Source organism: Streptomyces sp. 3211.6, assembly GCF_003634815.1.
In the GTDB taxonomy this organism is placed as follows: domain Bacteria; phylum Actinomycetota; class Actinomycetes; order Streptomycetales; family Streptomycetaceae; genus Streptomyces; species Streptomyces katrae_A.
Map to the genome: position 1 here is coordinate 7,321,573 of NZ_RBXC01000001.1, position 57,509 is coordinate 7,379,081.

Sequence of the window (57,509 nt, forward strand, 5' to 3'; positions counted from 1 at the left end):
CAACCTTGCGGTGCTCAAGAACGGCCGCGCCAAGGCGGTCCGCTTCGCCACGCTCGCCGCCCTCTGCGAGGCCCTCGAATGCCAGCCGGGCGACCTCCTCCGCTGGGAGTCCGAGAACCCCCCGGCCGGCTGAGACTCCCCTCGCCGCCCCGTCCGGCCCGCTGACGCGTACTCGATCCCCGTACGAGGAGTTCTCCTTTCCCCCGTGACAGCGTCGTTGCTCCAGGCTCCACCGGGACGAAGGGACAGACCGAATGACCAAGGCAGGGCGCAGGTTCGGCATCGGTGCCGTGGCGGCGGCGATGGTGGCCGCGACGATCACCTTCACGGGACCGCAGGGTGCCAGCGCGCAGGACCAGGCCCGCCGGGGCTGGGACCACTTCGGGTTCGGGGTGCCGTGGGAGGAGTCCTACGGGTACTCGCAGGGCATCAGGGCCGGGGACACCGTCTACATCTCGGGGCAGGTGTCGCATGACGCGGCCGGGAACTTCGTGGGCGCCGGCGACTTCGAGAAGCAGGTCCGCACGGCGTTCGACAACCTGGACAAGGTCCTCGCGCACTACCGGGTCCCGCGCAGCCAGATCATCAGCATGAAGATCTTCACCAAGGACCTGCGCAAGAACTTCGACACGGCCGCGCGGCTGCACAAGGAGTACGTCGGCAACCACCGCACGACCGACACCATCGTCGGAGTCAGCGACATGTCCGTCCCCGAGCAGCTCGTGGAGATCGAGGCCATCGTCCAGGTCTCCCCGCGCTCCTGACCGGCCCTCGCTCCGAGGCCGCCCTTCGCCGGGGCGCCGCCCCGTGTCCGGCCGTCCGCCCCTGTGGCCCGGCTGTGGACGCGCTGTACAGTGCCGACGACTTTACGCATCGGTAATCGGACAGCAGTGCGGGCAAGGGGGCGGAAGAGGGATGAGAGCGCGCATACCGGAACGGCCAGGCGAGCCCCGCCGCCTGGCCGTCCTGGACGGCATACGGGTCCTGGCCGCCCTGGCCGTCGTCTTCTACCACTACGTGGCCTTGGCAAGTGCCTGGGGCCAACCGACCACGGACGTCTTCCCGCTGGCCCGCCGCTTCGCCGTCTACGGCTGGCTGGGTGTCGAGATCTTCTTCCTCGTCAGCGGGTTCGTCATCTGCATGAGCGCCTGGGGCCGCGGCCTGGGCGACTTCGCGGCCTCCCGCGTCGCCCGCCTCTTCCCCGCCTACTGGGCGGGCGTGGTGTTCACCTCGCTGGTGCTGCTGCTCTGGCCCGAGGTGCGGCCGGGCGTCAAGTACACCGACGTCGTGGTGAACCTGTCGATGCTGCAGGGCGGCCTCGGGGTCCCGAACGTCGACGACGCGTACTGGACCCTCTTCGTGGAGCTCAAGTTCTACGCGCTGTTCGCGCTCGTCGTCCTGCGCGGGCTGACCTACCGCAACTGCGTGCTCTTCTGCGGGACGTGGACCCTGGCCGGGGTGGTGGCCCCGACCGCCGACGAAGGGGTGCTCTCCTTCTTCGCCATGCCGTCCGCCTCCCCGTACTTCATCGCCGGCATCGCCTTCCACCTGATGCGCCGCTTCGGGCCGAACGCCGTCCTGTGGGTCATCGTCGGCATCCAGTTCCTGCTCGCGCAGCACTACGTGTACGGCCGCATGACCTCGAGCCTCGGCGCGGCCGTCACCGAGCGGACGCCCCTGTGGCCGGCCCACCTGGTCATCCTGCTGGGCTTCGCCGTCATGGCCGCCCTCGCGCTTGGCACCCTGGACGGCATCCGGTGGCGCTGGCTCCCGCACGCCGGCGCGCTCAGCTACCCGCTCTACCTGATCCACATGATGGCCGGGCTGACGCTCATCCACCACTTCCGGGACCGCGTCGCTCCCGTGCCCCTGGCCCTCGGCACCACCGCCTCCATGCTGCTGTCGGCCTGGGCCCTCCACCGCCTCGTCGAACGCCCGCTGGGCCGGCGGCTGGGCGCCGCGCTGCGCCGCGGGATCCAGGACATCCGGGTGGCGGCGGCCCCGCCCCGGCCGGAGCCGGGCGGCCTGCCCGGGCAGCCGGCCGTGCCGGGGACGGACCGTGTCCCCGCCGGACGGCAGGGCGTCTCCTAGCGCCGGCCCCGCCGCCCCGGCGGCAGGCGGGCGGCGCACGCACGGGTGCCCGGAGCCTCGAAGGCTCCGGGCACCCGTGTTCGGATCACGGCCGGTCGGCCGCGGGTCAGAAGGTGAGCTTGAAGTCGGTGATCGTGCCGGTGTCGGCAGCGGCCTTGTCCTGGACCTTCAGCTTCCAGGTGCCGTTGGCCGCCACGGCCGAGGCGTTCACCGTGTACGTCTTGTCCAGGTTGGCCGTGGAGTCCGACGAGGAGTTCTGCAGGCGGAACGTGGTCCCGTTCGGGGCCACGAGGTCGATCTGCAGGTCACCGACGTAGGTGTGGGTGATCTTCACGCCGACCTTGAGGGTGCTCGGCGCGTTCCCGGTGATCCCGGTGACGGCGACCGACGAGGTGACCGCCGGGCCGGGGGAGTCCGGGATGGCCACCTGCGTGGTGCTCTCGAAGACGTTCCCCGGGTTCGGGTTGCCGCCGCCCGAACGGGCGCCGACGTTGACGGCGGCCCAGGCGTCGGTGACGGCGTTGACCTCGGCGCTGCCCGCGCCGTACAGCTCGGTCGCCGCGGCGATCGTGCCCGCGCGGGCACCCGCGTAGTCCGTGGTGGAGTTGAACTTGGTGGTGAGGGCCTTGTACCAGATCAGCTGGGCCTTGTCCCGGCCGATGCCGGTGACGGGCAGGCCGTCGGAGGTCGGCGAGTTGTAGTTCACGCCGTTGATCGTCTTGGCGCCGGAGCCCTCGGAGGCCAGGTAGAACCAGTGGTTGGCCGGGCCCGAGGAGTAGTGGACGTCGAGGTTGCCGACGCCGGAGTACCAGGCGTCGGCGGAGCCGCCGTCCTTGCTCGGCTTGTCCATGTAGCGCAGCGGGGTGCCGTCGCCGTTGATGTCGATCTTCTCGCCGATGAGGTAGTCGCCCGGGTCGCTGGGGTTGTTGGCGTAGAACTCGACGGAGGTGCCCATGATGTCGGAGGTGGCCTCGTTCAGGCCGCCCGACTCGTTGCTGTACTCCAGGCCCGCGGTGGCGGCGGTGACGCCGTGCGACATCTCGTGGCCGGCGACGTCCAGCGAGGTCAGCGGGTCGTTGTTGCCGGCTCCGTCGCCGTAGGTCATGCAGAAGCAGCTGTCGTCCCAGAACGCGTTGACGTAGGCGTTCCCGTAGTGGACGCGGGAGTAGGCGGCGACGCCGTCGCCGCGGATCCCGGAGCGGCCGAAGACGTTCTTGTAGAAGTCCCACGTGACCCCGGCGCCGTAGGCGGCGTCGGCGCCCGCGGTGGCGGCGTTGGAGTTGGCCCCATTGCCCCAGGTGTCGGTGGCCTGGCTGAAGAGCGAGCCCGTGCCCGAGGTGCCGTGGTTCAGGTTGTAGGTCTTGTGACCGCCGCGGCCCGTGTCGTTCATGGTGAAGTTCGTGCCGGACTTCGACGTGCCGAGGGTGACCTGGCCGCTGTAGTGCGTGTTGCCGACACCGGTCTCGATGCCCTGCCACTGGTGCAGCTTCGCGCCGGTCTTGGCGTCGGTGATGACGTGGAGCTGGTTGGGGGTGCCGTCGTCCTGGAGCCCGCCGATGACGGTCTCGTAGGCCAGGGTCGGCACGCCGTTGGCCATCCACACGACCTTGCGGGGCGCGATGTCGGCCTTGTCGGCCTTGGAGCCGACGGCCTTCGCGGCGTCCAGGGCCTTGGCGGAGGCGGTCGCCGGAGCGTCGGCCGGGGCGGAGGTGGAGACGCCCTGCAGCTGGGCGTTGGACGCCTTGCTCACGCTCTGCGTGCGGTCGGCGGAGGTGCGGTTGACGACCAGGTCGCCGCCGAGGACGGGGAGTCCCTCGTAGGTGCGCTCGTAGCGGGTGTGGGTGGTACCGTCCTGGTCCTTGACCACGTCGCGGACGAGGAGCTTCTCCTGGGCGCCCAGGCCGAGCTCCTTGGCCGTGGCGGCCGTGGTGCTCTGCGCCTTGGCGATGAGCTCGGCGCGCTGGGACGGGGTGAGCTGCGCGGGCAGCGCGCCCGGGTTGCGGGGCTGGCCCTTGGCGGCGGCCGGGTTCGCGGAACCGCCGGGCTGCGCGCTGGCGCTGCCCGCCTGGACGCCGACGGTGAGCAGGGCTGCGGCGGCGAGCAGGGCGCCGGTGGCGGTGGCGTTCCGCCGGTGCGTGGAATTCACGCGGGGACTCCTTCGGAGTGGTGGGGGGTGGAACCGGCGGCCGGGATGGGCCGGCCGGGTGCAGCGTGTCGATCAACTCCAGCTGGGGATGGGGAGAGGTTGCCAGCGATCTCCATGATCGCCATGGACACGTCAGGTATTGGCCGAAAGGCGTCCGGATTTCGCCGGTGCGCGTCCGCTGAGCGGACACCGTGGCGTGGTGCGAATGGGGCGACACCCGCTCAACTCGGCTGATCCAGGGCGGGACTTGGTCCAGTCTTGGTACTCGGCGACGTGTCCCGCATTCAGGTAAAGCGTTCGATATCAAGCGTCAAACAGCCTTGTTCTGCTCAGGACTTGGCGGGTGTGATCGCGGGAGCCGCCTCGAGCGGCGCCACCCCCCAAGGGAGTCCGCCATGCATCCAGTCCGTCGTACGTGGCCGCGCGTCGCGCTCACCACGGCCGCCGCCGCCGGCCTCGCGCTCACCGCCGCGGCGGCCGCCCCGGTGGCCGGGACCGTCACCGCCTCCGGGCACGGATCCACCCTCCCGCGCACCGTGGCGCGTCCGGCCGTCGCCGGGCACCAGCTGGTCCGCGCCGTGGGGAGCCCGCTCTCCGTGGAGGAGTGCCGGGCCAAGTGGAAGATCGCCTGCTACACCCCGCTGCAGTACCGCGAGGCCTACGACCTGGGCCCGCTGTACAAGGCGGGCATCACCGGCAAGGGCCGCACGATCGTCATCGTGGACTCCTTCGGCTCGCCCACCGTCCAGCACGACCTGGACGTCTACAGCAGGCAGTTCGGGATACCCAGTACCAAGGTGCAGGTGGTCAAGTGGGGCAACGTCCCCGCCTGGGACCCGAAGAACGCCGACATGCTGGGCTGGGCCGGCGAGACCACCCTCGACGTGGAGATGGCGCACGCGGTGGCACCCGACGCGAAGATCGTCCTGGTGGAGACCGCGGTCGCCGAGACCGAGGGCACCACCGGACTGCCGGAGATGATGGACGCCGAGAAGGCCCTGATCGACCACGGCATCGGCGACGTGATCACCCAGAGCTTCGGCGCCACGGAGAACACCTTCCCCGGCTTCGACCAGGGCGACTTCTCCAGCATCAAGAAGCTCCGCTACGCCTTCGAGGCCGCCGCCCGCAACCACGTCACCGTCCTGGCTTCCTCCGGCGACGGCGGCGCCACCGACAACACCGCCGACGGCACGGGCTACTACCACGAGCGCGTCAACTCCTGGCCCTCCTCCGACCCCCTCGTCACCTCCGTCGGCGGAACCCAGCTCCACCTGGACGACACGGGCAGGCGCACCGCCCCCGAGAGCGTCTACAACGACCACGGCGCGGGCGGCGGCGGCCAGTCCCACGTCTTCACCCGCCCCTCCTTCCAGAACGGCGTCAAGAACACCGTCGGCCCGCGCCGCGGCACCCCGGACATCTCCATGGCCGCCGCGGTCGACGGCGGCGCGTGGCTCTACTCCAGCTACGACCCGGCGGCCACGGGCTGGGACGTCTCCGGCGGCACCAGTGAGTCCAGCCCCCTGTTCGCCGGCATCGTCGCCCTGGCCGACCAGGCCGCGGGCAAGCGCCTGGGCGACATCCACGAGGCGCTGTACCGCCTGTACGGCCGCTCCGCGTACGACCGGTCCACCGGCATCGTCGACGTCAACGACGGCACGGACAACAGCTACCAGGGCGTCACCGGCTACCGGGCGGTGGACGGCTACGACATGGCCACCGGCGTCGGCACCCTGGACGCGGCCCGCTTCGTCCCCGCCCTGGCCCGCGAAGGCCGCCGCGGCTGACGCTCCGGGCCGGTCCCCCGCCGGCGGTGACGGCCTGTTCGCGTCCTTGTGGCGGGCGGCCCGGAACAGGAGGATCCCCCCGACCCGACAGGCAGGCGCAGCAGAAGGGATCCGCGATGGGATTATGGGGGGTTCTCGGCAGGGCCGGGCTGGTACTGGCCCTGGCCGGGGCCGGACCGGCCGTGGTCGGGGCGGCGGCGCAGGCGCGTCCGGCGACCCCGCAGCTGGTGGTGCAGCGGACCGGCGGGCTGCTCGACGGGGACGTCGTCGGCTTCTCGGTCAAGGGCGGCCCGCCCAAGGCGTACGTGTGGGTGGAGCTGTGCGCCCCGGACACGGTGGCGGGGGCCTGTGACGAGGACACCGGACGGCAGTTCCGCGTGCTGCCGGACGGCACCCTGGCGAAGTCGCCCAAGAAGCTCTACGCGCAACTCGTCACCGGCGCGGGCACCTTCGACTGCCGCACCGCCACCGCGGCGCACCCGTGCCGGCTGGCCCTGACGGACAACACCGGTGCCGTCCTGACCACCGTCGCGCTGGGCTTCCGGCCCCACGGCGCGCTCGAAGCGGCTCCCACCGTGGGGGTGGACCCGTCCGAGGGGCTGGTGGACGGCCAGTCCGTACACGTCACCGGGCGCGGCTACGAGCCGCAGTACCACTCGCTGGTCATGGAATGCGCGGCCGGCTCCACCGAGGCCACCGGCTGCCGCACCCGGGGCCGCCCGCCCGCCACCACCGACCAGGGGCGGCTGGACGAGGAGGTCGTGCTGTCGGCGTCCTTCACCACCGTCGACGGGCGCACCGTCGACTGCCGGGTCGCCCCGGGCTGCGAGGTGGTCGTGTTCGGGACCCGGGTCCGCGGCCCCCACTCGGTGTCCCACCCCGTCCGCTTCGCCCCGGCCAGCGCCCCGGCCGGCGGCTGACGGCACCCCGCCGCGACGCCTCGGCCCCGCTCCCGTCAGGCGATCGGCACCGGCGGCCGGGAGGTCCGGCGGCGGGCACCCTCCGTCCGCCCGTCCGCCCGTCCGCCCGTCCGCCCGTCCGCCCGTCCGCCCGTCCGCCCGTCCGCCGCCCGCCCGTCCGTCCGGGCGGCGGGCGGACGGACGCCTGCCGCCCGCCGCCCGCCCCTGCGTCACTCCCCGGGTGACAGGTGGGCGTTGGGCGCCCGGCCCGCCTCCGCGTACTCGGGAAGCTCCACCACGGTGACGCCCCGCTCCCGGAGCCGCTCGGTGCCGTTCGCGCCCGGCACGAAGGTGTCGGGCTCCCGCCAGCCCGTGACCACGCGCCGCACCCCGGCCCCGGCGATCAGTTCCGCGCACGGGTGCGGGTACGAGGCGCGATGCCCGCAGGGTTCGAGGCTGCTGTAGACGGTGGCTCCGGCCAGGCCGGAACCGCCGCGCACCTTGGCGAGCGCGGCCTGCTCCGCGTGGACGCGGGCGTCGCCCCCTTCGCGGGAGTGGCCCCGGGCGAGCTCGCGGCCGTCGGCGGCGACGACGATCGCCCCGACCGAGAAGGCCGTCGTGGAGGGCGGGCAGGCCGCGGCCAGTGCGCAGGCCTCCCCGAGCCAGACCGCGTCGGCGGCAGTGGCCCGCGCGCCGGTGCCCGGGCGGCGGTGGGTGGCGTAGCGCAGCAGGGTCACATCGCCGATCCGCCGCGACTCGGCGAGCGCCAGCCGGTGTTGCGGACCGCCCGGGTAGCCGCCCGCGCCGAACATCCGGGGTGCGTCCGCCCCGCCCACGATGACCGGGGCGATGACCAGCTGGAGTTCGTCCGCCAGCCCCTGCCGCAGGAACTGGGTGTGGACCGAGCCGCCGCCTTCGACCATCAGCCGGCGTACGCCGAGGCCGTGCAGGTGGTCCAGGACCTGAGGCCACACGTCGTCCTGCGCCACCTGGTGGACCGTGGCCAGGCCGCCGAGGGCCGCCACCGCCCTGTCCCGGGCGGCGCGGCCCACCGCGTAGACGACCTTGGTGCCCCCGTGGTGCCAGAACCGCCGGCCCGGGTCGAGGTCGCCGCTGCGCGTGACGGTGGCCTTGACGGGGTGCGGGGGGAGGCCGGCGCCGGCGCGGGCCGCGCGCCGGCCGGCGGAGGCCACCTGGACGCGGGGGTCGTCGGCCCGCAGCGTGCCGGCTCCGAGGAGGACCGCGTCACAGGAGGCGCGCACGGAGTCGACGCGGTCGAAGTCCTCCTCGTTGGACAGCAGCAGCCGCGGCTGCCCGGGAGGGGTGTCGAGGCAGCCGTCCAGCGAGACGGCGGCCGAGAGCAGGACGTAGGGACGGGGCATGCGAAGGCTCCTCGAGGCGGGGGACAGGGCGACTGCACCACGGCTGTAGCGCGACTGCACCGGCCGGAGAACAGGGTTGGCCTGACGCCGGGCGATTGGTACAGTCCAATGCGTGCCGTCGATCTTGGAGCCCACCGGTCTCGACGGCCGAGTCGATCTGCGTACCCGCCCTCTGCGGGACCCTCCACCGGATGAGATCCGGTGCACCGTCGGACCAACCTACAGCTGGAACCTGACAGTCGTTCACGGAGGAGTCACCTTGTCCCGGTCCACCACGCAAGAGCGCAAACCGTTATCCCCGCCGCTGTCCGTGCCGGGGCACCGATGACCGACATCCTGGTCCCCACCTGGCCGTTGCGGCCCTACGCGGCGGCCCCGCCGCCGCCGGACTGGCGGCCCGCCCGCCGCCTCACCCTCCTGATGCCGTTCCACCGCGAGACCGCCGCGACGTTCGCCCGCTCGGCCCGGGCCGTGGCCGCACTGCAATACCCGGCGGAACTGCTCCAGGTGCTGTGGCTCGTCGCCGACGGCCCCGAGCACGCGCAGGAGGCGGAGCGGGCCGAGGACGCCCGGGCCGCCGCCGGCCGCCCCGAACTGGACTGGCGGATCCTGCGCCTGCCGGGCATGAGCCCCAAGGGCACCGCCCTCAACCACGCCTTCCCGCACGCGGACGGCGAGGTCGTCGCCGTCGTCGACGCCGACGTCGTGCCCGATCCCGGCCAGCCGGCGGAAGCGGTGTGGGCCCTGGAGCAGGGCTACGCCCTGGTCCAGGCCGAGGAGGTCGCGGAGCCCGGCCCGCGGCTGACCTCACGCGTGAAGACCGCCGAGGACGCGGTGTGGCACGCGTCGGTGCGCGGACTGGCCCGGGCCGCCGACGTCCACGTCGTCGCGGGCAGTTCGGTCTACGCCTGGAGCGCCACCTGGGACACCCTCCGCCCGATCCGCTCGGACGACGTCGAGGAGTCCTACCACTGGTCCCTGCGGCTGATGAGCCAGGGCGCCTCCACCGGCTTCCTGCGGCGGCCGTCGCGGGTCAGCTCGACCGACCGGACCGCGGCGGCCCTGCGCCAGCGTGCCCGGTGGGCCCGGGGACAGCTGCGGGCCGTGGTGGTGAACTGGCCCGAACTCTCCCCGCGCGGACGCCTGCTGGGCGCGGTCACGGTGGGCAGCCTGGCGGCCAGGGCCGCGATGCCGGCCCTCCTCGCCGCCGCGGCCGTCTCGCCCCGGGCGCGCAAGGCGGCGGCCGCCGTGGTGGTGGCGGACGCGGCCTGCGTCCTGGGCGCCCGGCGCAGCCCCGAGTACCGCGACCGGGTCGACGGCCTGGCCTGGGCCCTGGTCGTGCCCTGGCACCTGGTCGGCGCCCTCGCCGTCTACCGCGCCGTATGGGAATGGGCACGCGGCGACCGGGGCTGGCACAGCGTCCGGGAGACGGCCGACTCCGTGCCCGCCGCCCCGCAACCCGGGGAAGGGGCGTCCCGTTGAGCCCCGCCACCGGGCGCGCGCCCGTGATCAGCGCGGCCGTCATGGCCCATCCCCGGCGCCTGGAGGAGGCGGCCCGGCTGGCCGGCGCCCTGCGGCCCTGGCAGGCCGTGACCGCCGTCGACCCCGAGCCGGACGGGCCGCCCACCACCTTGCGCACGGCCCGGGAGGCCTGGTCCCGGATCCGCCCCGGAGCCACCCACCACCTCGTGCTCCAGGACGACGTCGAGCTGTGCCGGGACTTCCTGCGGCGCGTGGAGACGGCCGTCCGGGAGCACCCGGACACACCGCTCGCCTTCTACGCCAACTGGAACTCGTGGAACGGCGCCGCGACCCGCGCCGCCGCCCTCCAGGGCGCCTCCTGGGTGCCCGCCGTGCCGGGGGAGTGGGTCCCCACCCTGGCGCTGCTGCTGCCCCGCAGCGATGTGACGGCACTGCTGTCGGCGGTGCCCCGGCAGGGCGCCCCGGCGGAACCCGACGACGTGGTGCTGGCCCGCGAGCTGGCCGCGCGCCGCCGCAGGGTGCTGATCTCGGTCCCGCACCTGGTGGAACACACCGGAACGGCCAGCATCGTCGGCAACGACCGCTACGGGCCCCGGCATTCGGCCTGCTTCGCCGACGACGTCGAGGCCCCGGCGGCCGCACGGCCGGGCCCCGCCGGCACCCTGCCGCAGCCCCCGCCGGTGCTCGTCCACCGCCCGCACGGCCACGCCCACGTGATCCTCACCGCCCCCGGCGGCGCGGACGGCGAGCCGCTGTTCCTGTCGCGGGAGGCGTACCTGCGCGGCACACCCGCCGCGGAGCGCGCCGGGCGACGGTGGGAGCGCGCCCGGGCCGGCCTGGCGGGCCTGCGCGTACCGGACGAACTGCTGTGGCTGTGCGAGGAGATCTGGCACGGCGGCCACCTGCTCGGCCTGCACACCCCGCCCACCGAACGGCCGCCGTCCCCCGCCCTGATCCGTGTCGCCCTGCGCAGCTGGATCCTCGGCGGCTCGGCCGGGGACCCCGGCCACCGGCTGTGGATCGAACAGCGGGTGGCCCGCCTCACCGGCCTCGCCGAAGAGGCCTTCGCCGCCGGACGCGACGACCGGCGCGCCCACGGGCCGCTACCCGCCTTCCCGAGCGAGCGGCTGGCCGGGCTGCCCGCCGCCCGGCACATCTGGCGCGACCCCCAACTCGCCCTGTCCACCTGATCCCACCGCGCGACCCGCGCCCAGCGCGGCATCCTGCTGCGGCCCCGGACCGCGCCGCCCGGCGGCATCCCCCTGCCCGGACGCGGTCCCGCCCGTCGCCGCACACCCCCACGGAACCACACAGCACGAACGCACGAAGGGTGTTGAATACCGATGGCCACGGCCTTTCCCGTAGACGAGAGCCCTGAATCCGAAGTCCCCCTCTGCGAGATCCGCGCGGAGGTCCCCGTTCCCATCGAGGCGGGCGGACGCACGCTGACCGCCCGCATGGTCACCTTCTCCGGACTGATCGACGGCCGCGAACACCTGGCCCTCGTCTTCGGCGAGGAGATCGCCCCCGTGCCCCTGGTGCGCCTGCACTCGGAGTGCCTCACCGGTGACGTCTTCGGTTCCGCCCGCTGCGACTGCGGGCCCCAACTCCGCGAGGCCACCGACCGGTTGGCCGAAGGCGGCGTCCTGCTGTACCTCCGCCAGGAGGGACGCGGCATAGGCCTCTACAACAAGCTGGACGCGTACGTGCTCCAGGACCAGGGGCTCGACACCTTCGAGGCGAACCGCCGGCTGAGCTTCGCGGACGACGAGCGGGACTACCGGGTCGCGGCGCAGATGCTCCGGGCGCTGGGCGTCGACGGCATCCGCCTGCTCACCAACAACCCCGACAAGGCGGCACAGTTGGCCGCCTCGGGCATCGAGGTGCACGACTCGGTGAGCACCGGGGTGTTCCTCGGCGCCGGCAACCGGCGGTACATCGAGGCCAAGGTCGTGCACGCCGGCCACCGCATCGCCCTGACCGGGGTGGCACCGGCGTGAACCGGCCGACACCGCCGGCGCCGGCCGCCCCCGCGCGGTGGCGCCGCGCCCTGGGGGTTCCGGACCTGTCGGGCCAGGGCAGGATCGTGGCCGCCACGGCGCTGGACACCTTCGGCGCGGGCATGTTCACCCCGCTGTCCTTCCTGTTCTTCCTGATGACCACCGACCTGACGGTGGCCCAGGTGGGGCTGGGGACCAGCGTGGCGACGCTGCTGTCCATACCGCTGACCCCGATCGCGGGCATGGCCGTCGACCGGTGGGGCCCCCGCGTGTCCCTGATCTCCAACAACCTGCTCGCCGCCACGGGGTACCTCTGCTACCTCCTGGTCGACTCGCTCCCCGCCCTGGTGGCGAGCATGCTCGTGGTGCTGGGCGCGGACCGCATGTACTGGGCCGCCTGGCCGGCCTTCGTCGCCGACCTGGCCGAGGGCGCCGAACTCGACCGGTGGTACGCGTTCACGGCGGCGGGCAAGAACGCCAGCGTGGCCGTCGGCGGGGTCGCCGGCGGACTGCTGCTGGCCGGCGGCTGGTCCGGCGCCGCGGCGCTGATCGTCGTCCTCAACGCCTCCACCAGCGTGGTCACCGCCCTGCTGTTCTGGAAGCCCGTACGCCCCGTACACCCCGTGCACCCCGCGGCGCCGGCCGGGCCCGAGCGGCCGGACGACACGAGCGCGCCGGAACCGGCGGCGGACCGGGCGCGGGCGGCGGGGCCGGGGCCGGCAGCGGGCCGGTCCGGCTGGCGGGCCGTCTTCGCCGACCGGATCCTGCTCTGCGTCCTCGCCTCCCAGACCGCGCTCGCCTTCGGCTGGCTGATCCCGACCCTGATCCTGCCGGTCTACCTCGTCAACGTGCGGGACCTGCCGGCCTGGCTGCCGTCGACCGCCCTCACCGCCAACGCGCTCCTCATCGTCGCCGCGCAGTCCACCCTGACGGCCCGGCTCGCCACCATCGCACGCAGCCGGGTGATCTCCTGGGCGGCGGTGCTGATCCTGGCCGCCGTGGGACTGCTCGCCCTGCTCCCGCTCACCGCCGGAGCGGTCTCGATCGCCCTCGTGCTGGGCGCCGTGCTCGCGTTCACCACCGGGCAGATGACCGCCACCCCGGCCGTCGTGGCGCTCTCCGCGACCCTCGCCCCGGCAGGGGCCCGCGGCCGCTTCCTGTCGCTGTTCAACCTCACCTGGACGGTGTCCGCGACGACCGGGCCCGCACTCGTCGGGGCGCTCGTCGAACGGCAGGCGGCGCTCCTGTGGGTGGTGCTCGCCTGTCTCGTGGCCCTGGGCGGCCTCGGCTACCGGTTCACCGGCGGCCTGGCACCCCACCGGCTCGGCAGCCCGCGCGCACGGTCCGCCGACGCCTGACGGCCGCCGCCCTCCCGGACCACCCGCACCCGCCCCCACACATCCACGCATCCATTTCCGCCATTTCGCACGACATCCCGAGGGAGACACTCACGTGATCCGTCACCACGGCCCGATCAGCGGCGTCGCCGCCCACGGCACCCGGTACGTGGCCACCGCCGGCTACGACAACCAGCTGATCCTCTGGGACGCCGCCCGCAAGCAGGCACTCGCCCGGGCCACCCACGACCACCTCACCAACCAGACGGCGTTCAGCCCCGACGGCCGCCACCTGGTCAGCTCCTCCAGCGACTACTCGGCCCGCCTGTGGACGGTCCCCGAGCTCCGGCTGGCCGCCGTGCTCGCCGACCACAAGGACGACGTCGAGATGTCCGTCTTCCACCCCGTCAAGCAGCTCATCGCCACCGCCTCACGCGACCACCACGTGCGCGTGTTCGACTTCACCGGCGCGCTCCAGGCCACCTTCACCGGCCACACGGCGGACGTGATCTCCGTGGAGTGGGTCACCGGCACCGACGAGCTGGTCTCCTCCAGTGACGACGGCACCATCAAGCGGTGGTCCCTGGAGACCGGCGGCATGCTCGCCGAGATCGACCTCGACGGCGTGGAGACCGACACGGTCGCCATCACCCGCTCCGGCGCCATCTACGCCGGCAACGACGAGGGCGAGATCATCGTCATCGCCGACGGCACGACCGTCACCCACCCGGCCCACGAGGCGGGCATCAAGCGGCTCGTCTACAACGCCGACCGGGAACTGCTGGTCAGCCTCAGCTACGACCGTACCCTGCGCGTGTGGGACACCTCCGGCCCGCTCGCCCCCGTGGCCACCTCCTCCCTGCCGCCGCAGGTCTGGCCGCGCTCCTGCGCCTTCCTCGACAGCGACACCCTGGCCTTCGCCACCTTCGGCTCCTCCTACGCCACCTACCGCATCGCGGCCGAGGAGTGGAACCTCGAAGGCATCGAAGGCACCCCGTGCGTGAACGCGGTGCTCGTGGACGACACGGGCCGCACCCTGACCATCGGCGACGCCGGAGTCCTGTGGGCCGACGGCACCCCGCACAGCGAGACCGGCAGCCTGTGCAACTTCCTCACCCCCGTCGGCGGCCGCGTCGTCACCGGCGGCCAGATGGGCACGGTCTTCGACGCCCTGACCGGCGAGGTGCTCCACCAGCACCGCTCGCCGCTCAACTGCGGCGCCGCCTTCACACGCGACGGCGTCCCGCACGTGATCGTCGGCGCCTACACCGGCGAGGGCATCGTCTTCTCCGTGGCCGCCGACGGCACCTTCCGGCACGAGACGACCCTGCGGCTCCACGGCAACGCCGTCAAGGGCATCGCCGTGTCGGGCGACCGGATCTTCTCCGTCTGCGCCGACGGCAGCGCCACCTGGTTCTCGGTGGCCACCCTCACCGAACTCCACCACCTCGACGGCGCCCACGACCGCATCGCCAACGGCTGCGCGGCCCTCCCCGACGGAGACTTCGCCAGCGTCAGCCGCGACTACAAGCTGCGGCTGTGGCGCGGCTTCGAACCCACCGTCGTCACCACCCCGCACGACCACTCGATCAAGTCCGTCGCCGCGACCCCCGACGGGCGGTTCGTCGCCACCGGCTCCTACCACGGCCTGGTCGCCGTCTACGACGTGACCCGCGGCACCTGGGCCACCACCCGGGTGACCACCGCCGGCATCTCCTCCCTCACCCACGACCCCGGGACGGGCCGCTTCCTCGCCGGCTCGTACGACGGCCACGTCTACCCCGTCTCCCCCTGACGCCCCGCCCCACCGCCACGGAGCACGCCCCGTCCCCGCCACCCGCCGGCCTCGCCACCCGCAGGCCGGCGGGACCCGGCACACCACTGGCTCCGAGGCCGCACCGCACCCCGACCGCCCGAACCCACGAGAGGAACGACATGCCACGACGTCTGCGACACGCCGCGGCCCTCCTCGCCGGCCTCCTCCTGCTCCTGACCCCGGCGACGGCGGCGAACGCCGCGGCCACCCCGGCCGGACCGGCCCGCGAACTCACCGTCTGGCTGATGTGGGGCTCCGTCCCCCAGCCCGAACTGGAGCGGCTCACCGCCGAGTTCGAGCAGACCCACCCCGGCGTCACCGTGAACGTGCGGATGCAGGGATGGCCGGGGATCGACGAACGGCTGGAAGCGGCCCTGAACTCCGACGAGGCACCGGACGTCGTGGAGACCGGGACCACCACGACCCCGTACTTCGCCGCCAGGGGACTGCTGAAGGACCTCTCCGACCAGTCCGGCCCGCTCGGCGCCCAGGAATGGATCCCCTCCCTGCGCGAGTCGGGGAACTGGCAGGGCCGCCAGTACGGCGTGCCGCTGTACGCCGCCTCACGCGTGGTGATCTACCGCAAGGACCTCTTCGAGGAAGCGGGACTCACCCCGCCGCGCGACCAGAGGGAATGGCTGCGCACCACCCGGGCCCTCTCCCGGGCCCACCGCGCGGAGCCCGGGTTCCAGCCCGTCTACCTCCCGGGCCAGAACTGGTACGTGCTCTCCGGATTCCTCCACGACCGCGGCGGGCGCATCGCGCAGTACGACGGCGCCCGCTGGCGCGGCGGCCTGAGCACGCGCCCCGCCGCCGAGGCCCTGGAGTACTACCGCGCGCTCCAGTCCTTCTCCCAGGCCCCCAAGGACCAGGACGAAGCACACCCCTTCCAGTACGAGGTGCTGGCCAAGGGCCAGGTCGCCCAGATGATCGGCCTGCCCTGGGAGGTCGCAGACGCCGAACGCATCAACCCCGAGCTGCGCGGCAAGCTCGGCATGTTCCCCGTCCCCGGCACCTCCGCGGACCGCCCCGGCAGCGTCTTCCTCGGCGGATCGCACCTGGCCGTCGCCGGGCGCGCCCGGCAACCTGCCCTTGCGGCCGACTGGGTCGCCCTGCTGACCGGCCCCGCCTTCCAGCAGCGCCTGGCCACCGCGAACGGGGTCCTCCCCAACCGGCTCGCCCTCGCCCAGGCCATCGACGACCCCGGCGTCCGGGTCCAGGCACAGGCCGCGGCCAACGGGCACACCACCCCGGTCGACCCCCGCTGGCCCACCGTCGAGGCCGCACCCAACCCGCTCAAGACCCTGCTCACCGACGTCCTGACGGGCCGCTCGCCCCGCGCCGCCGGCCACCGGGCCGACACCGCGCTGGAAGAACGCCTCAACGCCGCCGCTCCGCCGGCAGGGAACACCACCCCGCAGAGCACCCACCCGTAGCACGGCCCGGCAGACCCGTACGGCGGCGCGTGCGGGCCCGGCCCTCCGGGCCCGCACCGCCCGCCACCCACCCACCGCCCACACGGCCCGCACCACCCCCTTCGCACCCCCTCCTTCCCAAGGACCCCCATGCCCGACCAGCGCCACCGCGAACTCACCCGCCTCGCCAACTCCGTGCTCCAGCCGGGCTTCGTGGGCACCACCGCGCCCGACTGGGTGCTCCGCAGGATCGCCGACGGCCTGACCTCCGTCGTCCTGTTCGGGCGCAACATCCAGACACCGGAACAACTCCGCGCGCTCACCGCCCAGTTGCGCGCCGAGAACCCGGACCTCGTCATCGCCGTCGACGAAGAGGCCGGCGACGTCACCCGCCTGGAGCGGCACACCGGCTCCTCCCGGCCCGGCAACCTCGCCCTGGGCACCGTCGACGACCCCGACCTCACCTTCCAGGTCGCCCACGAGCTCGGACGCGAACTGCGCGCGGCCGGCGTCTCCCTGAACTACGCCCCGAGCGCCGACGTGAACTCCAACCCGCTCAACCCGGTCATCGGCGTCCGCTCCTTCGGCGCCCGCACCGAGACCGTGGCCCGCCACACCGCCGCCTGGATCCAGGGCCTGCAGTCCGCGGGCGTCGCCGCCTGCGCCAAACACTTCCCCGGCCACGGCGACACCACCGTCGACTCCCACCACGGCCTGCCCCGCATCGACGCCGACGCCGAGACGATCGCCCGCGTCGCCCTGCCCCCGTTCCGGGCGGCCGTCGAAGCGGGCGTGCGCAGCGTGATGACCGCCCACATCCTCATCCCGGCGTACGACGACACGCTCCCGGCCACCCTCAGCCCCAGGATCGTCGGCGGGCTCCTGCGCGAGGAACTCGCCTTCACCGGCCTGGTGATCACCGACGCCATCGAGATGGGCGCCGTGTCCGAGCTCTACGGGATCACCGGCGCGACCGTCAGGGCCGTCGCCGCCGGCGCGGACGCCGTGTGCGTCGGAGGCGAGAGCGCCGACGAGTCCACCACCGTCGCACTCGCGGAAGCCCTCGCCCGCGCCGTGCAGGACGGCACCCTCCCGCAGGAGCGGCTGGCCGAAGCCTCGGCCCGCGTCGCCGAGTTCGCCCGCTGGTCCAGCCGGCTCCCGCAGAGCGGACCGGAGCACGGCGCGGACGGCCGTGACACGGGCCTGGCCGCGGCCCGGCGCGCCGTCCGGGTCCACCACCGGCCGGACGCCCGCACCACCCTGCCGCTGGCGGGCGCCCCCCACGTCGTGGAGCTGGCCCCCACGACCCACCTCGCCATCGACGGCGGCACCCCCTGGGGCGTGGCCGACCCGCTGCGCGCACTGCGCCCGGACACCACCTCCGTACGCCTCGGGGAATCCGACCTGGCACACCACGACGCCCTCGACCGGGCGGCGCTGGCCCCCGCCGTGGGACGCGCCCTGGTCGTCGTCGTGCGCGACGCGGCCAGGCACGCCTGGATGGAGCGGGCCCTGGACGGCCTGGTGCGCAGCCGCCCCGACGCGGTGGTGGTCGAGATGGGCGTCCCGTCCGACGCCGCCCCGGCGGCCGTGCAGCTGAACACGCACGGAGCCACCCGCGTCTGCGGCATCGCCGCGGCCGAGGTGCTGCTCGGCGCCGTCTGAGCCGGACCAGCGAGAAGCGACCGACCACGACACGGGAGACCCGGGGCAGCGGCCCGTCCGCCCGCCCCGGACCGTGCGAAGCCTGGATCATGGCATGCCGACCCCCGACACCCTCGAACCCACCGTCCCCCGCGAACGTCCCGGCCACCTGTACCGCGCGGCCTCGGACCGCCCCTACTTCAGCGCGGACGGCGAGACCTACCTCTCGCCGGTCCGGCTCCGGGACCTGCGCAAGACCCGCCCCCTGCGCGTCCTGTCCGCACAGGACTTCGCCGCCTGGCAGACCTACGGCTACGTGATCGTCAGGAACGCCATATCCGCCGACGCCGCCCGGCGCCTGCTGGAGTTCGCCTGGGAGTTCCAGGGCCTGGACCCCGCCCGGCCGCAGGACTGGTACGCGCAGCGCGAGTTCCGTTCGGAACTGGACCGGCACCTCTACATCTACGGATTCGTGGAGGCCTACCACCACCAGCTCATCTGGGACAGCCGGCAGACACGGCGCGTCTACGACGCCTTCGTCGACGTCTGGGACTGCGAGGAGCTGTGGGTGACCCTCGACCGCCTCAACCTCAACCCGCCCAACGTGCGGAACCGCGACCGCGCCCTCATCGAACCGGCCGACCGGGGCTTCGACATCGACCTCCACTGGGACGTGGACACCACGCTCGGCGTGCCGCCCCAGCGGGTCCAGGGGATCATCGCGCTGGACGACACGCACCCGGATACCGGGGGGTTCCAGTGCGCGCCGGAGCTGTTCCGCCGGTTCGACCAGTGGCAGGCGGCCCAGCCCGCCGACCGGGACCCGGTCAGGCCCGCGATCGACCGCGCCGAGTTCCCCGTGATCCGGCCCGAACTCGCCGCCGGCGACCTGCTGATCTTCAACGGGCACCTGGCCCACGGCGTCGCACCCAACACCTCCGCCGACCGCGTCAGAGCCGTCCAGTACCTGTCCATGATGCCCGCGCTCGAGGAACACACCCGGCTGCGCGCCTCCCGCGTCGACTCCTGGCGCCGGCTCACCACCCCCGACTGGAACAAGACCCTGGTCGGCGACGCCACCCGGCACGAATCCCTCCGCTACGGCCGGGCCGCCCTGGACGACCTCGGCAGCAGGCTGCTGGGCCTGAGGTCCTGGGACGACGATCGGACACCGGCGCGGTGAACAGGAGAAACGACGTGGACAAGATCTGCCTGACCCTCCCCACGAACCGGGCCTGCGCCGACACCATCGAAGCCGTAGGCCGCGAGGCCGCCCACGCCGCACGCCGCTTCGGGGCCGAAGTCCACCTGCTGGTCCTCGACTCCGCCGACCGGCTTTCGTTCGCACGCCATGCCCGGGCCGTCCGCGCGGCCGGAATCGCACCGGGTGTCGTCGCCCACCACCTGGACGAAGCCGGGCAACGGGCCTTCCTGCGCGCGGTGATCGACCGGGCCGGTCTCGGCGCGGCCGACCGGGTGCTCGGCCTCATGCTGCCGTCCGCGGTCTCCTACGGTGCCTGCACCAACCGCGCCTTCCTCATCGCCGCGGCACTCGGCTGCCGTTCGGTGCACCGCCGGGACTCCGACAGCCGCTACCAGGAGCTGGACGGCGAGCCCGTCTTCCCCATCACTCACGAACTGGCCTTCCTGGGGCGGAAGGCGGCCGACGTGACCGCCTCCGTCTCCGAGATCAGGGAGATCACCAAGGTCACCGAGGGCCCGCACGCCGTGGAGCACGCCGACAGGACGGTGGCCATGGTCGGGGGCTCCTTCGTGGGGGTGCCCTCCGTCGACCTCACCGACCTCCAGCTCCGTGCCCCCGACGTCCACCGCGAGGTCGTCGGCCTGTGGGCACCCGCCGCCTGGTCCGGACAGGAACGGGACCGGCTGGTGGACGAGTCGTTCAAGGGAGCGGGCACCGAGCCGTTCACCCACGACCACACGGTCCTCGGTCCCGTCGACCCCATGCGGGTCGACATGTGCAACATCGCCTTCCACCACGAGGTCCACGAACGCGTCCCGCTGCCCCCGGCCACCGACACCATCGGCAGCGACTACTTCATCTTCCACCTGCTGTACCACGCCGGCCTGCCCGGCGTCCTGCACAACCGCCACATCGTCAACTTCCACACCGACGAACGCAAGACCGGCCCGGGCTTCACCGCCTACCAGACCCGCTACGCCAAGTTCCTGCTGTCCATGCTCCACTTCCGCTTCCTCCACGCACGCATGGCGCAGCTGGGCGACTCGCTCCTGGACGACCGCCACCGGCTCCGCGCGGACGTCGTGTCCGGACTCGTCCGGGAGAGCACCGCCCTGGACGACACGGAGAACGTCCACCGCCTGGACACCCTCACCCGCTCCTACCGCACCCTGGGCGGCGCCTACGCGCAGACGGCCGAACGCCTGCGCCGCCAGGGCCCGCGGCTCCTCGCCGAGGCGCGCGCGGACATGGAGGACTTCGCGCACCTCATCGACGCATGGCCGGCCCTGGTGCAGGCCGCGCGGACCACACCGCTCCACGGGAAGGCGCAGCCATGACCGCCGGCACGGACACCGGGACCGGATCCGCCACCCGGATACGAGGCATCTCGCCCGCCGACTGGGACGCCGTCGCGGCACTGGAGGCCGCCGTGTACGGCCCCCGGGGGCTCTCGGAGGGGAGGACCGCCCTGGAAGCGAGGGGCGAGGCCTCGCCGTCCACCTGCTTCGCCCTCCACCACGAACTGCGCCTGGCCGGCTACCTCCTCGCCTTCCCCTACCCCCCGGGCCGCTGCCCGGACCTCCTGCGGCCCGAACGCACCGCCCACCGCTCGGACAACCTGCACCTGCACGACATCGCCGTCGCCGAGGACCTCCGCGGCAAGGGATACGGCCGGACCCTCCTGCACCACCTCTCGGACGCCGCGCGGGCAGCGGGATACCGGCGGATCTCCCTGGTCGCCGTCTCCGGCATGGACACCTTCTGGGCCGCACTCGGCTACCGCCCCCAGCCCGGGGTCACACCACCACCCCACTACGGCGGCGACGCCGTCTACATGTCCAAGACGATCCGGGAGGGCCGACCCCACGGTGCGCAGAATCCGAGAGCCCCGCATGACACCCACCACTGACCCGATCCCCTTCCACCGCGCCCAGCCCGGCATCGCGGCGGTGTTCGCCCTCCTCGGATTCCAGTACGCCACCTGGGCGTCCAGGCTTCCGGCCCTCACCGCACGTCTGGACCTGTCCGAGGCACGCCTCGGCCTGCTGCTCATGGCCTGCGGGGCGAGCGCGGCCGCCTCCTTCCCGCTCGTGACCGCCCTGATGGCACGACTGGGCTCCCGCCGCCTCGTGCTGCTGTCGGCCACCGTCCTGGCGCTGCTCCTGCCCGTCCTGGCGCTGGCCCCGAACTACCCGGCCGCCGTGGTGGTCCTGTGCTGTGACGGAGTCGCGGTGGGCTGTCTGAACGTCGCCATGAACGCGCAGGGAGCCGCCCTGGAAGTGACCCACGGCCGCACGGCCATGGCACGGCTGCACGCCGCCTTCAGCGGCGGAGGCCTCGGCGCGGCGCTCCTCGCCTCCGCCGTCACCGCCCTCACCCCGGACCTGGCGGCCCACTTCGCACTGGCCTGCCTGCTCCTGCTGCTGTCACTGGCCTGGGCCCGGCCCCGGCTGCTGCCGGACGAGGCCGGCCGCGCCGGGGAGAAGACCGGCACGTCCCGGGCGGTGGTGTCGGCCGCCGCCCTGTGGATGGGGGCGGCGATGGCCTTCGCGACCGTGACCGAAGGAGCCATGAACGACTGGTCGGCGCTCTACCTGGACACGGTGGCCGGAGCCTCCGAGCAGGTCGCGCCACTGGGCATCGCCGTCGTCTCCGTGACCATGGTGGGCGCCCGCCTCTTCGCGGACGGCCTGCGCAGCCGCTGGGGCGACGGCCGCGTCGTGCGGGCCGGGAGCGCCCTCGCCGGCACCGGTCTGGCGCTCGCGCTGCCGGCGGGCGGAATCGCGGCGACCCTGACCGGCTTCGCCTGCGTCGGCCTCGGGGCGGCCGCCGTGACCCCGTGCGTCTACGTGGCCGCGGCACGCAAGGGCCCGAACGCCCTCGCCCTGGTCGCCGCCATGGGGACCACCGGCCTGCTGGCCGGCCCCGCCCTGATCGGCTTCATCGCGAGCGCCGGCAACCTCGTCTGGGGCATGGCAGCGGTCGCCGCCTCGGCCCTCCTGGTCACCCTGTGCGCCACCCGCATCGCCTGGCAGCCCCCCACCCCCGGCTGATCCCCACTTCCCATCCCGTCCCGGCACCAGTCCGCCGATGCGCGGTGAAGCACAATGCGCTGGACGCGATCGGGGAGGCGGCACCAGGATGGCCGCATGACCGTTTCCTCTGCTCTCGCCTCGTTCGCCGTGGTGGCGGGCATGCTGACCATCATGCCGGGACTGGACACCGCCCTGGTGCTGCGTTCCGCCATCACCCAGGGCCGGCGCCGGGCCTTCGCGACGGCCCTCGGGATCCTCTGCGGGGTGCTCGTCTGGGGCATGGCCGCGGCGGTCGGCGCCTCGGCCGTGCTCACGGCGTCCCACCTCCTCTACGACGCGCTCCGCGTGGCCGGCGCCGTATACCTGGGCTGGCTGGGCATCGGCATGCTCCGCCGCACCCTCGCGGAGCGCCGCCGGCCCGCGTCGCAGGCCACGGCGGACGCGGGAGGCGCGGCGACCGCGGAGGAGACCTGGGCCCGCTCCTGGGCACGCGGACTGGGCACCAGCCTGCTCAACCCGAAGAACGGCGTCTTCTACATGGCGATGCTGCCCCAGTTCATCCCCGCCGGGGCCCCGCACCTCCTGATGGGCGTCGTCCTGGCGGCCCTCCACGACCTGGAAGGCCTCGTCTGGTTCAGCGCGCTGATCTTCGGCACCCAACTCGTCCGCCGCTGGCTCGACCGGGCCTCGGTGCGACGGGCCATCGACGCGATCACCGGCACGGTACTCGTCGGCTTCGGCATCAAACTGGCCCTCGCCGACAACTGACCCCCGCCACAGCCCTACTCGACCACCACTGGACTCCCACCCCAGACCAACCGCCCCGACGGCGCCGGGGCCGGGTACGGCTACAGTGCGAGCCGGTCAGCTCGGTCCACTCGTCGCCAGGGGCTTCTCACGTGTCCATGCGTTCTTTCACCGTCCTGTCGGCGGCCGCCGGCTGCCTCCTGCTCACCGCCTGCTCCGGTGGCGCCGCGGGAGCCGCGAGTGCGCAGCCCGCGGCCGTGCGGACCGATCCGTCGCGTTCCCCGTCCGCTGGGTTGCCGCAGCAGCGGGCGGCCGGTGAGGTACCGGATACCGCGCGGCTGCGGGAGTTGGTGCTGCGGCCGGGGGAGGACGCCGGAGTTCCGGACCCCGCGTACGGGATCCGGGACGTGCATCCGTCCGAGTTCGGGCTCGTGCCCGGCGGCGACGCCTACCCGGCCGCCTGCCGCACCATGTGGGCCCTGATCGGCCACAAGGGCGCGCAGGCGGCCATCGCGCAGACCTTCACCTCGAAGCGTCCCGGCGAACCGAGCGTCAACTTCCTCGCGTCCCACGCGGGCACGGGTGCCACGACGGCCTTCGCGCAGCTGCGCGAAGCCGCCTCGGCCTGCCCGCAGCACGGCTCCGACGGCCGCACGGCGACCGTGGCGACCGAGGACCTGCACGGCGCCGGGTTCCCCGAGGACGCGATCCGGATCAGGATCACCGTCCACGAGGAGGGCTCCAGCGAGCCCGACGACATCTCCGACCGCATCGTGGCCCGGGTCGGTGCGTGCATTGTCGACATGTCGGGTCTGTGGTCGCAGCCCCAGACCCGCCTCGCCGAAGCGCCTGTTCTCCGGCAGATCGAACGGCTCCGGGCAGGCGGCCAGGGACTGTGAACCCGAACCCGTCCCCTCAGCACCCCGACCCCTACGCGGAGTACGCGGCGTACGCGGCCGCGCGGTCCGCCGGCCCGGTGCAGTGCGTCCCCGCCGGGCCCGCAGGACACCCCGCCTACCTGGTCACCGGCTACGCGGAGGCCCGCGAAGCCCTCGGCGACCCCCGTCTGTCCAAGGACACGGGCGCCTTCTTCGCGGGCAAGGAGTCACGCCGCCGCCTGCACCCGGCCGTGGCCCGCTCCATGCTGGCCACCGACCCGCCCGGGCACACCCGGCTGCGCAAGCTGGTCACCGGGGCCTTCACCACCGGGGCCGTCAGGGAGCTGCGCCCCTTCATCGCCCGGGCCACGGACGCACTGCTGGCGCAGTGGCCCGAAGGAGAACCGTTCGACTTCGTGGCCGGTCTGGCGGTGCCCCTGCCCGTCAGCGTGATCTGCGAGCTCCTCGGGGTACCGCGGGCCGACCGGTCCGCCGTCCAGCGCTGGTCGGCAGGGCTGTTCGCGGCGGGGGAGCCCGAGGCCATCGACGAGGCCTCGCACGCACTGGCCGGCTATATGACCGACCTCATCGCCGCCAGGCGCCTGGCCCCCGGCAGCTCCCTGCTGGACCGGCTCATCGCGGCCCGGGACGGGCAGGACCGCCTGAGCGAGGAGGAACTGGTCTCCCTGGCCGTGCTCCTGCTCGTGGCCGGACACGAGACCACCACCCATGCCCTCGGCAACGCCCTGCTGGCACTGCTCCGGCACCCGGCCGTGCTGGACCGCCTCCGGGAGCATCCGGACGAGATCCCCGCCGCCCTGGACGAACTGCTCCGCTTCGACTCGCCGGTGAGCACCGCCACCTTCCGGTTCACCACGCAGGCCGTCACCCTCGGCGGTACCGAGATCCCGGCCGGTGTCCCGGTCCTGGTCGCGCTGGGGGCGGCCAACCGGGACCCGGCCCGGTTCCCGGGGCCCGACCACCTCGACCCGGACCGGGACGCGGCGGCCCATCTCGCCTTCGGCCACGGCATCCACCGCTGCGTCGGCGCCCCCTTGGCCCTGGCCGAGGCCGAGATCGCCCTGCGGGCGGTGGTCACCCGGTTCCCCGGCATCCGCCTCGCCGTACCGCCCGACCAGCTGCGGTGGCGGAGCACCCGTCTCGTCCGCGGCCTGGCCTCGCTCCCCGTCCTGGCGTAGGCGTGGACCGTGCGGCACCGCACACCGACGCCCTGTACCTCCGCATCCGCATTCGGTTAGGCTTACCTTCCTTAGATGGGTGGCCGCAGGTGCGTGACAGCCCAGGGAACGAACGGAACGGAACGGGAGCCGGGGATGAGGCGTCGTGGATAGGATCGCGCTCACGGCCGGGGCCCTGTACGCCATCGTCCTGCTCCGCGCCGGAGGGACGTTCGCCGTCGGGTGGCTCGCCGGCGCCGGGGCCCGGCGCAGCAGTTTCGCCGGCCGGATCTCCTCGGCGAAGTTCCAGCGTGCCGAGCGGGCGATCCACCGCTGGGGCGCGCCCGTGGTGGCGGCCTCCTTCCTCACCGTCGGGCTCCAGACCGCCGCCAACTTCCTCGCGGGCAGCATGCGCATGCCGTTGCCGCGCTACCTCCCCGCCCTGTTCGTGGGCGGAGCGGCCTGGGCGCTGATCTACGCGACCGCGGGGATCGGCGTGCTCGAGGTGCTGGGCAGGCTCTTCGCCGAGCGGACGGCCCTCGGGGTGTCCGGCGTGGCGGTGCTCCTGCTCGCGGTGTGCGCGGCGGTGGTATATCGCAGGAGGAGGGCGTCGGCCCCGTCCTCCGCAGGAGCCGTGCCCGAGGAGTCCTGAGCCCCTTCCCCGCGCGGGAGGGGGCGCCACGGCGGGTGACGCCACGTTTTCGATCACCCGCCCGAGCCCGTGCCGGGCCGGCAACACCGCCGTGACGGAATCCGTTTGGCGGGCCGCCGAACCCCTGCTACCTTTCCGGAAGCCGTGCAAGAGAACGAGGAGGTGGTACCCGTGAACGCTGTATCGACATGGGTGCTCCCCTCCGGGGTCACGGTCGGGCGATAGGTCGTCCGGGAGCGCCGTTCGCGAGCATTCCCGAAAGGCACGACCATGCACTTCACTTCCGAACAGCGCCTCGACGACGACGTCATCGAGCGCGAGTTCACCCTCCGCGAGATCCCCGGCATCCTCTGGACGCCCGCCTCCGCCCCCGCATCCACGCCGACGCCGCTGATCCTGCTCGGCCACCCCCCGCTCGGGCTGCGCAAGATGTACCCCCGGATGGTGGGCCGGGCCCGGCAGGCCGTGGCAGACGGCTTCGCCGCAGCCACCATAGAGCTCCCCGGAAGCGGCGAACGGCCCCGGTTGGACGCCCTCGAACAGGCCCGCGCCGACCTGCGCGGGGCCGTTCAGGCCGGCGAGCCGGTCAGCGAGGAGATCATCGACGCCCTCGTCCTCCCGCTCGTCGAACAAGCGGTCCCGGAGTGGCAGGCCGCCCTCGACGCCCTCCTGGCCGTGCCCGGGATCGGCGGCCCGGTCGGGTACTCGGGCGGAGTGATCTCCATCGGCATCCGCCTCGCGGTGGTCGAGCCGCGCATCAAGGCCGCCGGGCTCTTCGCCGGCAGTTTCGTGCCCCGCGCCATGTTCGAGGAGGCCCGCCGGGTCACCATTCCCCTGCACGTCCTGCTGCAGTGGGACGACGAGGGGAACGACCGGCAGGCGGCCCTGGACCTGTTCGACGCCTTCGGCTCCGAGGAGAAGTCCCTCTGCGCCAACATGGGCGGGCACACCGGTGTGCCTCAGTTCGCGGGAGACGACGCGGCCCGGTTCTTCCACCGGCACCTGAAGTGACGACGGGCCGTCAGGCCACAGACACGGAGCGGTGAACCGGGTCGACCGCGGTACCCCCCGGCACGGACGCGTCCGTTCGCCCTCCGTCCACGAAAGGCACCCCGGCCGATGCTCCCCACCCCGCTCCGCGCGGTCAACGAAGGCCTGGCCTTCCTCCTGGAGCTGGCCGGGCTGGCACTGCTGGCCTGGTGGGGGTGGTCCACCGGCCACAACACGCTGACGCGGATCCTGCAGGCCGTGGGCGCGCCCGCGCTCGCGGCCACCGCCTGGGGCCTGTTCGCCGCTCCCAGGGCCACCTTCACCGTCCCGCTCGCGGCCGTACTCGTGGTGAAGGCCCTCTTCTTCGGCTCCGCCGCGGCCGCCCTCTACTCCCTCGGCCGCACCCAGCCCGCCGTCGCCTTCGCCGCGGTGGCCGTCGTCAACACCGCCCTCGCGGAACGGGACCGCCGGCACCGACGCTGACCGCGGACGGCTACTGGGCCAGGTAACCGCCGTCGACGGGGAGGACCGCGCCGGTGATGAAGGAGGCGGCGTCGGAAGCGAGGAAGGCGATGGCGCGGGCCACTTCCTCGGGCTCACCGAGGCGGCCGAGCGGGTGCAGCGCCGTGACGTGGTCGAGGTACTCCGGGCCCCCGGGCTCGTCGGCGAGGCGCCGCACGCGTTCGGTGCGAATGGTGCCGGGGGCCACCGCGTTCACCCGGATGCCGCGCCCGGCCCACTCCACCGCGAGGTGCTTGGTGAGCCCGGAGGCGACGAACTTGGCGGGCCCGTAGGCGGCTTGGCGGGCCTGCCCGGCCACTCCGGAGATCGAGGAGACGCACACGACGGACCCGCCCGACTCCTGCTCGGCCATCCGCGCGACGGCGTATTTGCAGGAGAGGAACATCCCGCGGCCGTCGACGGCCATCACCCGGTCCCAGTCCTCGGCGCTGGTCTCCAGCAGGCCCGACAGCGGCAGGATCCCCGCGTTGGCGACCAGCACGTCCAGCCCGCCCCCCGCCGTCACCGCCGCGCCCGTCATCCGCTCGGCGTCCTCCGGCCGGGAGACGTCCCCGGTCACCACGGTCACCCCGTGCGCGTCACCCCGGTCGGCACAGTCGCGGCGCAGCGCGGTCAGTCCCGCCGTGTCCAGGTCGGCGGCGGTGACCCGGGCGCCGAGCCGGGAGAAGAGGGCCGCGGTGGCCCGCCCGATGCCACTGGCCGCGCCCGTCACCAGGCACGACCTGCCGGTCAGATCGACCAGTCCGCCAGCCCGCACGGCGCACCGCCTCCGCTCGCCCGCACCGGGTCCCTCCCGGCCACCGGCCTCCCCAACGAGCGCCGGGCGGCCCCGGTTACGCCCGCCCTCCGCGGCGGGCTCCGGGGCGGGCTACGCGGCGGGCTCCGGGGCGAGGGCGACGAAGTCCTCGTAGGTGCGGACCCTGACCCCGGGCCGGTCCTCGGCCAGTGCGGCGATCATCGCCGCCGCCAGCCGTCCGGCCGGCACGGGCCGGTACGCGCGGGCGGGCCCGGCGAGCAGCGGGGCCAGCACCGTCGCCGCCGAGCTGCCGAGGCCCTCACCGCGGCGGTGCGTGGGGCGGCGGCCGAGGATGAAGGAGGGCCGGAAGAACTCGGTCTGCCGGAAGCCCAGGGCCGTCACCTCCGCCTCCATGTCCCCCTTGACCCGCAGGTAGAAGGCCCGGGAGCCGGAACCGGCACCGACCGACGAGACCACGGCGATCCGCTCGGCGCCCGCGTCCCGGGCCAGCGCGGCCACCCGCACCGTGTGGTGCTGGTCCACCTCGCGGAAGGCCTCCTGCGAGCCGGCCTGCCGGATGGTGGTGCCCAGCGCCCCGTACACGTCGGCCCCGGCCGGCACGTCGTCGGCCCCGAGCCCCGCGAAGTCCACCACCCGGACGTCCAGCCGCGGGTGTTCGAGACCCAGCGGCCGGCGGGCCAGCACGGTGACGCGCCCGTAGCGCGGGTCGCGCAGCAGTCGCGCCAGCAGTTGTCCGCCGACCAGTCCGGTGGCTCCGGCCAGGAGCGCGCTGCGGGCCACGGGGTTCCCTTCCGCCGCCGACGGCCGACCCGCCGGAACCTCCCGCAGGATGCCACATCCCCACCCGCCCGCCGGCGAGGCCCGGAAGGCCGCGCCCGGTCGCGCCCGGCCCCGAGCGCGGGGCCCCTCCGGGCGGCGCGGCTCAGACCAGTGGTGGCGTGTAGCCGCGGGAGCGGACGAGGTCGCGGGTGATGTCGGTGAAGGCGCGGGCGGCGGCGCTCTGGTAGGCGCCTTCGCGGTGCAGGAGGGTGACGGTGCGCGTGGGCAGGGGCGGGTCGAGGGGGACGGGGGTGAGGTGGGGGTGGTCGTCCGTGATGGCGTCGGGCAGGACGGTGGCGAGGGCCGTGCGCCGGACGATTTCGGTGAGCGCCTGGACGGAGTTGGCCTCGACCGTGATGCGCGGCCGGACCCGGTGGCGGGCGAGGTAGGCGTCGATGTGGCTGCGGGTGGCGAAGTCACCGCTGAGCAGCGCGAGTTGTTCGTCCTCGAGCGCCCGCACCGGTAGGGGATCGGGCCCCACCGGGCCGCGCGCGCCGCCGGTGACGAGGCCGAGGGTCTCCGTGAACAAGGCGGTGGCGGTGAGGGAGGGCAGGTGGGGGCCGGCGAAGGCGATGCCGAGGTCGAGGCCGTCGGCGAGCAGGGCCGCCTCGATGCGGTCCTGGGGCATCTCCCTCAGGGTGAGGCCGATGCCGGGGTGGCGGCGGTGGAGCTCGGCGGTGAGCGGGCCGATCAGGTAGGCGGTGAAGGTGGGGGTGGCGCCCAGGCGCAGGTGGCCGCGGGAGAGGTCCTTGACGTCGTGGACGGCGCGCTCGGCGGCGGCCAGGTCACGCAGTGCGCGGCGCGCGTGGTCGGCGTAGACGGCGCCGGCGTCGGTGAGCCGTACCGTGCGGCCGGTGCGGTCCAGCAACTGCGTGCCCACGGTCCGCTCCAGCTGCTTGACCTGCTGGGAGAGCGTGGGCTGCGAGATGTGCAGCTCCTCGGCGGCGCGGGTGAAGTTGCCGTGTTCGGCCACGGCGAGCAGATAGCGCAGGTGACGCAGTTCGAGAGCAGCCATGGAACCAACCATAGATGCGACCACTGACTTTTATGGATAACAGCTCTTGGACGCTATAGCGCCAGGTCATGCACAGTGGATTTCACCAGCCCAACAGGGCACCCCACCGAAGGGAGTAACCGCAACCGTGACCGCGACTGTGACCGTGAGCGTGCAGGACCTCACCGAGGGCGTGGCCCGTTTCCAGAGGGACGTCTTCCCGGCCAAGGCGGAGCTCTTCGCCCGTCTGGCCACGCACCACGGCCCGCACACGCTGTTCATCAGCTGCTCGGACGCCCGCGTCGTCCCCGAGCTGATCACCGGCACCGAGCCGGGCGACCTCTTCGTCATCCGCACCGCCGGCAACCTGGTCCCCGCCTACGCCCCCGGGGCCGACGGGGTCGCGGCGAGCATCGAGTACGCGGTCGCCGTCCTGGGCGTGAAGCACATCGTCGTCTGCGGCCACTCCGGGTGCGGCGCGATGACCGCCCTCGCCCAGGACCACGACCTCAGCGGCGCCCCGGCGGTCGCCGACTGGCTGAGGCTCGCCGCCGCCTCGGTGGCCCGTACCGCCACCGCCGGCGACGTACCGGCCCTGGTGCGGCAGAACGTCCTCGCCCAGCTGGCGAACCTCGCCACCCACCCCTCGGTCGCCAGTGCCCTGGCGAAGGGCGGCCTCGCCCTGCACGGCTGGGTCTACGACATCCCCACCGGCCACATCGACGACCTCACCGCCATCGCACCAGCGGCCTGACCCCGCCCCTCCCACCTCCCACCCCCCCTCCTCCCTCCCCGAAAGGACGTACCACCCATGATTCAGGCACAGTTCACGCAGACCGCCCGCGAGTCCCTGGCCGCCAAGGCCGTCGAGGCCAAGACCGCCAGGAATCTGTCCTGGAAGCAGATCGCCGAGGCCTCGGGCCTGTCGGTGGCCTTCACCACCGCCGCCGTCCTCGGCCAGCACCCGCTGCCGGAGGACTCCGCGAAGGCGGTGGCCGAACTGCTGGGCCTGGACACGGACGCGGCGCTGCTGCTGCAGACCATCCCGGTCCGCGGCTCGATGCCGAACCGGATCCCGACCGACCCGACCATGTACCGCTTCTACGAGATGCTCCAGGTCTACGGCACGACGCTGAAGGCCCTGGTCCACGAGGAGTTCGGCGACGGCATCATCTCCGCCATCAACTTCCGCCTCGACGTGAAGAAGGTCGCCGACCCCGAGGGCGGCGAGCGAGCCGTCATCACCCTCGACGGCAAATACCTCCCGACCAAGCCCTTCTGACCACCCCCCCCGCCGACCCCTGCGCCCCCACCCCTCCGGCCGGGCGCAGGGGCCCTCCCCGCCCTCCCCGAACTCCCGGAGCAGGGCGCCCCGTAGAGCACCGCGCGCGCACGCGCCGCCACAAACCACCTGCAGCCAGTCGTCCCCCGGCTCCAGCGGGACGGCCCCCGGCCTCTCACGGCAGGGGCCCGTCCGCCTCGAGCGGTACCATCCGGCAGATGACTGCCCCCGACTGGCTCCCGGCCCCGCTCTCCGAGGTCGTCGAGCTGTTTTCCCCGCTGGCCACTGAGTGGTGGGTCGCCGGAGGCCATGCCATCGAGCTCGCGGTCGGTCGTCCCCTCCGCCCCCACGCCGACATCGACGTCCTCGTCCTGCGTGAACACCAGCACGCCGTACAACGGGCCCTGTCCGGCTGGGAGTGGTGGGTAGCCGACCCGCCGGGCACCCTGCGGCCCTGGCAGCCGGGGGAGTACCTGCCGCTGGGCGTGCACGACGTGTGGTGTCGTCCCGGTCCCGACCAGCCCTGGCGCATCCAGGTCATGCTGGACGAGTCCCACGAGGACCTGTGGGTCTCCCGCCGCAGCCTGCTCGTGCACCGTCCCATCGCCGAGCTGGGTGCCGTATCTGCCGACGGCATCCCCTACCTCGCCCCGGAGGTCCAGCTGTTCTACAAGGCCAAGGAACCACGCCCGAAGGACGAGCAGGACTTCGCCGCGGCACTCCCCCTGCTGGGGCCGGCGCGGCGCAACTGGCTCGCCAAGGCCATCCGTGATGCGTACGGTCCGCCGCCCTGGAGTCCGTACGACGGCGGCCCCGAGTTCGTGGTCCACGGCCCCGCCCACCCCTGGAGCGCGAGGCTGACCGGGAACTGAGGAACACCGCCCTGCCACGGAGCACCGGGGCTGTCAGACCTCGCTGTTAGGGTCGCCGGCATGGCAAACCGTTCATATCTCTACTCCGCCGATTCGATGCCGACCGAGGACGACATCCCCCAGTCGATCCGGTGCGTATCGCAGCACAACTGGGCTGTCCCGCTGGCCCACAAGCTGCTGACCGGGTACGGCACGACGATCGTCCCCTCCATGATCTGGAGTCCCCGGATCGGCATCGCCGCGGACTACGACAGGGGCGCGACTCTGCTGCGCAACGTCCTGAAGGCGGTCGGGCAGGGACTCGAGGAGGACGACGAGTTCGTCCAGTGCGTGGAGAAGACCGCGTCCCACCTCGAAAGGCAGCGGGCGGCGTACTTCGTCCTGGAGACCGGGGAGATGATCTCCCTCTCGGACGAGGATCCGGTGGCGGCGGTCCAGCGGCTGGTATCCGCCGACATCCCCGCCGCCGTGGCCCAGGCCGAGGCGGCTGTCTTGGGTGAGAACGACGAATGGCTCGCCTCGGTTCGTGCCGGCTGGCAGGAGCACCTGGGGTCCTTCTACAGCAGCGCGCTCTACTACTCGTTCCCCGAATAGACGGTTCCCCGGAGCCGCTGGCACCCGCCGAGGGGCCCATCTCGGCTGGACCCCTGACTCGACGCGGAGGGCGACACCCGGTGCGGTCGCGCGCTACTGCGGGATGTCGCCCCGGTAGCTGCTGCGGCACTCGTTGATCTCGTCCCTGCTGTGGGTGCTCAGGTAGTCCCGGGCCGCCTGCTTCTTCTCCTGGACGGAGACGTTCGGGTCGGAGATCAGGCTGATGAGCGCCGCACAGTCCCCGCCGGGCTGGACCGGCACGGCCTGAGCCGGCCCGGCGGCGGCGGGAGGAAGTACGGCGACAACCGCCGCGGCGAGAGCGGCGAAGGCGAGTCGTCCCTTCATCGGTATGTCCTCTCCGGACGGCGGAGCGCATCACCGTACGCGCGCTCCTCGATCGGGCGGATCCCGCGCAGGGGTCCCTGTGAACGTACCGCTCCGGAACCGGATCCGCATGCCGGCCGATCACCGCCCGCCGCGCTACGCCCCACTGCGGCGGCTAGATGAGTCATTCCGAAGTGATCAGTGGTCGTAGGCGATCAGGGACCGTGTGCTTGGCTGTCCGGTCTTGTGGTTGTGCCAGATTGCTGCGGCCAGCGCGAGGACGCGTTGGGCGACGCGGACGGCGACGCCCTCAAAGGTCCGGCCGCCGTGTTGTTCCAGGTCGAGCTGGCCTTTGAGGGTGTCGTTCACCGACTCGATCAGTTGCCGCACCGATTTCAGCAGTGACTCGCCCTTGCGGCGCTTCTCCCGCTTGAACGAGGGCCGCAGCAGCTCTGCCCCGCGCATGGCCAGATCGGTCTCGAATTCCTTGGAGGCGAAGCCCTTGTCCGTGATCACCAGCAGTCCGGGGCGGTCGGTGACTGTGTCCGGCTCACGATTCAACATCGCCGTCAGCACCTCGCGCTCGTCCAGCTTCGGGTTCGCAAGGGACCACAAGATCGGCATACCGGTTGGGGTGCACACCAGGTATAGCCGCAGGCCCCAGAAGAATCGGGAATGGCTGGCGCAGTACCCGTATCCGGCCCAGCCGGCCAGGTCCGACACCGCTTCACGGTGGGGCGTGACCGGCCGCACTCGACCGGGGTGGAGTCGATGATCCAGTGGTTGTCGAACCAGAAGTCGGTGTCCGTCGCAAGGAGCCGTACAGCCCGCTTGACCAGCGACAGCGCAGCCCGCAGCCGCTTGTTCCAGCCCGGCTGCTTCGGCACGAAGGTCCCGAACCCCGTGCCGTGTTCATGCCATCGATGTCATAATCGGACGTTGTGTGGACAACGCTTGCGCCGCTCATCGGCGTCCTACTCGGCGGGCTCATGTCGATGCTGGCCCAACGCTCGGCAGGACGCGCCTTGGAACGCGGCGAGGCGCGCCGCAGTGTCCGTGAACTTGCCGAGGCGCGCCGCAACGAGCGGCTCACGCACCTCATCGCATTTCTGTCTGCGGTGCAGGAAGCAGAACGAGTCGCGGTGGATCGGTATCACCACAACCTGGCTGACGAGCAGTGGCAGGCCCGGGCAAGGCAGGTCATTGACAGGGTGTGGGTGACGCAGAAGACGATCCACGTACTGTGCGCGTCCGAGGTCAGCGAAGCGGCACGCAGCCTCGCGTGGGCAGTACAGGAGGTGATCAGGAAGGGCCCCGAAGACTCGGGAGAGCCACAGGATGAGAAGGTCTGGGCGCACATCCATCCGAGCCGACAGGCATTCCTTGATCTCGTGCGCGACCAGCTAAGTTGAAGCCCCGGGGAGGGATTCGGCAGCTGCCGTGAGCGGCCCGGGACAAGCAGGACCAGCTCCGGCCCCCCTGGTGCGGCGAGCGTCATCTACTTCGCCGGCTTCTCGAGGGACGCAAAGCCCGCCTTGGCGCAGGCAGCATGCATGTCCACGGGCCAGCAGCACGCCATCGAATGGCCCCTTGGCCCATCGGCAAGCTGAGCACGATCACTTCGGAATGACTCGTCTAGGCGGTGGGGAGGAGGCCGGCGACGAGGGCGGCGAATTCCTCGGGGCCGAGGATGCGGATGCCCAGTTCTTCGGCCTTGGCCCGCTTGGAGCCGGCCTTCTCGCCCACCACCAGGAGGGTGGTGCGCTTGGACACCGACGACGACGCCTTTCCTCCGGCCCGCTCGATCAGCTCGTTCATCTCGTTACGGGACAGTTCCGCAAGCGGGCCGGTCATGGAGCCGGTCACCACGACGGCCTGCCCGGCCAGCGGCCCGGCCGCCGCGCCGCCCGCCGGCCCGTCCGCCGGGTCCTCGCCGTCGTTCGCCCCGGTCGCGGGCTTGTGCTGCGGCTCGGTGACCTGCGTGCCGACCCGCTGGGCCTGGAGTTTGTCGAGGAGCGGGGCGAGTTCGGCCAGTTCGGCCGCGATGACGCGGGCCTTCTCGGTGCCGATGCCGTCGACCCCGGCCAGCGTGTCCGCGTCGGCGGCACGGATCGCGGCCATCGAACCGAAGTGCGCGGCGATCCGGCGGGACATGGTGCGGCCGGTGCCGCGGACACCGAGCGCGCAGAAGACGCGGCTCAGTGCCGCCCCGCGGGCGGTCTCGATCGCGGCCAGGAGGTTGGCGGCGCTGGTCTCACCCATCCGCTCCAGACCGAGGAGCTGCTCGCGGGTCAGCGTGAACAGGTCGGCGATGTCCTTGACCAGGCCGGCCTCCACCAGCTGGACCGCCCGCGTGCCGCCAAGGCCTTCGATGTCGAGCTGGTCGCGGCCGGCCGCGTAGATCACCGAGGCCACGGCCTGACAGCCCCGGCCGCGCACGCACCGCCAGCGCTGCTCGGAGGTGTCGATCGCGTCGCCGCAGCGCGGGCAGGCCTCGGGGAAGGCGACCGGGGTCTCTGCGCCGGTCCGCTGGTCGGCCAGCGGCGCCTCCACCCGCGGGATCACATCCCCGGCCCGGTACACGAACACCTGGTCGCCGATCATGAGCCCGCGGCGGGTGATGTCGGACGGATTGTGGAGCGTGGCGTAGGTGACCGTCACCCCGTCGATGACCACGGGCTCCAGGACCGCGCGCGGGGCGATGATCCCGGTCCGGCCGACGTTCCACTCCACCGCCAGCAGCCGCGTCACCTTGTGTTCGGCCGCCAGCTTCCGGGCCACCGCCCATCTCGGGGCGCGCGAGCCGTTGCCCGCCTGCCGCTGGTCCTCGGCCGAGTCGGCCTTGACCACGACCCCGTCGATCCCGAACGGCAGGCCGGCGCGCAGGCCGGCGATCACGTCGATGCGTTCCTGCACCTGCTCCAGGGTCTCGCACCGCACCGGGGCGGCGGCCGTGCCGGCAGCCGTGTGCGCGCCGAGCGCGGCCAGCTTCTCCAGCAGCGTGAGGTGGCCGAGGTCGTCCAGGCCGATCGCGCTGTAGGCGAAGAAGGTGAGCTCGATCCGGTAGGGGCGGTCCTTGGCCCGCAGGGTGCCGGCCGCTCCGCTGCGCGGGTGCGCGAAGGGCGTGGCATCGTGGGCGAGCCGGATCCGGTTGGCCTCCTCGAACTGCGCGGTCGTCAGCAGTACCTCGCCGCGCAGTTCGACGTCGACCGGCTCGGTGAGGACCGGCGGCAGACCGAGGACGGCGTCCGCGGCGTGGGTGATGTCCTCGCCGGCCAGTCCGTCGCCGCGGGTGAGGAGCTGGACGAGCCGGCCGCCCCGGTAGCGGGCGGCCACGGCGAGACCGTCGAGCTTGGGCTCCACGCACCACCCGGCCACCGGGCGCCCGAGGCGCCGTTGCAGAGCTGCGGCCCATTCGGCGAGCCCGTCGGCGTCGAAGACGTTGTCGAGGGAGAGCATCGCCACCGAGTGCGGCACGTCCCCCTGCACGGCCCCGCCACCTTCCCGGCCGGCGACGCGGCGAGCACCTCGTCCGGGTGGGCCTCCTCGTAGGCCGCGATGGCGCGCAGCAGCCCGTCGTACTCGTCGTCCCCGAGCGGGGTGGTCCCGTCGCCGTAGTACGCGGCCGACGCCGCGAGGGCGGTGGTCACGGCCTCCGCGTAGGCGACAGGGGAGAGCAGGGCACTGTTTTCGGTCATGAAGGTCATCATGCTGCCCGGCACTGACAATGCCCCTGCGGCGACCCCGCCCTGCTCACCCGGGCCGCGACCGCCTCTCGGCGGATCGCACAATCTCACATCGTGACCTGCGGAGATGCCGCTCGTTACCCGTCGGCCCCAAGGGCGGTACTGTCGTCCGGTCACGGACGGCAACCGGTCGTCCGTCCAACCCCGAGGGAACCGACATGACTGATCTGAACTCGCTGCGGGCGAGCCTCGCGTCGGGTGAGCACGAGTTCGCCGACACGCTGGCCTTCATCGCGGCGCACTACGACTATCAGCCGCAGGCGTTCCGCAACGGGGAAGCCGAAAACGCCGCGGGCGAGAACGAGGGCTCCTGCAAGACCCTGGGACTGGCCCTGCTGGAGGGCCTGAGCGACCAGGAGGCGCTGCTGGCATTCGGCGAGCACTACCGCAGCGTGCTGGCGACCCCGGACGGCTCCGATCATGCCAACATCCGCAACCTGATGGCCCATGGCCTGGCCGGGGTGGCCTTCGAGCAGCAGCCGCTGGCACGCAAGAGCTGAACACCGACGGCACCGGCAGCGGGGCGAGCGCGGTGACCGCGCAGGCCCGAAGCAGGCTCTGGCTCAGCACCGGAGATCCCAGGTGTCAATTCGCCTCGGGCCCGAACCGGCGCTTGTATGCCGACGGGGTGATGCCGGTCTCGCGGCGCATCAGCGTGCGCAGATTGGCAGCGGTGCCGAGCCCGCTGCGCCGCGCTACCACCTCGAACCGGGACTCGCCTCGCTCGATCAAGCGGCACGCCAAGGCAAGCCGTTCCCCCGTGAGCCACGACAAAGGCGTGGTGCCCAGCTGCGCCTGGAACCGGCGGTGCAGCGTAGCCGGACTGACCCCCGCTCGTGCCGCTAGATCGGAAACGGTGAGCGGTGAGTCCAGCCGTTCCTGGGCCCAGGCCATGACGGGTGCCAGGGACTCGTCCGGCAGGTCGGGTATGGGACGCTCCACGAACTGCCGCTGCCCGCCATCCCGGTGCGCCGCGAAGACCAGGCGCCGGCTCACGGAGTTGGCGATCTCCGCGCCGTAGTCGCGGCGGACCACATGCAATCCGAGATCGAGGGCAGCCGCACTCCCGGCAGCGGTGAGGATGTCACCGTCGTCCACGAACAGCACGTCCGATTCGAGCCGGACGGCGGGGAAGCGAGCCCGGAAGGAATCCGCCCACTGCCAGTGCGCGGTGGCCCGCCGCCCGTCCAGGACTCCGGCCTCGGCCAGTGTGAAGGCGCCGCTGCAGAAGCCGACCAGGCGTGCACCACGGGAGTGTGCCCGGCGGATGGCATCGAGCACGGCAGGGCGGCGGGGCACTTCGGTGTCCGGGCGGTTGGGGACGATCAGGGTGTCCGCCGAGTCGGCCGTTTCCAGGTCGGCGACTCCCGTGAGCGTGAAGAATCCGTCTCGCATCAGGGTGCGGGGCTCGGGGGAACAGAGCCTGAAGTCGTAGAGATCACGGCCGATCTCTGGTCTGCGCAGGCCGAAGACCTCGGTCGCGCAGCCGAGCTCGAAGGGGTTCGAGTTCTCGTCCACGATCACGACGACCCGGTGTGCGCCCGCCGTCTGAGCGGCGTGCGAGGATTCTTTCGGCATGTGCAATTCCTAGCACTCACAGCTGCCGTGTGAAACGGCTCAGGATGATCCCATGAGCAGCGAACCCATCGTCCTGAGCAAGGCTCTGGCCTCATTCGACGCCTTGTGGAGCCCCCGCATCGTCACGCGCGTCAACGACTACGACGTCCGCATCGCCAAGGTCGAGGGCGAACACATCTGGCACGTCCACGACGACACCGACGAGTTCTTCCTGGTACTCGACGGCGAACTGCACATCTCCTTGCGCGAGCCCGCCGGGGAGCGCACGGTCCTGCTCCCCCAGGGGGCGGTCTTCACCGTCCCCCGAGGCACGGAGCACAAGCCTTACGCCCCGTACGGAGCCGCCATCCTCATGTTCGAACCCACCGGGACACTCACCGTGGGCGATCGGCACGACGAGGTCCCAGACCATGTCGACTCAACGACCGGACACGCACTCAACAGCTGACCCGCCAGGCTTCGGACGCGCAACTGCCCATGGCGTCAGTCGGTCAGGACAGTCGCGTAGCGATGGCGGCGCCTGAGTGCCAAGGCCCGTGAGGCCGGACGGACTAGCTTCCGCCGAAGTCCGGGAGGGTGATCGAGCCGTCCTCGTTGAACGGGATCCCGGGATTGTGGGCGATTTCCCAGGGGTGGCCGTCGGGGTCGAGGAAGGTGCCGGAGTAGAACCCGACGGTGTTCACCGTCGCCGGCTTGGTGATGCGGCCGCCCGCCCGGTCCGCCGCCGCGAGCAGGGCGTCCACCTCGGCGTCCGAACGGACGTTGTGCGACAGGGCGATCCCGCCGAAGCCGGCCGCCGGTGCCGGTGTGGGCTTCAGGCCGCACTCGTCCGCGAGTTTGCCGCGGTCCCACAGGACGAGCCCCAGGCCGCCCGCCTGGAAGAAGACGGTCTCCTCGACCTCCTGGCCCCGCCAGCCCAGGGCCCGGTAGAAGGCCTTGGCGCGGGCGAGGTCGGAAACCCCCAGTGTGACCAGGGTGATGCGCTGTTCCATGGGGTCACCGTACGCCCGGAAGCGGGCGTGGGGCGGGACCTCGCGGGACCGTGGCTACTCGGCCGATGACAGTTCCCGGTCGATCTCGACGGCCGACCGCTGCCGGACGGCCCGCGCGAAGAGCTCGCGGATATCGGAGCGCTCCCCGTACGGGTACCGGACGTGCCAGTGCGCGACGACGTGCTCCAGGAGGTCGAAGCGGCCCGCGTTGGCGATCGTCGAGGCGGCTGGTGCAGTGTCCCGGCCCGTCCCTCCGGGCCGAGCGCTTCGGCGACCTGCGCCGCGGCGCCCCTCCCGGCGTGCCGGAACAGCATGAGGAACGCCGGATCGGGACTTTCGACGTCTGGTGTGCTCACGTCACGAAACCTATCGGCCGAGGAGCGAGGCGAGTGTGATGCCGTACCGGGTGCGCAGGCGTCGTATCTCCCACAGGGACAGCGCGGTGACCGACAGCGGGCCGCCGAGCATGAAGGCGTAGAGCACCTCGGGCGGTGCGGCCACGTCCGGGCCGTCGAAGAGCTGGAAGCCGAAGAGGCACCACACCAGCAGGGGCGACAGCAGCGCCGGCAGCAGCTCGTGCACGTCCCCCGTACGGAAGCAGCTGTTCAACCCGACGACCAGGGCGACCAGGGTGAAGAGCACGGCGGCGACGAGGACGACGACGCAGACGAGGGCGAGCACGACGAACAGCAGCACGACCAGGAGACCGGTGAAGGCCGTGCCCAGGAAGGTGCCGAAGAGCCCGAAGGTGATGTCGTGCGGGCCCACGTCGTCGGGGGTGACGATGTCGCCGCTCAGGGCCGCCGTCATCAGCCAGATCACGCCCACGCCGAGGACCGGCGCGGCGAGCGCGAGCAGCGGTCCGAGCAGGCGGCCGGCGTAGAGGCGCCCCAGGGGTGCGCGGGCCAGGGCGATGCACAGGCCTATGCCGACGACGCCGGCGACCACGACGATGGCGCACCCGATCAGCAGCTCCTCCAGCTTGCCGAGCAGGAAGTCCTGGCGGCCCTCGCGCAGCGGGTAGGCCAGGATCAGCCAGGCGGTGGCCACCAGCCCCAGGGTCGTGCGGATGCGCTGCATCCAGGCGATGACCGGGTCCTCGACGCGGTCGGGCCCGGCGGGGCCGGCGAGCGCCCGGGCCGCCGTGACGGGGTTGGGAACGGAGCGGGCGTGCTCGCTCAGACGCTGACGGGTGATCAATGGGGTCCTCCGGAACGCGCGACGCGGGGAGCCCGCCTACCTGGCCGAGTTGGCATGCCCGCGTCCTTATTATCGTCGCAGCGACGATAATAAGCTACGGTTGATCATGCCCGAACCACCGGCCGGAGCCGGCTCTCGGGGGTCGGCAGTTTCGGGATCTCGGATTCCGGGGACGGCTGTCCCGGCAGGGCCGTGACAGGCCGATTGGTGACCAACGAGGAGACCGCCATCCAGAACACTCGGGACACCGAGCAACCCGCCCCGGCCGGTCCGCTCGCGGGGCGGATCGCGCTCGTGGCGGGCGCCACCCGCGGGGCGGGACGGGCCCAGGCCGTGGAGCTGGGCCGGGCCGGTGCGACCGTGTACGTCACCGGCCGCACCACCAGGGCCCGGGCCAGCGAGGTCGGCCGGACCAGCGAGACCATCGAGGAGACCGGCGAACTCGTCACCGCGGCGGGCGGCACCGGGATCGCGGTTCCCACCGACCATCTCGACGAAGCCCAGGTACGCGCCCTCGCCGAGCGGATCGACCGGGAACACGGGCGGCTCGACATCCTCGTCAACGACCTGTGGGGCGGCGAACACCTCATGGCCACCTCGGTGTTCGGGAAGAAGAGCTGGGAGACCCCGCTCGCCGACGGCCTGCGCATCCTGGAGCTCGGCGTGCGCTCGCACGTGATCACGGCGGCGCTGCTGCTTCCGCTGCTGATCCGCTCCGAGGCGCCGCTGCACGTGGAGGTCACCGACGGCACCGCGCACTCCAACCGCCGCTACCGGGAGAACATGTACTACGACCTGGCGAAGAACGCCCCGATCCGCCTCGCGTTCGGGCTGGGGCAGGAGCTGGCGGAGTACGGGGGCATGGCCGTCGCGGTCTCGCCGGGCTTCCTGCGCTCGGAGCAGATGCTCTCCCACTTCGGCGTGAGCGAGGAGAACTGGCGTGACGCGATCGCCCGGGAGCCGTCGTTCGCGATCGCGGAGTCCCCGCGCTACCTGGCCCGTGCGGTCGCGGCGCTGGCCGCCGACCCGGACCGCGCGCGGCGGTGGAACGGCAAGTCCAGCGGGGAACTCGCCAGGGTCTACGGGGTGACGGACGTGGACGGGAGCCGGCCGGACGCCTGGGCGTACTTCGAGGACGTCATCCACGGCGGCAAGGAAGGCACCCCGGACGACTACCGCTGAGGACCACCGACGGGAACCACCGCTGAGGACCGGCCCCTCATCCACCGGTGGAACGCCGGTAGTTGCCCTGCCCGCGGCGGCCCGCTCCGCAGAGTGAGGAGCGCGGCCCGTCGCCGGAGGCCGCGGTACCCGCCGCCTGGACGCCCGCGCTGACCGCCCTGCCGCTCGGCGCCGAAATTCCGTGGCGGCCTCGCCGCCGGGTATGCGAATGTGCCGGGGAAGACCCACTGCCCTCGAGGAGCCCACCGATGCGCCGACCGCTCATGTCCCCCACGAAAGGAACGATCACCCACCTGAAGGACATGACGCTCTGTGCACCCCACGTCACGCACGCTGAACCTGGGAATCCTGGCCCACGTCGACGCCGGTAAGACCAGCCTGACCGAGCGGCTGCTGTACGCGGCCGGGGTCATCGACGAGATCGGCAGTGTCGACGCCGGCAACACCCAGGCCGACAGCCTGGAAATGGAACGCCGTCGCGGTATCACCATCAAGTCGGCGGTGGTCAACTTCCCGCTCGGGAGCGGGAAGTCGGCGGTCTCCGTCAACCTGATCGACACCCCCGGTCACCCCGATTTCATCGCCGAGGTGGAACGCGTCCTCGGTGTCCTGGACGGCGCCGTGCTCGTCGTCTCCGCAGTCGAGGGTGTGCAGCCGCAGACCCGTGTCCTGATGCGGACGCTGAAGCGGCTCTCCATCCCCACCCTGCTGTTCGTCAACAAGGCCGACCGGCCCGGCGCCGACGACGCCCGGGTGCTGCGGGAGATCGAGCGCGAGCTCGCCGTGCCCGTCATCCGCATGGGACGGGTCACCGCCGGCATCGGCACGAAGGCGGCCCGCATCTCGGCGTCCACCGGGGGCGACGAGGCGTACACCCGGCACCTCCTCGACGTGCTCACCACCCACGACGACGACCTGCTCGGCGCCTACCTGGACCACGGAACCTCCCTCCCGTACGCGCGACTGCGGACGGCGCTCGCGGCACAGACCCGTACCGCGCGCGTGTACCCGGTCTACGTCGGCTCGGCGATCACCGGCGCCGGCATCGACGGCCTCGTCGAGGGCATCGGGGAACTGCTCCCCGCCGCCCACGGCGACCCCCACGGGCCGCTCTCGGCAAGGGTGTTCAAGGTGGAGCGCGGCCAGGGCGGTGAACGGATCGCCTACGTCCGGCTGTTCTCCGGCGAGCTCGGAGCCCGCGCACACGTTCCGGTCTCCGGCACCCGGCACAAGGTCACCGAACTGGCCGTCTTCGACCGCGGCAAGGCGGTGCGCCGACCGGTGGCGCGGGCGGGGCAGATCGCGACGCTGCGCGGCCTGCCGACGGTCCGGATCGGGGACGTGGTGGGCCGGGAGCCCGAGGGCCGCCCGTACGGCCGCGTCTTCGCGGCGCCCACCCTGGAGAGCGTCGTGGTGCCGGCCGACCCGGAGCGTACGGGGGACCTCCACACGGCCCTCGCCCAGCTCGCCGAGCAGGATCCGCTGATCGGCCTGCGCCAGGACCCGGACGGAGGGGAGCCGTCGGTGTCCCTCTACGGAGAGGTCCAGAAGGAGGTTCTCGCGGCCACCCTCGCCGAGGAGTACGGCATCACGGTCTCCTTCCGTGAGACGACACCCATCTGCGTGGAGCGCGTCACCGGGACGGGCGCTGCGTACGAGGTCCTCGATCACGAGGGGAACCCGTTCCTGGCGACGGTGGGGCTGCGGGTGGAGCCGGCTCCCGTCGGCAGCGGTGTGGTCTTCCGCCGGGAAGTCGAACTCGGCTCGCTCCCGCTGGGCTACATGCGGGCCGTCGAGGAGACCGTGTACGCAACCCTGCGGCAGGGCCTGTCCGGCTGGCAGGTGCCCGACTGCGCGGTGACCATGACCCACTCGGGCTTCTGCAGCATCCGCAGCACGGCCGGGGAGTTCAGGGCCCTGACGCCGCTCGTCCTGATGGCCGCGCTGCGCCAGGCCGGAACGGTGGTGCACGAACCGGTGCACCGGTTCCGCCTGGAGTTCTCGCAGGACGCGTACCCCGCGGTCGCGCTCGCCCTGGCCCGCCACGGGGCCCAGCCGGGCACTCCGGTGGCGGTGGGGGACGCGTACCTGGTCGAGGGCCATCTGCCCGCGGACCGCGTGCACGGCCTGGAGCGGGAGCTGCCCGAACTCACCAGTGGGACCGGCGTACTGGAGACGGCGTTCGCGCACTACCGCCCGTCCCGCACGCCGCGCGTCCGGGAACGCAGCGACCACAATCCGCTCAACCGCGAGGAATACCTCCTGCACGCGCACCGGAGGATGTGAGGGGAAGGTCCCACCGCCCGCCACCCCGATCAGCGGTCCCCGCGGACACGGTGGCGTCAGGAATCCGGTTCCGTCGCCTGAGCGGCCGTGGGGCCCTCGTTCCCGATGGTGCGGAGCAGGAGCAGGGCGGTGTCGTCCGTGTAGCGGCCGGGGGCCAGGCGTGGCGGATGAGGCGGTTGATCAGGCCGTCGAGGTCCTCGTCGCCGTGGCGGGCGACCTGCTCGGCGAGGTCGGCGGCCATGTGGCCGGGGTCGGTGTGCCGGGCACTTCCACGAGTCCGTCCGTAGAGAGCGCGAGGGTGCTTCCCGGCGGGAGGGACAGGTCGGTGACCGGGCACGGAGCGGCCATGTCGATGCCGAGGAGCGGGGCGGGGTCGAGTCGCCGACCCATACGAGGCGGTCCTCCCGGACGGCCTCGCTGACCGGAGCGGCGGTCACGAGCGGGATGCGGTGCCAGGGCCAGGCCACCTCCTCCGGAAGCCCGCAGGACACCGCCAGGCCGAGCGTCTGCGCGGCCTCGTCCAGCAGGCAGAGGACCCCCGCGGAGGCACCGGTCCGCTGCACGGCGCCCACCAGCGCGGCACCAAACGGCCCGGCCCCGCCGGGCCGCTCGTCGAAGCCGGGTACCGCAGCTCGAATAGCAGGACCACACGCTGACAAGCCGGACGGATCGCGCCGGTCCACCGGGGGTGTTCCCGGACGGCGTCCGGGAACAATGCGGCAGGCCGGCTCGTTGACGCGGGGCCGTTTCTCCGATCACGAAACGAGGGAGTGCCTTGCCGGTGCCCGAAACCGTTTCCGCTGCCGCCGTGCCCCTGCTTCCGCCGCTCGCCGCCCAGGCGGAGCGCCTGATCGACCTCGGGGTGGCCGAGCTCGCCGGGATGTCCGCCGCCGAGCTGCGAAGCTTCGCCGAGGACGCCGGGCCCGGGGACGGCAGCGCGCTGCTCGCCGTCCACCCGGACCGGGCCCCCGCCTCCGTGCTCGCACCGCTGCTGCGCCGCGAGGGCCAGCCGGGGTTCGTCGTCACCGACATGACCGATGTCGACCGCTTCGAACCCCACCACGCCGAGTTGCCCGACGCGCCTGTCTACCTCGTCCGCGGCCTCGATCGCGGCGACCGCATGGCCGCCTGGAGCCCGGAGGAGGCCCTGGCCGCCCTCGGCAAGGAGGGCCGCACCCCCCTCGTGCTGACCGAGGGGATCCACTGGCTGCTGCAGCGGCCCGAGGTGCTGGAGCGCAACCACTGCTTCATGACCATCGGCTCGCGGCTGCGCAAGGCCGACGGCACCCTGGACGCCCGCACCCCGGCGATCTGGATCAGCAACGGAACCGGGCGGGACGGCCGTGAGCGGCGCGACGCCCCCAAGGTGGGCTGGTGCTGGTGGAACAACCGGCACACCTGGCTGGGCTTCGGCTCGGCCACCGCCCGCCGCGCCTGAACCGCCGCTCCCGCCGTCAGGGCGTGTCCCTCGCCCCCGCCGCCGTCAGTGCCGGAGGTTGATCGTGAAGCGCCTCACGCCCTACCGATCGTTTCGGCGTGGATCGGGCCGCGAGCCCGGTCGGACTCCCCGGTGCCGCCGGTGATCCCGTTGTCGAACGGCGGGGGAGGCCCCGGGTTGAGGATGCCGAAGACCATCCCCTGCACGGAGAGCCGGCCCCGGCCGGCGGTGCGGGAGTCAGGAGGCGGAGGGCGAGGCTGCGAGGGAGGGCAGCGGAGCCTCGGCCCCGGGGCGGTCGCCCCGCACCCCCTCCCCGCCCAGTTCCAGGCGCTTGCCCAGGAACCCGGACCGCAGCCGCCGGTCGTGGCTGACGACGATCAGGGTCCCGGTGTACGGGGCCAGCGCAGCCTCGAGGTCCTCCACCACCCCCGGCGCCAGGTGGTTGGTCGGCTCGTCGAGGAGGAGCAGGTCATACGGCCCGCCCGCGACGAGCCTGCCCAGCTCCAGCTTGCGCCGCTGCCCCGCGGACAGCTCCCGCACCGGCCTGCCCACCTCGGCCGCGTCCAACAGCCCGTACCGCACCACGGCTTGCGCGACCTCCTCCCCGAACGCCCGTTCCGCGCTGCGGCTTTCGCCGGACCAGGGATCGTCCTGCCGCAGCAGCCCGACCCGTACCGGTGCCCGTACGCCCCCGTGCCCGGCCGGCACGAGACCCGCGAGCACCTGCAACAGGGTCGACTTCCCCGACCCGTTGGGCCCCGTGACCAGCATCCGCTCACCCGCCGCCAGACGGAACGACACCGGCGCGAGCCGCCCCGGCACGGCCAGCTGCTGCACGTCCACCCCACCGCTCGGGCCGCCGTCGGCCCCGAACCGTCCGGTGAACCGCAAGGGCTGCGGCGGAGCCGGGACCGGATGCTCCGTCAGCCGTGCCAGCCGTTCCCGCGCGTTGCGGATGCGGCTCATCGCCCCGTGCGCCCGGGACCGGGCGCGGAAGGCCCCGGCGCCGCTGAACGCGGCCGGCGCCTTGCGCGGGATCTGCGCGAGCCGTCCGATGCTGCCCTCGGCGAGCCGCTCCACGCGCTGCTTCTCCGCGACCCACTCCTCGTACTCCCTCTCCCGGCGCGAGCGCGCGGCGGCACGCGCGACCAGATGGCCGGCGTAGCCGTTGCCGTGCCGGTGCACGGTGGACCGTTCGTGGTCGACCTCCAGGATCGCGGTGGTGACCCGGTCCAGGAACATCCGGTCGTGGGTGACGGCCACCAGGGTGCCGGTCCGCCGCACCAGATGTTCCTCCAGCCACCCGACGGCCTCGTCGTCCAGGTCGTTGGTGGGTTCGTCGAGGAGCAACAGCTCCGGCTCGGCCGCCAGGGCCGCGGCCAGCGCCAGCCGCGACCGCTGCCCGCCGGACAGCGTCCCGAGCGCCCGCCCCCGTTCGATGGGCTCCCGCTCGCCGAGCCGCCGCAGGATCGCGGCCACCCTGCGGTCGGCATCCCGTCCGCCCCGCACCTCGTACTCGGCGACCAGCCGCCCGTATGCCTCGACCTCCTCGGGGCCGGCCAGGTGGAGCCGTTCCTCGGCGGCCCGGATCCGCCGCTCCAGCTCCCGCAGTCCGGCCAGTGCCCGGTCCACGGCGTCACCGACCCGCGCCCCGGGCGGCAGTTCGAGGGTCTGGGGAAGGTAGCCCACTCCGCCCGGCGCTCGCACGCGCACCTCGCCGGCATCGGCCCGTTCCCACCCCGCCAGCAGCCTCAACAGCGTCGACTTCCCCGCCCCGTTGTCCCCCACGACCCCGACCCGCTCCCCGGGCCGCACCGAGAACCCGACCCGGTCCAGCACCGTCCGGGTCCCGTACCGCTTGCCCACCTCGGCCAGCACGACCTGACCACGACCATCTGAAGCACGCACGGGCCACCCCTCTCATCAACGAGACGTATCGTCTCGTCAGACTCTAGAGGAGTGTCCATCCCTCCGACAAGACGTTTCGTCTCGCGGATGCTCCGTCAACGCCCGTGAGGACCACCCGTCCTCCCTTGGGTAGGACGTGGTCATGTCAGAGATCACGACGCACGCTCCCGCCCCGCCGCGCCGCCCCTTACGTCAGCTGCTGGCCGCATCGGTCGGCAACGCCGTGGAGTGGTACGACTGGTACGCGTACACCTTCCTGGCCACCCACATCGCCCGGCAGGTCTTCCCGTCCAGCGCGGGCGACTCCCTCGTCCCGCTGCTCTCCACCTTCGCCGTCTTCGCCGTCGGCTTCTTCATGCGCCCGGTCGGCGGGCTCCTGTTGGGCGCGATCGCCGACCGGCGGGGCCGGCGCACCGCGCTGACCGTGACCATCCTGCTCATGGGAGGCAGCAGCCTGCTGGTCGGCCTCACGCCGGCGTACACGGCCGCCGGGGCCTTTTCCCCGGTCGTCCTCGTGACCGCGCGGCTGCTCCAGGGCCTGTCCGTCGGCGGGGAGTTCGCCGCCTCGACCACCTTCCTCGTGGAGTCCGCGGGGCCCGGCCGCAGGGGCCTCTTCTCCTCGTTCCAGTACGTCTCCACCTCCATCGGCCAACTCGCCGCCTCCGGCCTGGCCGCGCTGCTCGTGGCCCTGCTCCCCGAGGACGCCATGAACGGCTGGGGGTGGCGTGTGCCCTTCCTGCTCGGCGCCGTCCTCAGCCTCGCGGGATTCTGGATCCGGCGGGGCGCCGAGGAGACCCTGGCCGGCCGCCCCGCCGAGGCCCCCCGCCCCGGGCTCTTCGACGCGCTCCGCCACCATCCGCGTGCCTCGCTGCTGACGGCCGGCATCACGGCCGGCGGAACCCTCGCCTACTACACGTGGACCTCGTACCTGCCGACGTACGCCGAGCTCCGGACCGGCCTCGCCAAGGGCGACGCGCTGCTCGCCGGGACCCTGTCCCTGGCGTTCTTCGCCCTGCTGCAGCCGGCCGGCGGCCTGCTGTCCGACCGCTACGGACGCAAGCCGTCCCTGCTGTTCTTCGGACTCGGCTTCGCCCTGCTCGTCGTGCCGCTGCTGCACGCCCTGGACGGCTCGTTCCTCTCCCTGCTGCTCGTCCAGTGCGCCGGCATGGTGCTGCTCACCGGCTTCACCTCGATCTCGGCGGCCGTGAACGCGGAGGTCTTCCCCGCCCGGGTACGGGCGGCGGGCATCGGCTTCCCGTACTCGCTGACGGTCGCCCTCTTCGGCGGCACGGCCCCGTACGTCGCCACCCTGTTGCAGGACCTCGGCAGGCCCGGCCTGTTCCCCTGGTACGTCGCCGCGCTGTGCCTGTGCTCCTCGGTGGTGTACCTGCGGCTGCCGGAGAGCGCCCACCGGCCCCTCGACCGCTGAGCGCCGTCCGCCCGCGACACGGGCCGGCGTTGCTGCGGCCCCGGCCGCCGGACCGGGGCCGCAGGACACCTCCTTCGACAACCTAGCGGCGCGCGTCCACCACCGCGAGGAGCTTGCCGCTGGTCGGGCTGCGGTCCAGCGACGGGCCGTCGACCGCCTCGACCACCAGGTCCAGCAGCCGCTCGGTCACCGCCGAACGGAGCTCCGGATAGCCGGACAGGAAGACCTGGCGCAGCCGCTGCGGGTCCGTCGCCGGCCCCCGCTCCACCCGTACGGTCAGCCGCTCGCGCGCCTGCGTGCCGTCGAGCCTGATCTGCAACTCGCCGCGGTGGCCGCCCTGCTCCTCGGCCAGCGCCAGGAAGCGGCGGTGGTTCAGGAAGTGCGTGGCCACCCGCATCACGTCGCCGGTGCGGCCCATCAGCTCGAACCGGGGAGCCCGCCGGCCGCAGGGACAGCGGCCCGGCACCTCCCGGCCGAGGTCGCCTATCAGGTAGCGGCCCAGCTGCTGGCCGCGCCGGGCGTGCGTGGTGAAGACCAGCCGGCCCGTCTCACCCGGGGCCACGGGCCGGTCCTCGGCCAGGTCCACGATCTCCATGGTGTGGAGGTCGGCGTGCAGGTGGTGGACGCCGCCGGAGCTGTCCGCGCACTGGTAGCCCAGCGGGCCCAGGTCGGTGCTTCCGTAGGTGATCGAGCGGATGACCTCGATGCCGAACTCCGCCTTCAGCGTGCGCTGCTGCTCCCGCGTGAAGTGCTCGCCGCCGTAGAAGACCTTGCGCAGGCCCCCGTAGGCGCGCAGTGCGTCGGCCTCCGCGTGGAGCAGCTGCCACAGGTAGGAGGGCATGCCGAAGAGGGTGTCGGCCCGGTGCTCGACGATGGCCTGGACCGTGGCCCGGTGGTCCGCTCCCGCCGCCAGGGGCAGCTGCACCCCGCCGAGCCGTTCCAGTACGGAGAAGAAGCTGATGAAGCTGCCGTACATGCCGCCGCAGTAGAAGAGGTTGGCGGTGCGGTCCCCGGCCGGGTCGTAGCCGGCGGCGAGCAGGCCGCGGGCGGCGGCGTGCATCTGGGTGTCGTAGTCGTCGTAACTGAAGACCGACAGGGCGGGAGCGCCCGTGCTGCCGCCGCTGCGGAAGTACAGCTCGGCATCGGCCCGGGCCAGCTCCCGGGCCGGTCCCTGGACGTCCTCCTTGCCCAGCAGGGGGCCCGCCGGAGGCGGCAGGACGACGGGCCGGACCAGGTCGTCGAGGCAGGCGGTCGTGGCGAACCGGGCCGGGTCGGCCTGAACCGCGACGCGGCGGCTGTAGCGCTGGAGGGCGTAGACGCCGTCGTGCGGTTCGCCCGCGTAGCTCGCCGTCATGGCGCCGACCGGCGTGACGCGGGTGACGCCCGCCGCCAGGGCGGTGCGGGAGAGCTCGGCGATGTCGGACCGGCTGCCCGCGATGCCCGCCGTCTGCAGGTAGCGGCGCATCGGGCGCAGGGTGGCGATCAGTTGCCTGCGGGCCAGCGGCTTGACCCACACGCTGCGGTGCAGCGGCGAGGCCGTGAGCGGCGACCGGGTGTCGGCCATGACCCGCCACGAGCCGTCGGACGCGGCGAACACCCGGGTCAGGCCCAGGTGTTCCTCCAGCCGGGCCACCAGCTCGGTCGTCGTCAGCTCGGCCGCCTCGGCGGGGTCCGCTCCGCCCCCCGAAGCGGTGTCCGCCGCCGGCGGGCGGGTCGCGAGGACGGCGGCGAACCGCTCGGCGAAGGCGAACACCTCCGCCTCGTCCTCGGTGTCGAGATACACCACCTGGGGGCTGGAACAGGCCTGCTGCTCGTGCCGGCACACGTCGTCCGCGAGGGCGTCGAGCGTGCCCGGATCCGACCAGGCGTCGCCCGTCAGGTACGCGAAGGAGATCCGGTGTCCCCACTCCACCAGCCGGCATCCGGCCGGCACATGGGCCGCCACCCCCTGGACGGCGTCCTCCCCGCCCCACACGGCGACGGCGTCCGCGGGCGCGCACATCAGGCGCAGCCACTCCTGCCGGGAGGACGGGAAGCGCAGGACGATGACCCGTGCGGCGAGCGCCCCGCTGGGATCGAGGGCCGCCAGCTCGGCCATCAGGTGCTGGGTCAGGAGCGTGTCGGCGCTGCTGGTCTTGAGGACGTTGACGTTCCCGGCCAGCAGCCCCTCGACGATGCTCAGCGGAGCGACCGTCGTGGCGTTGCCGGGGGCGATGTGGGCGACCAGGCCGACGGGTGCCCACGCCTCGTAGACGCTCTCGCGGGGATCGGGCCGGTCCAGCCGGCCGGGGGCCGCGCCGCCGAGTTCGCGGCGCAGCTTGCGCGTCAGCTCCCGCCGGCCCAGCAGGCCACCGAGCTCGGCCAGCACGGCCGGGTCCTCTCCTGGGGGCAGGTGTGCGGCGAGCCGGGTGTGTACGGGGTGGGCCCGGTCGCCCAGGGCGGTGGCGAGGGCGTCGCAGGCGGCCAGCACGGTCTCGGTGTCCAGTACCGTGGCCAGCGCGGCCTCGACGGCGGCCGGCAGGGCGGCGAGGCGCCGTCCGGCCTCCTCGTCGCCGATGAAGGCACCCTGCCAGTAGTGGTGCGCGCCGGCGTCGCCGTCCTGCTCGTGCGCGGCCTCGGTGATGCTCTTCGTCACGGTCACGCCATGCCCTTCATCAGTTCCGCTGCGGCCACCGCGCAGCTGCGGTTGCGGCTCACCCCGGCACGGCCGTGGACGGTGAACCAGGGGGTCTTCAGCTCGCACCCGCAGGCCTCGCCGGGGTGGAGGGAGGCGAGGTCGCCCATGACCACGCTCTGCGCCGGCACCGAGGTGATGTACGGCGACACCAGGTGCAGGTAGCCCCGCTCCCCGTACGGCAGGGGTTCGAGGGTGCGCGTGGAGCGGATCGTGACCCGGGACCACACGGGGGCGTGCAGCCGGTGGTGGTCGCACTCGATGTACGGGATGCAGTGCTCCACCGACCCGAAGGTGTCCCGGATCCGCTCGCCAGGGATCCCGAGCTGCCCGGTGACGCGTGCGTACAGCTCCTCCTTGCCGATGCGCCGGTCGGAGTGCCCCTTCCAGCCGCCGCCGAGGACGACGAGGGAGCCCTCGGGCAGGCGCAGCGGGGGCAGCCCCATGGCCCGCATCCGCTCCAGGGTGAAGAAGAGGAAGGCCGGGAAGCCGAGGATGCGGACCGGGGCGTCCTCCCGCTCGAAGCGGCGCAGGGCGGCGATGCAGCCGAAGGGGTCGAACTCGTGGTCGCCGCCGGTGTTGCGCAGGGCGTACTCGACGCTGCGCGCCGGGGCGAAGTCGCACAGGTAGTTGTCGGTGAAGGCGGTCCCGAGGCTGAGGGAGGGAGCCGGCTCGTAGCTGTACAGGAGGTAGTTGACCTCCTGGTCGGGGGTGATCCAGCCGTTGCGCTCGAAGATCCGGGCGACCATCCGCTGGGCGGAGCGGATCGTCCAGTGGTCGAAGAACATCTGCGACTTCTGGCCGGTGGTGCCGGAGGAGGTCAGGTGCAGCTCGACGTCCTCGCGGGGGACGGACAGGACCTCGTGCCGCTTGAAGAAGTTCGCGTGGACGAGCGGTGTCCGGTACGGCTGTGCCGGGGGAGTGGCCTCGTACAGGGAGCGGAAGAAGGGGGAGCGTTCGACGTGCCAGGCGTTGGTCTCCGCCATGGCGGCGGCGAACAGCTCGTCCTCGGCGGGCCCGAAGGCGTACGGGTCGGTCAGGTCGCACAGCTGCTGTACGTGCGGCAGGAGGGCCGGGTCGGGTACGGCGACCGGCGCGAGATGGGGGTTCATGGGGCAACCTCGGATGACGTGGGCAGGTGTGTCGACGCCCAGGCCGACACGTAGCAGTCCAGATAGGGCTGGAGGGGCGGTTCGACGGCGACGCCGCGGAAGTCGATGCGCTCGCTGGAGCGGGACAGGACGGCGTAGTCGTGGAAGCCGTCGCCGTCCGCGCGCATCGCCGGGTAGACGGCCCCGGCGACGAACCCCTCGGCGAGGAAGGCCGCGAGGACCTCGTGGTGGGCGAGCGGAACCAGGGCCTCGACGTAGCCCGCTCCCGCCCGCGCCAGGGCCCGGGTGACGGGTTCGAGGCACGCGGAAGCGGCGGCCGGGTCGGGGTGGGCGGTGAGCAGGGAGCAGTACCCCCCGGCGCGGTTGAGGTAGGCGTAGACCTCGAACCGGCCGTCCTCGGGGGTCAGCAGCACGTTCGGGGTGTGCAGCGGGTAGAACCAGCCCTCGGCGCTCGGGAACCGCTCGCGGAAGCGGCGGCGTACGAAGGCCGGCGCCTCGATCATCTCCAGCCGGACCCCGTCGCCCCGCCGCGCGGGCGGGGCCGGGTGCGGGCCGGCGGCGGCCCGCACCCCGGAGTAGCCGATGCCCAGCGCGGCCCCCGCGGTGCGCAGCAACGGCAGGAGCGGGGCGGGCACTTCGGTGACGGGGATCCGGCGGTCCAGCACCCCGGCGGAGTGACGCGCGTAGAGTGCGAGGCTTTCGCGGCTGCGCAGATCCACCGCGTTGGGCAGGATGCCCAGCGGGCGGAAGCCGTTGCGGGCGACGACGCGCTGCGGGCCGGCGCTGACGGTGCGCACCGTCGCGTACACCGAGTCGAGCCGTCCCGTGTCCAGCATGCCCGCGCACAGGGCCCCGGTGAGGGTGGCGGCCAGTCCCGCCGCGCGGTGTCCGGGGTGTACGGCGATGCCCTCCAGACGGCCGATGCGGCTGCCCGCCTCACCGTGGATGGCGGCGGACGCGGTCAGGGCCCCGGTGTCCGCGCAGCGGCCGACGAGCCACAGCGAGTGCGGGTCCTCGATGAGCCGGGCCATCTCGGCCGGGTCGGTGCCCAGGGCCACGGGGTAGTGCGGTCCGTAGACGGCGTAGTAGAGCTGGCGCAGTTCGGCGATGTCCGCGCACGCGGCGGGGGTGATGACCGGGTTCACCGCTCACCTCCGGCGGGCCCGGCCGCGGGGGACTTCAGCAGGGCCAGCGCGCAGGCCGCGGGGACCAGGCCGGCGCCCTGCACCAGGCACAGCACCTGCGGGGAGAGGAAGTCGCCGGCGAAGCCGAACGCCAGGGAGGCCACGGGCAGGGAGGCGCCCAGCACGGCCTGCATCACGGCGAAGAAGCCGGGCTTGTCGGCCGGGGGCACCAGCCGCTGGAAGAGGGCCACGAAGCGGACGCTGACGGCCCCGGCACACCATCCGGCCACGGCCAGGCAGCCCATGATGACCGCCCGGTGGGCGACCAGCCCCGGCAGCGCGAGGGCGAGGGCCATCAGGCCCAGGCAGCAGGCACCGGCGAGCGTGGGGCGTCCCGGCACGCGGGTGCCGGTGAAGGCGCCGACGAGCGTGCCGGTGCCGAGGGCGGCCTCCAGCAGGGCCACGGTGGCGCCACCGCCCGCGAGGACCGAGCGGGTGTAGAGGGGGATGACGACGAACACGGCGGCGGTGAAGAGGTTCGCCGCGGTGAAGCAGATCAGGATCCTTCGCACGTAGGGGAGTTCCCCGAGGATGCGGCGCAGCGTGCGCCGCGGCGGCGGGCCCGGCGCGTCGGCTCCGGCGCCCGGCACGACGGTGCGGAAACGGGCGCTCGCGACGAGGAGGGCGGCGCCGAGGTAGGCGGCCGCGCAGCCGGCGGCCAGGCCGGCCACACCGGTCCGGTCGACGGTCAGGGCGCCGAGCAGCGCTCCGCCGAGGCCGGCCAGGGACTGGGTGGACAGCTCGAAGCCGGTGGCGGTCTCGATGTCGGCGTCGTCGACGAGTTCGGGCACCGAGGTGGTCAGGCAGGGGTCGAAGAACGCCTGGCAGGTCGCCAGGGCGAGACCGGCCGCGTACACGGTGGCGAGCGGCAGGCCGCCGCCGTACGCCCACAGCGCCAGGGCCCCCGAGGCGCCCCCGGCCAGGGCTGCGGCGGTCCGCAGCACCGAACGGTGCGCGCACCGGGCGACCGCCGCCGCCACGACGGGCGCCAGCGCCACGGCGGGCAGGGTGCAGGCCGCCATGAACAGCCCGGAGGCGAGCCCGCGCGCGTCGTGCACGGCGTAGGCGACGATCCACCAGGCCACGCCGACCTGGAACATCCGCACGGCGGCCTGGCTGAGGATCTGGCCGAGCCACACGGCGCCGAAGGCGCGGTTGCGCAGGACCAGCGGAACGCGCCGCCGGCCGGCCGCGGTCTCCGTCGCCGTCGCGGCCTCGGCACCGGTCGGGGTCTCGGTCTCGGTCTCGGGCAGGGCGGTGGTCATGCGGTCGGCCTCTCGTCGAGGACCCGGACGAGCTTGCCCGAGCGCGGGTTGACGGCGAGGTCGCGGTGGCGCACCCACTCCACGGACAGCGGGTGCACGAATCCGGCGCGCACGCTGTCGGGATACAGCGGCCGCACGTTCTCCAGCTCCGCCACGACGGCCTCGGACAGCTCCTGCCGGCCGTGCCGGCCGTGCCGGCCGTGCCGGTCGTGGTCACCGGGGGACGTCGCCAGCCGCAGGACGAGCCCGTCGCGGCCCTCCCAGCGGCGGACGACGAGCTGCATGCCGACCACCTGGCCCGCGGTGTCCGCCGCGGCCACGGCGTCCTGGGCGTCCTGGGTGTAGAGGGAGACGGGACCCACCCGCACGCCCTCCTCGGCGCGGCCGAGTATCCGGAAGTGCCCCGGCCCGGTGCCGGTCCACTCGGCCCGGTCGCCCGCGGGGTAGCGGATGACCGGCATCAGGCGGCGGAAGAGGCTGGTGACCACGACCCGGCCGGGACGGCCCGGTTCGGTGATGGGCTCACCGGTGCAGTCGTCCAGGATCTCGACGACCGAGTACGGCGTGAAGGGGCGGTGCACGCGGGCGTCGGGGCCGGGTACGGGATGGCCGAGCAGACCCGCGTCGACGCTGGCGTATCCGACGGAACGGGCCTCGGCGCGCGGGAACGCGGCGGCCAGCAGGCGCCGCTGGTCGTCGAAGAGGGCCTCGCCGCCGAAGAGCAGCAGCTCCACCGCGTCGAGCCGGACACCGGACGACACGACCTGCTCGGCGAGCCGGCACAGCGTGGTCGGTGTGCCGGCCAGCACCTGGGCGGCGAGGTCGCGCAGCGTGGGGATCGTCGACTCCGGCGGCGCGCCGCCGCCGATGGGCAGGCGGACGTTGTCGACGGGCGCGTGGGCGAGCGAGTCGAGGACGAAGAGGAAGCTGGCGTACAGCTCCCCGGCGTAGAAGAGGTCGGCGACGCGGTGCCCCGGGCGCAGGCCCGCGTCCACGAGCCCCTGGCCGAAGGCGGTGACGAACGTGCGCCACTCGTCGCGGGTGTAGACGGAGAACTTGGGGGACCCGGTGGTCCCGCCGGTCTTGTAGACCGTGGCCTCGCCGAGCGGGCCGGTCAGCACGCGGTTGTCGCGAAGGGTGTTGGCCGCCCAGAACGCTTGCTGGTCGACCACCGGCAGGTCGGTGAGGCGGTCGGCGTCGGCCGGAAGGGACGCGTAAAGGTCCCGGTAGAAGGGCGAGTTGTGACGGGCGAAACGTATGAGGTCCGAGAGCTGCAGGGCGGACATGGGCCTTTGCCTAGGTGGTGGATCGGAACGGAAGCCGCGGCTCTGCGCGGCAGGAGCGGGCACGCTCCGGCCGGACGGGCCGGGGTGAACGAGGGACCCCCCGGTGCCCTCGCCTGCTCGGTGAACGCCAGAACATGACGCTCAGTCACGATGATGAAACATCAGTGCACCGATCACCAAATTGGGTAAATATTTTCGGCCAGCACGGCTCCATCCATAAAATTTTCCGCTCAACTACCGGGAGTCCGACGACGGTCCTACCGCCGGGCGTCCTCGAACTGGGCTCCGAACCCCGCCTGCTCGGCCAGGCTCCGCAGCTGGTCGTCGGGCAGGGCACCGGCCCGCAGGAGGGCGGCCATGTCGGCCGGGCCGATGCCCGCGTCGCCCAGGATGCCCAGCGCGCCGGCCGGTGAAGGACCGGCCACCCCCTTCCCGGGCCCGTCGACGCGCAGGACGTCCAGGACCTGGGCGGCGAGCGTGTGCTGCTCGGCGGCCCGGGTGTCCGACAGCATCAGGTCCGTCCCGCCCGCCGTGGGGCGCACGATCAGGAAGAACTCCTCGTCCGCGTTGAAGAACCCGAACACGGCGTCCGCGTCGCCGGTCCAGGCCTCGCGCACGGCGCTGATCGCCTCGTCGAGACCGGTCAGCGCGGTGCGCTCCAGCCGGATGCACTTCCAGCCGCCGCTGCTGTGGACGACGGCGACGGCGTAGCGGTGGTTCGCGTGTTCTCTCACGCCTCCACACCTGCCCTGCCCGCCACCCGGTCAGCCACGATGGCGCCGGGCATACCCCGCACGGAGCAGCCGGCTTCCCGCCCGGGGGCGCCCCCGATCCGCCCCGATCCGCATCGGGCGGCCCGCGGTACGTGCAGACCGGCCCCGGGCGGGGCAGGTGCGGGGGAGACCTGGCAGGCGAGAGAAGGGACGGACACCGTGGAACGACCGAGGATCCTCGTGGTGGGAGCCGGATTCGCCGGGGTGGAGTGCATCCGCCGGCTGGAGCGCAGGCTGGCGCCCGCCGAGGCGGACATCGCCCTGGTCACCCCCAACTCCTACCAGCTCTACCTTCCGTTGCTGCCACAAGTGGCGTCCGGAGTGCTCACCCCGCAGTCCGTCGCCGTCTCCCTGCGGCGCAGCAGCCGCTACCGCACCCGGATCATCCCCGGCGGCGCCGTCGGCGTGGACACCCGGGCGAAGGTCTGCATCATCCGCAAGATCACCGGCGAGCTGACGGAACGGGCCTACGACTACCTCGTGCTGGCTTCCGGCAGCATCACCCGCACCTTCGACATCCCCGGCCTCACCGAGCACGCCCGGGGCATGAAGACCCTCGCCGAAGCCACCTATCTGCGCGACCACGTCATCTCCCAGCTGGACCTG

Annotated in this window: 52 protein-coding genes and 1 pseudogene (2 of these 53 only partly in view); 34 read left to right on the top strand and 19 right to left on the bottom strand. The window is 73.1% G+C overall.

The annotated features are described in order from the left end of the window. The 3 genes from BX286_RS33605 to BX286_RS33615 form a co-directional block, all read left to right on the top strand. Window positions 1-133: the 3' portion of a helix-turn-helix transcriptional regulator gene (locus BX286_RS33605; protein WP_079423395.1), read on the top strand. It extends 89 nt beyond the left edge of the window; the window shows 133 of its 222 coding nt (coding positions 90-222); its start codon lies beyond the left edge, outside the window; the stop codon is at window positions 131-133. Between the two features lie 121 nt (window positions 134-254). Beyond that, window positions 255-764: a RidA family protein gene (locus BX286_RS33610; RefSeq protein WP_079423393.1), complete on the top strand. Its 510-nt coding sequence runs from the start codon at window positions 255-257 to the stop codon at window positions 762-764. A gap of 151 nt (window positions 765-915) precedes the next feature. Continuing rightward, entirely contained in the window at window positions 916-2,091 is a 1,176-nt protein-coding gene (locus BX286_RS33615) for an acyltransferase (RefSeq protein ID WP_121017397.1), read from the top strand. Window positions 2,092-2,197: 106 nt separating this feature from the next. Here the strand turns inward: BX286_RS33615 and BX286_RS33620 are convergent, their stop codons facing one another. Continuing rightward, window positions 2,198-4,237 carry a M4 family metallopeptidase gene (locus BX286_RS33620; protein ID WP_079423389.1) on the bottom strand — a complete coding sequence of 680 codons (2,040 nt, stop codon included), beginning with the start codon at window positions 4,235-4,237 and terminating at the stop codon, window positions 2,198-2,200. 395 nt (window positions 4,238-4,632) lie between these two features. Between BX286_RS33620 and BX286_RS33625 the strand changes: the two genes are divergently transcribed. Both BX286_RS33625 and BX286_RS33630 read left to right on the top strand, forming a co-directional pair. Next, window positions 4,633-6,027, top strand: a complete 1,395-nt coding sequence (locus BX286_RS33625; protein WP_121017399.1) for a S8 family serine peptidase — start codon at window positions 4,633-4,635, stop codon at window positions 6,025-6,027. Between the two features lie 116 nt (window positions 6,028-6,143). Further along, complete coding sequence (locus tag BX286_RS33630) at window positions 6,144-6,947, top strand: neocarzinostatin apoprotein domain-containing protein (protein ID WP_121017401.1); 804 nt, start codon at window positions 6,144-6,146, stop codon at window positions 6,945-6,947. Between the two features lie 209 nt (window positions 6,948-7,156). On the opposite strand, the gene BX286_RS33635 is transcribed toward BX286_RS33630, so the two are convergent. Then, the gene (locus tag BX286_RS33635) at window positions 7,157-8,308 is read right to left on the bottom strand and encodes a dihydrofolate reductase family protein (RefSeq protein ID WP_079423383.1); all 1,152 of its coding nucleotides are present in this window, start codon (window positions 8,306-8,308) and stop codon (window positions 7,157-7,159) included. A gap of 324 nt (window positions 8,309-8,632) precedes the next feature. Here BX286_RS33635 and BX286_RS33640 point away from each other — a divergent pair, with 324 nt between their 5' ends. The 17 genes from BX286_RS33640 (at window position 8,633) to BX286_RS33720 (ending at window position 27,169) form a co-directional block, all read left to right on the top strand. Then, the gene (locus BX286_RS33640; protein ID WP_121017403.1) at window positions 8,633-9,790 is read left to right on the top strand and encodes a glycosyltransferase family 2 protein; all 1,158 of its coding nucleotides are present in this window, start codon (window positions 8,633-8,635) and stop codon (window positions 9,788-9,790) included. After that, window positions 9,787-10,980, top strand: coding sequence for a hypothetical protein (locus tag BX286_RS33645; RefSeq protein ID WP_121017405.1), 1,194 nt, complete (start codon window positions 9,787-9,789; stop codon window positions 10,978-10,980). The genes BX286_RS33640 and BX286_RS33645 overlap by 4 nt, the downstream gene beginning before the upstream one ends. A gap of 153 nt (window positions 10,981-11,133) precedes the next feature. After that, a complete protein-coding gene (gene ribA, locus BX286_RS33650; protein WP_100864540.1) occupies window positions 11,134-11,790 on the top strand; it encodes a GTP cyclohydrolase II in 657 nt (218 codons plus the stop codon). Next, window positions 11,787-13,148 carry an MFS transporter gene (locus tag BX286_RS33655; protein ID WP_261993596.1) on the top strand — a complete coding sequence of 454 codons (1,362 nt, stop codon included), beginning with the start codon at window positions 11,787-11,789 and terminating at the stop codon, window positions 13,146-13,148. Before ribA ends, BX286_RS33655 begins: the two co-directional genes overlap by 4 nt. Window positions 13,149-13,242: 94 nt before the next feature. Next, a complete protein-coding gene (locus BX286_RS33660; RefSeq protein ID WP_121017407.1) occupies window positions 13,243-14,922 on the top strand; it encodes a WD40 repeat domain-containing protein in 1,680 nt (559 codons plus the stop codon). A gap of 140 nt (window positions 14,923-15,062) precedes the next feature. Then, window positions 15,063-16,379 (top strand): extracellular solute-binding protein, encoded by a 1,317-nt coding sequence (locus tag BX286_RS33665; protein ID WP_121017408.1) that lies wholly within the window; start codon window positions 15,063-15,065, stop codon window positions 16,377-16,379. 129 nt (window positions 16,380-16,508) lie between these two features. After that, a complete protein-coding gene (locus BX286_RS33670) occupies window positions 16,509-18,023 on the top strand; it encodes a glycoside hydrolase family 3 protein (protein WP_121017410.1) in 1,515 nt (504 codons plus the stop codon). A 94-nt stretch (window positions 18,024-18,117) separates the two neighbouring features. Continuing rightward, a complete protein-coding gene (locus BX286_RS33675; RefSeq protein ID WP_079423371.1) occupies window positions 18,118-19,185 on the top strand; it encodes a phytanoyl-CoA dioxygenase family protein in 1,068 nt (355 codons plus the stop codon). A gap of 14 nt (window positions 19,186-19,199) precedes the next feature. Beyond that, window positions 19,200-20,543, top strand: coding sequence for a DUF6271 family protein (locus BX286_RS33680; RefSeq protein ID WP_121017412.1), 1,344 nt, complete (start codon window positions 19,200-19,202; stop codon window positions 20,541-20,543). After that, a complete protein-coding gene (locus BX286_RS33685) occupies window positions 20,540-21,115 on the top strand; it encodes a GNAT family N-acetyltransferase (RefSeq protein WP_121017413.1) in 576 nt (191 codons plus the stop codon). The genes BX286_RS33680 and BX286_RS33685 overlap by 4 nt, the downstream gene beginning before the upstream one ends. Further along, window positions 21,099-22,259 (top strand): MFS transporter, encoded by a 1,161-nt coding sequence (locus BX286_RS33690; protein ID WP_079423365.1) that lies wholly within the window; start codon window positions 21,099-21,101, stop codon window positions 22,257-22,259. Before BX286_RS33685 ends, BX286_RS33690 begins: the two co-directional genes overlap by 17 nt. A 96-nt stretch (window positions 22,260-22,355) precedes the next feature. Further along, complete coding sequence (locus BX286_RS33695; RefSeq protein ID WP_079423363.1) at window positions 22,356-23,009, top strand: LysE family translocator; 654 nt, start codon at window positions 22,356-22,358, stop codon at window positions 23,007-23,009. A 131-nt stretch (window positions 23,010-23,140) separates the two neighbouring features. Further along, on the top strand, window positions 23,141-23,887 hold the full coding sequence (locus BX286_RS33700) for a hypothetical protein (RefSeq protein WP_123995946.1): 747 nt from the start codon (window positions 23,141-23,143) through the stop codon (window positions 23,885-23,887). A 77-nt stretch (window positions 23,888-23,964) separates the two neighbouring features. Continuing rightward, window positions 23,965-25,065, top strand: a complete 1,101-nt coding sequence (locus BX286_RS33705) for a cytochrome P450 (RefSeq protein WP_187344310.1) — start codon at window positions 23,965-23,967, stop codon at window positions 25,063-25,065. A 145-nt stretch (window positions 25,066-25,210) separates the two neighbouring features. After that, window positions 25,211-25,696 carry a DedA family protein gene (locus tag BX286_RS33710; protein ID WP_121017416.1) on the top strand — a complete coding sequence of 162 codons (486 nt, stop codon included), beginning with the start codon at window positions 25,211-25,213 and terminating at the stop codon, window positions 25,694-25,696. 270 nt (window positions 25,697-25,966) lie between these two features. Next, a complete protein-coding gene (locus tag BX286_RS33715; protein ID WP_121017418.1) occupies window positions 25,967-26,707 on the top strand; it encodes a dienelactone hydrolase family protein in 741 nt (246 codons plus the stop codon). A 108-nt stretch (window positions 26,708-26,815) separates the two neighbouring features. Further along, on the top strand, window positions 26,816-27,169 hold the full coding sequence (locus BX286_RS33720) for a YrdB family protein (protein WP_121017419.1): 354 nt from the start codon (window positions 26,816-26,818) through the stop codon (window positions 27,167-27,169). A 10-nt stretch (window positions 27,170-27,179) separates the two neighbouring features. On the opposite strand, the gene BX286_RS33725 is transcribed toward BX286_RS33720, so the two are convergent. The 3 genes from BX286_RS33725 to cynR form a co-directional block, all read right to left on the bottom strand. Continuing rightward, window positions 27,180-27,965: an SDR family NAD(P)-dependent oxidoreductase gene (locus tag BX286_RS33725; protein ID WP_237292505.1), complete on the bottom strand. Its 786-nt coding sequence runs from the start codon at window positions 27,963-27,965 to the stop codon at window positions 27,180-27,182. Between the two features lie 111 nt (window positions 27,966-28,076). Further along, window positions 28,077-28,745, bottom strand: a complete 669-nt coding sequence (locus BX286_RS36850; protein ID WP_187344252.1) for an NAD(P)H-binding protein — start codon at window positions 28,743-28,745, stop codon at window positions 28,077-28,079. 142 nt (window positions 28,746-28,887) lie between these two features. Further along, entirely contained in the window at window positions 28,888-29,799 is a 912-nt protein-coding gene (gene cynR, locus BX286_RS33735) for a transcriptional regulator CynR (RefSeq protein ID WP_185117352.1), read from the bottom strand. A gap of 151 nt (window positions 29,800-29,950) precedes the next feature. Here cynR and BX286_RS33740 point away from each other — a divergent pair, with 151 nt between their 5' ends. The 4 genes from BX286_RS33740 to BX286_RS33755 all read left to right on the top strand — a co-directional run bounded on the left by BX286_RS33740 (window position 29,951) and on the right by BX286_RS33755 (window position 32,526). Further along, on the top strand, window positions 29,951-30,532 hold the full coding sequence (locus BX286_RS33740; RefSeq protein ID WP_121017814.1) for a carbonic anhydrase: 582 nt from the start codon (window positions 29,951-29,953) through the stop codon (window positions 30,530-30,532). Window positions 30,533-30,589: 57 nt separating this feature from the next. Continuing rightward, on the top strand, window positions 30,590-31,060 hold the full coding sequence (gene cynS / locus BX286_RS33745; protein ID WP_079423349.1) for a cyanase: 471 nt from the start codon (window positions 30,590-30,592) through the stop codon (window positions 31,058-31,060). Window positions 31,061-31,278: 218 nt separating this feature from the next. Continuing rightward, window positions 31,279-31,932, top strand: a complete 654-nt coding sequence (locus BX286_RS33750) for a nucleotidyltransferase domain-containing protein (protein WP_398898863.1) — start codon at window positions 31,279-31,281, stop codon at window positions 31,930-31,932. Between the two features lie 60 nt (window positions 31,933-31,992). Beyond that, window positions 31,993-32,526: a hypothetical protein gene (locus tag BX286_RS33755; protein WP_121017423.1), complete on the top strand. Its 534-nt coding sequence runs from the start codon at window positions 31,993-31,995 to the stop codon at window positions 32,524-32,526. A gap of 93 nt (window positions 32,527-32,619) precedes the next feature. Here BX286_RS33755 and BX286_RS33760 read toward each other — a convergent pair whose 3' ends face one another. After that, the gene (locus tag BX286_RS33760) at window positions 32,620-32,871 is read right to left on the bottom strand and encodes a hypothetical protein (protein WP_079423345.1); all 252 of its coding nucleotides are present in this window, start codon (window positions 32,869-32,871) and stop codon (window positions 32,620-32,622) included. A 177-nt stretch (window positions 32,872-33,048) separates the two neighbouring features. Next, complete coding sequence (locus BX286_RS33765; protein ID WP_237292503.1) at window positions 33,049-33,573, bottom strand: transposase; 525 nt, start codon at window positions 33,571-33,573, stop codon at window positions 33,049-33,051. A 266-nt stretch (window positions 33,574-33,839) separates the two neighbouring features. On the opposite strand from BX286_RS33765, the gene BX286_RS33770 reads away from it, so the two are divergent. Beyond that, window positions 33,840-34,262: a hypothetical protein gene (locus BX286_RS33770; protein WP_123995951.1), complete on the top strand. Its 423-nt coding sequence runs from the start codon at window positions 33,840-33,842 to the stop codon at window positions 34,260-34,262. Window positions 34,263-34,485: 223 nt separating this feature from the next. Here the strand turns inward: BX286_RS33770 and ligA are convergent. Next, window positions 34,486-36,557: pseudogene (gene ligA, locus BX286_RS33775) on the bottom strand (NAD-dependent DNA ligase LigA). A 197-nt stretch (window positions 36,558-36,754) separates the two neighbouring features. On the opposite strand from ligA, the gene BX286_RS33780 reads away from it, so the two are divergent. Beyond that, on the top strand, window positions 36,755-37,096 hold the full coding sequence (locus tag BX286_RS33780; RefSeq protein ID WP_079423341.1) for a HopJ type III effector protein: 342 nt from the start codon (window positions 36,755-36,757) through the stop codon (window positions 37,094-37,096). Between the two features lie 85 nt (window positions 37,097-37,181). Here the strand turns inward: BX286_RS33780 and BX286_RS33785 are convergent, their stop codons facing one another. Beyond that, window positions 37,182-38,174: a GlxA family transcriptional regulator gene (locus BX286_RS33785; RefSeq protein WP_121017425.1), complete on the bottom strand. Its 993-nt coding sequence runs from the start codon at window positions 38,172-38,174 to the stop codon at window positions 37,182-37,184. A gap of 52 nt (window positions 38,175-38,226) precedes the next feature. On the opposite strand from BX286_RS33785, the gene BX286_RS33790 reads away from it, so the two are divergent. After that, a complete protein-coding gene (locus tag BX286_RS33790; RefSeq protein WP_079423337.1) occupies window positions 38,227-38,622 on the top strand; it encodes a cupin domain-containing protein in 396 nt (131 codons plus the stop codon). Window positions 38,623-38,725: 103 nt separating this feature from the next. Here BX286_RS33790 and BX286_RS33795 read toward each other — a convergent pair whose 3' ends face one another. Further along, window positions 38,726-39,166: a VOC family protein gene (locus tag BX286_RS33795; RefSeq protein WP_121017426.1), complete on the bottom strand. Its 441-nt coding sequence runs from the start codon at window positions 39,164-39,166 to the stop codon at window positions 38,726-38,728. A gap of 366 nt (window positions 39,167-39,532) precedes the next feature. Then, a complete protein-coding gene (locus BX286_RS33800) occupies window positions 39,533-40,366 on the bottom strand; it encodes a hypothetical protein (protein WP_121017428.1) in 834 nt (277 codons plus the stop codon). Window positions 40,367-40,573: 207 nt separating this feature from the next. Here BX286_RS33800 and BX286_RS33805 point away from each other — a divergent pair, with 207 nt between their 5' ends. Beyond that, a complete protein-coding gene (locus BX286_RS33805; protein ID WP_121017815.1) occupies window positions 40,574-41,548 on the top strand; it encodes an SDR family oxidoreductase in 975 nt (324 codons plus the stop codon). Between the two features lie 312 nt (window positions 41,549-41,860). Beyond that, entirely contained in the window at window positions 41,861-43,834 is a 1,974-nt protein-coding gene (locus BX286_RS33810) for a translation factor GTPase family protein (RefSeq protein WP_187344253.1), read from the top strand. A gap of 180 nt (window positions 43,835-44,014) precedes the next feature. On the opposite strand, the gene BX286_RS33815 is transcribed toward BX286_RS33810, so the two are convergent. After that, entirely contained in the window at window positions 44,015-44,224 is a 210-nt protein-coding gene (locus BX286_RS33815) for a SpoIIE family protein phosphatase (RefSeq protein ID WP_121017430.1), read from the bottom strand. A gap of 391 nt (window positions 44,225-44,615) precedes the next feature. Here BX286_RS33815 and BX286_RS33820 point away from each other — a divergent pair, with 391 nt between their 5' ends. After that, window positions 44,616-45,272, top strand: coding sequence for a DUF5701 family protein (locus BX286_RS33820; protein WP_121017431.1), 657 nt, complete (start codon window positions 44,616-44,618; stop codon window positions 45,270-45,272). A gap of 237 nt (window positions 45,273-45,509) precedes the next feature. Here BX286_RS33820 and BX286_RS33825 read toward each other — a convergent pair whose 3' ends face one another. Further along, window positions 45,510-47,180, bottom strand: a complete 1,671-nt coding sequence (locus tag BX286_RS33825; protein WP_121017432.1) for an ABC-F family ATP-binding cassette domain-containing protein — start codon at window positions 47,178-47,180, stop codon at window positions 45,510-45,512. Between the two features lie 142 nt (window positions 47,181-47,322). Here BX286_RS33825 and BX286_RS33830 point away from each other — a divergent pair, with 142 nt between their 5' ends. After that, complete coding sequence (locus BX286_RS33830; protein WP_187344254.1) at window positions 47,323-48,609, top strand: MFS transporter; 1,287 nt, start codon at window positions 47,323-47,325, stop codon at window positions 48,607-48,609. Window positions 48,610-48,691: 82 nt separating this feature from the next. Here the strand turns inward: BX286_RS33830 and BX286_RS33835 are convergent, their stop codons facing one another. The 6 genes from BX286_RS33835 to BX286_RS33860 all read right to left on the bottom strand — a co-directional run bounded on the left by BX286_RS33835 (window position 48,692) and on the right by BX286_RS33860 (window position 56,864). Beyond that, window positions 48,692-51,250, bottom strand: a complete 2,559-nt coding sequence (locus tag BX286_RS33835) for an acyl-CoA reductase (RefSeq protein WP_261993597.1) — start codon at window positions 51,248-51,250, stop codon at window positions 48,692-48,694. Further along, on the bottom strand, window positions 51,247-52,395 hold the full coding sequence (locus BX286_RS33840) for an acyl-protein synthase (RefSeq protein ID WP_121017433.1): 1,149 nt from the start codon (window positions 52,393-52,395) through the stop codon (window positions 51,247-51,249). The genes BX286_RS33835 and BX286_RS33840 overlap by 4 nt, the downstream gene beginning before the upstream one ends. Next, on the bottom strand, window positions 52,392-53,540 hold the full coding sequence (locus tag BX286_RS33845) for a GNAT family N-acetyltransferase (protein WP_167747561.1): 1,149 nt from the start codon (window positions 53,538-53,540) through the stop codon (window positions 52,392-52,394). Before BX286_RS33845 ends, BX286_RS33840 begins: the two co-directional genes overlap by 4 nt. After that, entirely contained in the window at window positions 53,537-54,844 is a 1,308-nt protein-coding gene (locus BX286_RS33850; protein ID WP_079423319.1) for an MFS transporter, read from the bottom strand. Before BX286_RS33850 ends, BX286_RS33845 begins: the two co-directional genes overlap by 4 nt. Then, on the bottom strand, window positions 54,841-56,130 hold the full coding sequence (locus tag BX286_RS33855; protein ID WP_121017434.1) for a phenylacetate--CoA ligase family protein: 1,290 nt from the start codon (window positions 56,128-56,130) through the stop codon (window positions 54,841-54,843). The genes BX286_RS33850 and BX286_RS33855 overlap by 4 nt, the downstream gene beginning before the upstream one ends. A 257-nt stretch (window positions 56,131-56,387) precedes the next feature. Beyond that, window positions 56,388-56,864 (bottom strand): tRNA adenosine deaminase-associated protein, encoded by a 477-nt coding sequence (locus BX286_RS33860; RefSeq protein ID WP_100864522.1) that lies wholly within the window; start codon window positions 56,862-56,864, stop codon window positions 56,388-56,390. A 198-nt stretch (window positions 56,865-57,062) separates the two neighbouring features. Between BX286_RS33860 and BX286_RS33865 the strand changes: the two genes are divergently transcribed. Next, window positions 57,063-57,509 carry the 5' end (the start) of an NAD(P)/FAD-dependent oxidoreductase gene (locus BX286_RS33865; RefSeq protein WP_121017435.1) on the top strand. Its footprint extends 918 nt past the window's final position, so 447 of the gene's 1,365 nt are visible here — the first part of the coding sequence; the start codon lies at window positions 57,063-57,065; its stop codon lies beyond the right edge, outside the window.

Coding starts and splice junctions, on each gene's coding strand:
- BX286_RS33760 (WP_079423345.1), bottom strand. CDS start 32,871: ATGAAGGGACGACTCGCCTTCGCCGCTCTCGCCGCGGCGGTTGTCGCC.
- BX286_RS33615 (WP_121017397.1), top strand. CDS start 916: ATGAGAGCGCGCATACCGGAACGGCCAGGCGAGCCCCGCCGCCTGGCC.
- BX286_RS33715 (WP_121017418.1), top strand. CDS start 25,967: ATGCACTTCACTTCCGAACAGCGCCTCGACGACGACGTCATCGAGCGC.
- BX286_RS33770 (WP_123995951.1), top strand. CDS start 33,840: ATGTCGATGCTGGCCCAACGCTCGGCAGGACGCGCCTTGGAACGCGGC.
- BX286_RS33850 (WP_079423319.1), bottom strand. CDS start 54,844: ATGACCACCGCCCTGCCCGAGACCGAGACCGAGACCCCGACCGGTGCC.
- BX286_RS33630 (WP_121017401.1), top strand. CDS start 6,144: ATGGGATTATGGGGGGTTCTCGGCAGGGCCGGGCTGGTACTGGCCCTG.
- ribA (WP_100864540.1), top strand. CDS start 11,134: ATGGCCACGGCCTTTCCCGTAGACGAGAGCCCTGAATCCGAAGTCCCC.
- BX286_RS33675 (WP_079423371.1), top strand. CDS start 18,118: ATGCCGACCCCCGACACCCTCGAACCCACCGTCCCCCGCGAACGTCCC.
- BX286_RS33720 (WP_121017419.1), top strand. CDS start 26,816: ATGCTCCCCACCCCGCTCCGCGCGGTCAACGAAGGCCTGGCCTTCCTC.
- BX286_RS33780 (WP_079423341.1), top strand. CDS start 36,755: ATGACTGATCTGAACTCGCTGCGGGCGAGCCTCGCGTCGGGTGAGCAC.
- BX286_RS33750 (WP_398898863.1), top strand. CDS start 31,279: ATGACTGCCCCCGACTGGCTCCCGGCCCCGCTCTCCGAGGTCGTCGAG.
- BX286_RS33855 (WP_121017434.1), bottom strand. CDS start 56,130: ATGTCCGCCCTGCAGCTCTCGGACCTCATACGTTTCGCCCGTCACAAC.
- BX286_RS33640 (WP_121017403.1), top strand. CDS start 8,633: ATGACCGACATCCTGGTCCCCACCTGGCCGTTGCGGCCCTACGCGGCG.
- cynS (WP_079423349.1), top strand. CDS start 30,590: ATGATTCAGGCACAGTTCACGCAGACCGCCCGCGAGTCCCTGGCCGCC.
- BX286_RS33635 (WP_079423383.1), bottom strand. CDS start 8,308: ATGCCCCGTCCCTACGTCCTGCTCTCGGCCGCCGTCTCGCTGGACGGC.
- BX286_RS33785 (WP_121017425.1), bottom strand. CDS start 38,174: ATGCCGAAAGAATCCTCGCACGCCGCTCAGACGGCGGGCGCACACCGG.
- BX286_RS33625 (WP_121017399.1), top strand. CDS start 4,633: ATGCATCCAGTCCGTCGTACGTGGCCGCGCGTCGCGCTCACCACGGCC.
- BX286_RS33790 (WP_079423337.1), top strand. CDS start 38,227: ATGAGCAGCGAACCCATCGTCCTGAGCAAGGCTCTGGCCTCATTCGAC.
- BX286_RS33755 (WP_121017423.1), top strand. CDS start 31,993: ATGGCAAACCGTTCATATCTCTACTCCGCCGATTCGATGCCGACCGAG.
- BX286_RS33840 (WP_121017433.1), bottom strand. CDS start 52,395: ATGAACCCCCATCTCGCGCCGGTCGCCGTACCCGACCCGGCCCTCCTG.
- BX286_RS33690 (WP_079423365.1), top strand. CDS start 21,099: ATGACACCCACCACTGACCCGATCCCCTTCCACCGCGCCCAGCCCGGC.
- BX286_RS33695 (WP_079423363.1), top strand. CDS start 22,356: ATGACCGTTTCCTCTGCTCTCGCCTCGTTCGCCGTGGTGGCGGGCATG.
- BX286_RS33670 (WP_121017410.1), top strand. CDS start 16,509: ATGCCCGACCAGCGCCACCGCGAACTCACCCGCCTCGCCAACTCCGTG.
- BX286_RS33795 (WP_121017426.1), bottom strand. CDS start 39,166: ATGGAACAGCGCATCACCCTGGTCACACTGGGGGTTTCCGACCTCGCC.
- BX286_RS33685 (WP_121017413.1), top strand. CDS start 20,540: ATGACCGCCGGCACGGACACCGGGACCGGATCCGCCACCCGGATACGA.
- BX286_RS33830 (WP_187344254.1), top strand. CDS start 47,323: ATGTCAGAGATCACGACGCACGCTCCCGCCCCGCCGCGCCGCCCCTTA.
- cynR (WP_185117352.1), bottom strand. CDS start 29,799: ATGGCTGCTCTCGAACTGCGTCACCTGCGCTATCTGCTCGCCGTGGCC.
- BX286_RS33665 (WP_121017408.1), top strand. CDS start 15,063: ATGCCACGACGTCTGCGACACGCCGCGGCCCTCCTCGCCGGCCTCCTC.
- BX286_RS33815 (WP_121017430.1), bottom strand. CDS start 44,224: ATGGGTCGGCGACTCGACCCCGCCCCGCTCCTCGGCATCGACATGGCC.
- BX286_RS33610 (WP_079423393.1), top strand. CDS start 255: ATGACCAAGGCAGGGCGCAGGTTCGGCATCGGTGCCGTGGCGGCGGCG.